The organism is Brevibacillus sp. AG, assembly GCF_028369215.1.
GTDB classification, from domain to species: domain Bacteria; phylum Bacillota; class Bacilli; order Brevibacillales; family Brevibacillaceae; genus Brevibacillus; species Brevibacillus porteri.
On sequence record NZ_JAQMYO010000004.1, the window covers coordinates 403,700 to 459,943 of the forward strand.

The following is a 56,244-nucleotide window of genomic DNA, read 5'->3' on the forward strand; positions in this document are numbered from 1 at the left end:
TAAAACCTGGAATTACGGGATATGCCCAAGTTATGGGGAAGTACACGACGGATGTTGAGGATAAGCTGCGATATGACTTGCATTATATTAGAAACTACTCTCTTCTGCTAGATATAATCATTATGTTACGTACGATCATTGTCTTGCTTGATAAAACCAAAGCAGAAGGACGAGAAAAGCCTGCAAAGGTTAAAAAAGGTGACAGTAAATTTCCTGTTAATTATTGAGAAGATAGAAGCCGTCACAAATGTGTGAAGAGGAGACTTTAATGAAAGTACTCGTAACTGGAGGGGCAGGTTTTATAGGTTCCCATATTGTAGATGAATTAATTGAGTGTGGACATCACGTTGTCGTGTTGGACAATTTATCCGTAGGGAATAAGGGGAATCTCACTAGGAACGTTCGAATCATTGAACAAGATATTAGAGATGATTTACATCCGCTCTTTTCTAGAGAAAAGTTTGACATTGTAATACATCAGGCTGGGCAAGTTAGCGTACCTAATTCTTTAAGAGACCCCATTACGGATCTTCAGGTCAATTTAACAGGGCTACTCAATCTTTTAGAAGCAGCTCGAAAGCATCAAGTAAGAAAAGTAATATTTGCTTCGACAGCTGCTGTATACGGAATGCCAATCGAATTGCCTATTAAAGAGAGTCATCCGCTGAAGCCAGTTTCTCCGTACGGCTTAACGAAAAAGACATCAGAAGAATATTTGAGGATGTATCATGAACTTTATGGTATCGATTTTACTATTTTACGATATGCCAATGTTTATGGCCCAAGGCAGTCTTCAAATGGAGAAAACGGTGTCGTCTCTATTTTCACTGATTTATTCAGCAGAGGAGAATCACCGATTATTTATGGAGATGGGAGCACCACGCGTGATTTTGTGTTTGTAAAGGATATCGCTAGAGCAAATGTACTTGCACTGCAAGCAGGAGATGGAGAAATCTTTAATGTTTCCACAGGAGTTTCTACAAGTTTAAACGAGCTGTACAACCTGTTTAACAATTTATTAAGTGGACAGGGAGCACCTGTTTATGTAGATTCCAGATTAGGTGACATTAATCATTCTGTTTTATCTAATTCTCACATTATGGATAAATTAGGGTGGGTGCCTAAAACAAGTTTAACTGATGGCATTCGAGAGACGTTGGATTGGAAACTACAATTAGCGATTAGGTAATTCTCCGTTTATGTAAACAGGAAACGTGGTAATCAAATCTGAAGGTCCAGCCAGTAACAGGCAGGTCCTTTATTTTTTTGTACGTATATTGTTTATCCCCATAATAGAAAAAAGACCAACTGAGCTGGTCAGTTGGCAAATGGTGCTTCCCCAAGTTATTTGTTTAGACACTTATATTCTAGCAATGTTGAATAATATTGTAAACTTTAACATCTTATAGGTGCCGAGCTATGAAGTAAGGATACCTTTCCATTCCTTGACATCATCTGCTTCATACGGGTATCCTAACATAACTACTATTACGAATGGCTCTGTTCTATGGTTGCACAAGCCGTATATTTGCTGTTTGTAATGCCAAGTTTTCTATGTTGCAAAAGGATGTCACTATGCTATAGTGGATGACGAATGCAAACTGTATATAGATGTAGAGAAAAGTTGGGAGCGACGATATGTTATCCTTCTTGAAGAATTTAATGGGGAATAAACCAACAGCGAAAGAGGTACAAGAGCAGGTTCAGGAGGAATCGATCTTGTCCGCTTCTGATACCGCACAGTCACATCAAGAAGAAAGTCAGGTACAGGATGCAACTTCTGGCGTCATCACAACGCTCTCCCTGCATGAATCATGGGAAGATAAGCTTAGTCAACAGGAGAAGTATTCGCTCTCCTTTATGGCTCAAGAACTGACTCCATTGCAGGCGGGGAATATCTCTCTGGCAGGAACTGCTCTTGTTCCACATGATGAAGGGATTGAAGTAACAGCGTTCATCCGGAACAGTTCTGATGAACCTGTGCAGCTGAATGAGACGACACTGGTGGTACTGTTCGGTGATCAGGAGTTGTTTACCCGCCAGACATTTGATCTGAGCGAGATCGGGGAAATTCCACCACGTTCCGCAAGACCGTGGTCGGTTGTATTTGATAGAGAACACTTCCTGAAAGTGGATGTTCTTCTGGCAAATTGGAAAATTGCTTTTGAATTGGCGGAGAAGAAAATGGTTCTGCCACACCAATTGGAGCTAGAGGAATCCTGGATTAAGGCGCTATCTGAAGAACAGAAAACTTACTTGATTCAGTTAGCCAAGAATCTTCCTGCATTAAAAGAGGGAGAGGTCAATATCCAGAGTGTACAGCTTGGGCGTTCGTCAGAAGGCGATCTTCATGTCATGCTTCTGATACGCAACGGTTCTGCGCAGCAGACCCTTTCCCTGGAAAAATTGCCGTTGGCGCTGTTTGATGCCAGTGGAGATAAAGTGGCAGAAGGCTTATTTGAACTGGACGGCTTGACTGTTAATGCAAATACCAGCAAGCCATGGGTGTTTATTTTTCCGCCGTCAAGCATCCTAAAGGAAGCACCAGATTTGTCGCGTTGGAAAGTGAGCGTACCCCAAGGAGCTTGATTTTTTGAGTGGCCAATTTGCATGGGCTAGTCTAAAAAGTTTATGATGATAAGAGAAGCTTCGTTCGTGCCCGGACGTGTGAGGAGGTATCATATGTTTTCTTTTATGAAGAATTTGTTAGGTAAAGATCAACAGAAGCGCTCCCTGGAGGATCTGAAAAAGGAGATTCAGGAAGAGTCGACAATTGATTTAGCTTCCATGACTAGCAACGAAGTCGAAATGGATAGCAATGGTGGACCAGAAAAGTCTGCTACGAAGGCTGAGAAAATTCGAACTGAGCTATCGTTGAGCCCGATATGGGAAAGTGAGCTGGATTCGGAGAAAAAGTATACTCTCCGCTTTTTGCAAGCTGAATTGCCTGAGATGGTACCAGGCATGATTAGCGTAACAGGCTTCAGTATGATTCCACAGCCAAACGGAATGACTGTCGCTATGTTTTTCCGCAACGCCACAAATAAACCTGTGCGTATTAAAAACGTAGGATTAGCGATTTATCTGGACGACAAGCCTTTTGCGCGGATGAGAGTGGATTTGTCAGATATGGAGGCTATTCCACCGCATTCCAGCCGTCCATGGGAGGTTTTGTTCCCGGAAGAAAGCTATTTGCATGACAATTTCACCTTTAGCCGTTGGAAAGTGGTAATGAAGGCCGGCAGAAATTCACATGTTTGGCCTCGTACACTGGAGCTTGATCCTGAAATGGAGAAGCGCATGACTGATCGTCAAAAGGATCGTCTGGAAGCATTGACACAGTCTTTGCCGTTAGTTCCTATTAATACGGTGGAAGTAACGGGTTTTGACATCCGAAAGACCGAGGAAGGGAACCTGGTAGTAGCCATGCTTTTCCGAAATGGTCTCAACCATGATTACCATCCGGAAAAACTCAAATTTACGATTTCGGATTCGGATGGAGATGTAGTTGCGACAGGTTCTCTGGATGCAAGCTCCATTCGTGTAAAGCCTGGAAACAGCCGTCCGTGGCTGATTGTATTCCCACCTAAATTTGTGAAAAAGCCTGATGCCGACCTGAAAAGATGGGCGCTTTCTGTAGAGTAGATCGCACATTTTTTAGGGATGGGAAAGAGGAGGTTGCTATATGAGTTGGTTATTGGAAAATTGGTTTGGTTCCAAAGAGAGCTTGGAGCAAGTACGCGAAGATATTCATGAGAATCTTCATAGAGAGTTTTATCTGGGTGTATCTGGACTGGATAATCCGCAACAATCTGCGAACCGTGTGAACTCGAAGGAACTGTTTTTGGTGATGAATGGTCCTTGGGAAAATCAATTGGATGACGCTGAGCAGGAGCTATTGCAATACGCGCATGATGAAATGCCTCCGGTTGTTCGTAACGAAGTCGGTATTATTCCGTTCTTCACGCAGGTTACCAATGATGGTTATCTGGTTCTTGTTTACATTCGCAATGCGACAGACCGCAGTGTTTTGCTACAAAAGCTTCCGTTGACTTTGGTTACGGAGGACGGAGAAGAGGTCGCGAAAAAAACGTTTGACCTGATTTCCTCAGGACCAGTAGGAGAAATGTCCAGTCGCCCGATGGAATTTATGTTCCGTTGGGATGAGTTCGACCGTATCCCTGAAAAAGAAATACCTCTGATGCTGACTTTTATCAAGCCAAAAAAGCACGGAGTAGAGGATAACCAAAATTATAACTGGGGTCTGAGTGCAGATGAGTCGGAGCAGTATCTGCAACAGGCTGAAGAGAAGAACCCCATTGCAGAGGGCGAAGTAGATTTGCAAGTCCTCGATATCAAGCCTGGTGAAGATAACGGCTTGAAAGTTATCGTTGCTTTCCGTAACGGATTAGGAAAACGTCTGGAGTTTACCGAAGTGCCAATTATTGTTCATGATAAAGCTGGCGATACGGTAGCACGCGTACACTTCACGTTGGAAAACATGAAGGTAGAAGCGAACAGCCATCGCGTGTGGGCGTTCGATATTCCTTCCTCTTCCTTTAAAAAAGAAGCGGTAAATATTGCGGAACTGACTGCCTTTATTCCGAAAGCGCAACAACGAAAAAAAGAAAAAGCTCAGGTAGCACCTGAAGTAGAAGACAATAAAGGTTTGTTACAGTAAGGAGAAAACCCTTTTTGCCGATGGTGAAAAGGGTTTTCTTCTGTGAGAATGTCCCAAATATTGGAGAATGAGGGTTGCGTGTCCCCCTTTTCATCCGCTATGCTAAAGACCAGATTACAAATACCTGAATTCCTTTTAGACTGCTACTTTTGCAGGGGAGAGAAGGAAGGACTGTTTTACATGAAAAGATCAGTGAACATGTCAGTGACTGTTACATTAATGGTCACGCTCATTATGGCTAACAACCAATCAGTCTTCGCAGCAGCACCTCCGGCATCCAATGACTACTATTTGACCAACCAGCTACATCTAAGTCAAATTAAAGCAGATAAAGCTTGGCCAACCGTAAATAGCAATGAGCAAATTATTATTGCTGTATTGGATACTGGGGTAGATTATAAACACCCTGATTTAAAGGGCAACCTTTTACCTGGTGTGAATCTCGTCAATGCTGGGAAGTCAGCACAGGATGACAACGGGCACGGCACAGAAGTAGCCGGTGTTCTTGCTGCTAGTGGAAATAATAATATCGGTGTTTCAGGTGTTCTTTGGAATGCCAAGATTTTACCGATTAAAATCTTGAATAGCAAGGCGTCATCGGATGAAGAACTGATTGCAAAAGGTATCAATGTAGCTTTGGATCGTGGTGCCAAAGTTATTGTGATGTCCGTTAGCAGTATGGCTTACTCCAAGTCGTTGGCAGCTGCTGTACAACGAGCGGAGAGAAGTGGAGCCGTTTTGGTTGCAGCAAGTGGTAATGAAAGTAGCCGTGTGGCGTATCCAGCTGCCTATCCAACAGTGGTAGCGGTAGGGGCTGTGAGGAGTAACAATGAAGTCTTGTCTCAGGCAAATACGGGGCCGGAACTGAATTTGGTGGCTCCTGGGTTGAATGTATACACAACGAAGCTAGGGGGAAAATACGGCTCGTTTAGTGGTACTTCAGCAGCGGCACCGCAAGTAGCTGGTGCAGCTGCGCTTATTCTCGCTCGGCACCCTAATCTCAGTCCATTTGATGTGAGGCAATTGCTTTATCAAACGGCTACTGACTTGGGGGAGAAAGGATGGGATCGGAAGACTGGATACGGCTTGTTAGATGTCAACAAAGCAGTGAAAACGGCACTTTCTTACGACTTTTTAGAACCGAATGATTCTCCTTCCAAAGCGAAGGCGTTTCCGATTGAGTCACAAATACGCGGCAATTTGGGTCCAAAAGATACCGTAGATTGGCTGAAGATGGACATCCCTTACGATGGAAAGGTCAGCTTTACGGCTACAGTAACATCGGGTATTTCTTCGGCGATGGCTGCTACCTTTTACCCTGAGAATCGTCAACCGATTACACAGTACTTCGGGAATGGCGATACGATAACGGTCCCGGTCAAGGCAGGAAGTATGAACATCCGCTTAATGCGCAATGGAGGCGTCAACAACGCTTTTAACTACGTGTTGACGAGTAAATTTACGATCAACCCTGACCGAAATGAACCGAACGATACACAAGAAACGGCCAGACCGCTTGTAGGGAACCAAATCAGTGTAACAGGCAATTTTCATGATGAAGGCGATCAGGATTGGTTCTCTTACTATGTTCGCGAGTACGGGCATTTAGATGTCACTGTAAGCCCTGACAACAAGAGAGTGGATCTGTTGCTGGGTCTTGGCAAACAAGCGCCTGGTCAAAAAGCAGTAGTCTGGGATCCTCTATACGATAATGGGACAAGGGTCAATCCGACAGAGCGGGTCAGTAAAGAGGTGTCCCCGGGTAAATATTACATCCGTGTGAGCGAGTATTCGCGGAATGCAGTCAATGGCGAATACCAGCTGGATTTGGGGTACACGCCAGTTAAAAAAGATTTCAATGAGCCGAATGATACCTATCAAAAAGCGTCTCCGTTAAGCGGTGGGACAGTGATGTCAGGAACAATTCCGACAGCAGCTGATCCCGACTGGTTCCAATTTACTGTCAATAGCGAATCATATGTGACATTCCGAGCGCCGTATATTCCTGTGGATAGTGGCTTTCGTTTCGCACTCTACAGCGATCGAAACATGAACTATGCGCTTGCTTCGACGAACGAGGTAGCCGAGCTTTCCAATAGTGGGAATGAAGTTATCGGTTTGCGCTTGCAGCCAGGAAAATACTATGTACGTCTCAATAGTGGTACTTCGTTCAAATATGATTCGTACCGACTCACGGTGACGCAGCAGAAATTGATAGCGGGCTATCGAGATATTTCGGACCACTGGGCGCGCTCAGAGATCGTCAGACTTAGCTCTCGCGATATTGTAAATGGATTCAATGATGCTTCGTTCAAGCCGAATCAGGCAGTGACCCGTGCAGAGTTTGCGACGATGCTGCTTAAATCGATGCGTGCGACCGGTTCCAAGGTAGCGACTACCTATACAGGAAACACGACCTTCCGGGATATGAAAAAGCGGCACTGGGCGTATCACAACCTAGGTGTAGCCTATCAATTAGGAATTTTGAAAGGGTACCCGAAGAATGAAATGAAGCCGGATCAGCCGATATCGCGTGCAGAGATGGCGGTCATGATCGCGCGGGCACGTGATGTTTTAATGTATAACCGTGGTACCTCGAATTATCAGGATGTGCCAACGAGTCATTGGGCTTCTCCTGCCATTGAAGCTTTGACATCTAGAAATTGGCTCAGTGGTTACGGTTCTTCCTTTAAACCGAATGGAAGGGCAACTCGTGCAGAGGTAGTAGTGGTACTTTCTAAGGCCTATCAAATATAAGTAAATTTTTTCCTATTGACATCTCTGAAAAAAACAATTATTCTATTATCCGTAATGGATACTCTTATCCAGAGCAGGCGGAGGGACTGGCCCTATGAAGCCCGGCAACCGATCTAGAGCGGTGCTAACCAGCAGAACGGACATCTGTTCTGGCCGATAAGAGGATGAAGGAAGCAAAAAACGCTCAAACCTTTTCCTCCTAAAAAATGGAAAGGGTTTTTTATTTGCGTTTACGTAGATAAAATCCTGACTCGGCTACCACACTATTTGTATGAGGTCAAAGGAGGTATTTTCTCATGGCTTTGCAAAAAGGTCGTCGTCTGTTTACATCCGAATCTGTAACCGAAGGACATCCGGATAAAATTTGTGACCAAATTTCCGACTCCATCTTGGATGCGATCCTGTCCAAAGATCCAAACGCTCGCGTAGCTTGCGAAACTTCCGTAACTACTGGTTTGGTTCTCGTAGCAGGAGAAATCACTACAAACACTTATGTAGATATCCAAAAGCTCGTTCGTGAAACCATTCGTGAAATCGGTTATGACCGTGCGAAATTCGGTTTTGACGCTGACACTTGCGGTGTTATTACTGCAATTGGCGAGCAGTCCGCTGACATTGCACTTGGTGTAGACCAAGCATTGGAAGCACGCGAAGGCAAAATGACTGACGCTGAGATCGAAGCAATTGGTGCTGGTGACCAAGGTTTGATGTTTGGTTTTGCTTGCAATGAAACACCTGAGCTGATGCCACTTCCAATCAGCATGTCCCACCAATTGGCTCGTCGTCTGACTGAAGTACGTAAAAACGGAACACTTGCTTACCTCCGTCCTGACGGAAAAACACAAGTAACCGTTGAGTACGATGGCGACAAACCAGTTCGTATCGATACAATCGTTATTTCTACCCAACATGCTCCTGAAACAACTCTGGAGCAAATCAAGCAAGATCTGGTTGAACACGTAATCAAACCAGTTGTTCCAGCTGAACTCTTGGACGCTGATACCAAATACTTCATCAACCCAACTGGCCGTTTCGTAATTGGCGGACCACAAGGGGATGCTGGCTTGACTGGCCGCAAAATCATCGTAGATACTTACGGCGGTTATGCTCGTCATGGCGGTGGTGCGTTCTCCGGTAAAGATCCGACAAAAGTTGACCGTTCCGGTGCTTACGCAGCTCGTTATGTAGCGAAAAACATCGTGGCTGCTGGCCTCGCAGACAAATGCGAAGTACAAGTTGCTTACGCAATTGGTGTAGCACAACCAGTTTCTATTGCAGTAGATACATTCGGCACAGGTACGATTTCCGAAGAAGCTCTGGTGAAATTGGTTCGCAAACACTTCGACCTGCGTCCTGCTGGTATCATCAAGCAGCTCGACCTGCGTCGTCCTATCTACAAACAAACAGCTGCATATGGCCACTTCGGACGCAATGACCTGAATGTTCCTTGGGAGCAAACAGACAAGGCAGAAATCCTGAAGCAAGAGGCTGCTCAACTGTAATAACATGAATGACATAAAAAGAGCCTGGTGTTGCTACTGGGCTCTTTTTCATTTTAGGAGCAAAGTCATCCAATTATTGGGCCAATTGTTGCACAGGAATTTGTAGGACTGTGTCGAATCTCCTAGTGAGGAAGTAGAGGAGGGGTTTTTTTGCCGAACAGAAGGCTCTTCCTGATCGTGTTTCTTACTTTTTTGTTTTTTGCAGTGGCTATTGGGTTGTTAGGCGAATCTTTTCTGGAAAAAAAGAATAAACAAGAAGTGCAACCTTTTCCCCAAGTGGATACGTCTATAAGCATAAGTGAGACAAAAAATGCTGAGCCAAACGTCACACTAATTGAAGAAGCAGCGGTTCAAACGAAAAAGTGGTATAACAATCAGGTTGTGGTTTTGACGTACCATCATGTCACGGATCAATCGAATCAGCGGTATGTCATAGCTCCTGATCAATTTGCCCGACACATGAAATTTTTGCATGATAACGACCTGAATCCGATTTCGTTGGATGAGTTCCTGCGATTTATGGAGACGGGTACCTTACCGACTGAGAATGCTGTTTTGATTACGTTTGACGATGGGTATGAGAGTTACTACACAGAAGCATTTCCGATCTTACGTACATACGGCTACCCTTCAGTGAACTTCGCGATTGCGGGGCGCTTAAGAGATGTAGCTGATCGAAAACGGGAGAATATGACGCCACCACTTACGCGTCAACAGGTTAACGAAATGATTCATTCGGGACTGGTTACAATCGGTTCCCATACGTACAGTCTGCATGAAGAGGAAGAACGAAATGAGTGGGGCGATCTTGGCCCAGAAACAGCTCCGGTCTATCTGAAAGACTTGCAGCGTCTAGAGGAAGAAAAAGAGTACAGGGACCGACTCTATGTGGATTTCAGTATATCTCGCGTTAGTTTAAGCGAATGGATGAAGCAAGAGATCCAAGTCATCTCGTTGCCATTCGGCTACACAAGTCCAGTCGTACTGGAGACAGCTCGTCAAGCTGGCTACCGCTATGTATTTACATCCAATCGTGGATTCGTAAAACAGGGAACAGATCCGTTTGCCATTCCACGCAATGACATGGGACTGCGAGATGTTGAAGAAGAGCACCTCCAACAGTTGTTCACGAAGGCTAAAAATGAGTTTGAAGGAGAGCAATCATGAACAAAGCGATAGACATCAGCGTGCTGGACGGGGTGATCAAGCGAACGATTGAAACCGTAGAAACGAGTAAAACCCAAATATTTGATATAGCTGAAAACGCCAGACAGCATGGCAACTCATTGAAGTTTGATTTACATGAACTTCGACAAGAAATTTCCAAAGTGATTCAAAAGGTCGATGCGCTTGAACTTGCGTATCGCAAATCGCGCAACAAGCTCGTGTTGGTCAGTCGTAATTTTCATATGTACACGGAGGAAGATATCCGGGTTGCGTATGAAGAGGCGAGCCGTATTCAGGTAGAGCTGTCCATTTACCGCGAACGGGAAAATAATTTGAAACGCAGAAGAAATGATTTGGAGCGTCAACTGCGTACCTTGGAAGAAACCATCGTCCGTGCAGAAAAGCTGGTTTCTCAAATGGGCGTTGTGCTAGGTTACTTGACGGGTGACTTAAGCAAGATAGGCGAGGCGCTGGAATCGGCTAAGCAGCATCAGTTGATGGGCTTAAAGGTAATCCAGGCTCAGGAAGAAGAGCGCAAGCGTGTCGCGCGCGAAATTCACGACGGTCCAGCTCAATCGATGGCGAATGTCGTGCTGCGTTCGGAAATTGTAGAACGCATGTTGAAGAACGAGCGCATTTTGGAAGCGCAAATGGAACTTCATGAGCTGAAGGAAATGGTACGCCTGAGTTTGGCGGATGTTCGACGTATTATTTTTGATTTGCGTCCAATGGCATTAGATGACTTAGGGCTAGTACCTACCTTGCAAAAATATATTCAAACGTGTGAAGAGCGTATTCAGTCTTCCATCGATCTGGTAGTATTCGGTGTGGAGCCTCCTTTGCGCAGTTCAGTAAAGGCTGCGATCTTCCGTTTGGTTCAGGAATGTCTGAACAATGTGGAGAAGCACGCAGGGGCTACGACAGTTCAAGTGAAGCTGGAATTTGTACAAGATTCGTTAAGTCTTGTCGTCAAAGACGATGGAGTCGGATTCGATCTGGAAAAACGCATGGCGAATGGCAACTCTTTTGGACTCTTGGGAATGCGGGAGCGTGTACAGCTCTTAGAGGGAAGTGTTGAGATGCAATCCGCTCCGGGAGAGGGAACCAAGGTTATATTCCAAATACCGATAAAATTGTGACATGATACGTAAATAAGTACTGGGGGATGAACCATGGATAAGAGACAGCAAGAACTCCGCATCGTGATTGTAGATGACCATCAATTATTTCGCGAAGGTGTAAAGCGAATATTGGAAATGGAAGATGATTTCAAGGTCGTCGGGGAAGGTGCGGACGGAGGAGAAGCCACAGTATTGGCGGAAGAGCACAAGCCGGATGTCTTGTTGATGGATATTAACATGCCGAACATAAATGGCGTTTCTGCTGCAGAAAATGTGATTTCGGTAAGCCCTTCTACTCGTGTGATTATGCTCTCGATTCATGATGATGAGGGATATGTGTATCGTACACTCCGCGCTGGAGCGTCTGGCTACTTGCTGAAGGAAATGGGAACGTCAGACCTCGTTGACGCTGTACGTGTAGTGGCGAGTGGTGGTGCATACATACATCCGAAGGTGACGGGCAAGCTGATTGAAGAATTCCGTCGTCTGAGCGAGCAGGAAGGGACGGCAGAGCGTAGCTTCTCCGTAGATGAATCACAAGCCATCGATCCAAAAGTGATCGAGTCGCTTACCCGTCGCGAGCGAGAAGTATTGCAGCTGATGGCAGAAGGGAAAAGCAATCGTGCCATTGGGGAATTCTTGTTTATTAGTGAAAAGACGGTTAAAAATCACGTTAGTAGCATTTTGCAAAAGCTCAATGTACAAGACCGGACACAAGCTGTTGTCATCTCCATTAAAAACGGCTGGGTGAAACTGTAGGAAGCGCTTCCTATTTGCACGCTGTTCAAGCCGTGCGGCATACCTTGGTATAGGAGGAGGTATGACCGTGATGGAAGAGCTGATTGTATGGCTTTTGGCAGCATTTGGATGCTCCTCTTTGTTGGTAATGATCGCGGAGCGCTGGACCAATCGGACGGATAGCGCGAGCGAGCTCCCGCATGAGCATTATCGGTTGCTGGTGCGCAATTCGGAACAGGTGCTGGAACGTGTAGTGCGGAGTCTGCTGTTTCGCTCGTATTGGAGTGGCAGACCTATCCGAATTACCTTGATAGATGATGGATCAGACGATGATACGAAACAGATGACAGCTGTCTTGAATCGTTATCCGTACGGACAATGTTTGGGAGACGGACAGGAGGATATGGCGGCTGGAACCATCGTCATTGATCTGCGGGAGAAAAAAGAGGGAGCATAAAAGTTTGTTAAGCGTAAATATTACGAGCTGTCGACAATAGATCGGCGGCTTTTTTATTTTTCTACGGCCTGATTTTGGTTCCGAAATTTATTTGCCGAACCTGTCTGTCTTTTTGCACACTAAGGGCAAGAGGGCGGGGGGTGTGCGTATGCGTGAGTATTTGCTGTATATCAAAGCTTGCGGCGGATCAATACCACAGGTGCAGACTTATGTTACGCCGAGCTTTTCTGTAGATCGTTCTTTTTGGCAGGAGAGAGAAGGATGTGTCCTGCATGTCATCGGGAAGACATCGTCGCTTGCCCTGGCCTTTTCCTTGCGTGCGAAAGTGAACGGGTATTTAATGGAACAAGTTGGTAAAGGACGGATGCTGACTGATGGATATGTAAAAGAGTTGAGAGCGCTGGCGGTAAGTAGCGTGTGCGAAGCGAGTAACTTATATGGAAGGGAAGCAGCGAGTGTACAGGACCTCCGAGAGCAGAGGTGGTTTTCTTGGGAGTCAATCGAGGAGAGTGTGGAAGTTTCTTATCTAGGTAACAAAGAATTAGGGAAATTGCCAGGGGCTCGGTTGGGCTATTTCGGTGGTCACGAGCTTCTTCGAAGGAGCTCATCTCGGGTGAATATACAAGAAGCTGTTTTGAGAGAGATTTTGGACGGGCGTGCGCTCCTTTGGGATGAAGTGGAGTCCTTGCTGAAAAAACGAGGGGTGGACGTGAATGATTTGTCAGCCATTTTGCATGCACTCGTGCTTGCAAACAAAGCGGAGTGGCGACCGGGTATTCGTTTTGCGGTCATAAAAGGATGGTGGCGCAATCGGTTGGAGTTGGTCTGTGAACGCTGCGGAAGCGCAGGAGAGAAGGTGGAGTTTACTTATTGTCATACGTGTGAGCAAGGGTGCGCTTACTGCACAGCTTGTTTAGGAATGGGCAGGAGTAAGTGTTGCACTCCGTATTTTTTAATGGATGTAGGAGAATCTCTTATCCGTAGCGCAGACCACTTGCAGAACGTGGCGAGATTGGAGTGGGCGGGGAAGTATTCGGCAGATCAATCGCGGGCAGCTGAGCGAGCGCGTTGCTTTGTTGCCAATCCGAGACCAGGGCTATCGGAGTTTTTGATCTGGGCAGTTTGAATAGCACAATATGAATACTAAAAATTCCACTCAATCTCCAATCTATCCTTATAAATTGTTAGACGACGAATCAGTTTTTGAATTATGGCCTGCCGATCAGGGAAAGCAGCCGACTCGAGAACAATGGCATAATCACGCAACTGTTTCCGCTCGATGCTCCGTGCAGACCGTTCCGTCTGAGCAGCCTGTTGTTCTGAAATAACTCGCTTTTCGTTGTTCAGTTTTGCAACCTGTTTGTCTAATACGATTTTATCTATGCTTCCGTCAGAGTATAGGTCAATTAGTCGTTCGAGTTTTTGGTCAATCTTCCGCAATTGCGCCCCATAGTCGATTGTAACAATTTCATTTTCAGTCGTTTTCTTTTCATCTGCCATTAAATAAAGAGCATCTTGTATATATTTCTCTATAACTTCTGAACGCCATGTCTTGTTAAAGCATTTGGTCGGGTATTCCGAGGGAAAACGTCTTGCGCGACAATTATAATAACGATAGTGTTTACCTTTGGCTCGACAATGGTAAGATGTGTAAGGCTCGCCACATTCTCCACAGACAACAAGACCGGATAGTAGGCTCTCTTTTGCTTTAAAAGCATTGCGTCCTTTGTGCCGTGATAGGAGTACTTGTACACGGTCAAATTGTTCTTCTGATATGATCGGTTCGTGTTGACCTTTATAATGGTTGTTTGCAAATTGTACATACCCGCAATAAAGCTTGTTTGATAAAATGTCTCGATATCTGCGGAACCGCCAGACCGAATAATTAAGCTCTTTCAACCGTTTTTGTACCTTGGTAATGGAAAGATACTGCTCGTACAAATTGAAGGCCTCCTGGATGTGCTGAGCCTCTTCTGGCACGAGTACAAGATGCCCATCTTGTCTTTTATACCCAGCAGGATCATAGTCTCCTCCCATTCCTCGTAATCCCTCTTCTGCGCGTTTAATATGCCCAAGTCTCATGCGCTCCGCAATTGTTTCGCGCTCCAGTTGTGCAAACACAGCTAATATGCCGATCATAGCCTTACCAAAAGGTGTTGATGTGTCGAGTGCTTCGGTAAGGGATACGAAATCGACTTTGTTTTTCAAAAAATAGTCTTCAATTAGTGTCAATGTGTCACGTTGGGAACGGGATAGCCTGTCCAATTTATAAACGACAACCACATCAACCTTTTCCAGCTCCATTAGAAGGCGTTGTAAACCGGGTCTATCAATATTTGAGCCAGTAAAACCGGCATCTATGTAAACATCATAAATCGTCCAACCTTTAGCTTTACAGAAAGCCTCCAGCCGTTCGCGCTGGGCCTCGATAGAGTAATTATCAACTTGTTCCTGGGTACTGACTCGTAGATATATGGCAACTTTCATGTTACTCTCTCCTTAAAAGTACAAGAATTTTTTACTTTCGACACAATTCGACAACATTATACACAATACTTGTACTAAAATACAAAACAACGAGAATGTTTGTTCGCAAAAATGGATAGGAGAGTGTGCGTTATGGAGAGATTTATGCTGGATGGGCAAACAGTAGATTTAGAAAAACTACTAAAGTACCTAAATCATATTGGTGTGGATACAAGGGAGTTAGACAGCTATCTTGAAGGCATTAGGACTTCCAGCGTTTCAACGTCATCTCCATAAGTTTGATCAAGTCTTCTGATTCCTCTTTAGATAAAACAGTCCCTTTGTATGAGAGTTTGAAGCCGTTTAGTTTCTCAATCGGTATCTCAGATAACTCCGATTCTGCATGTGAGTCGGGGTTTTTGCTTATATGTTCATATAAATTTTCATCTGTTTTTCCAAGAAGATAATCAGTAGTCACTTTAAGAATATCTGACAGTTTCCCAGCGATCTCCGCACTAAGCCCTCGTTTGTTTCTCTCAATGTCATATAGGTACTGTGTTGAAATACCTAATCTTGCAGCGACTTCCGGCCCTGACATTTTTAATGCCTTTCTTACCTCTCTAATCCTATTTTGAGTACTCATATTTCCTCCTAAATAAAGCTATTTGCTGTATCTAGATTATCACTGTGCTATCAATAACACAACACGCAAATAGCTGGAAAATTGAGCAAAATAAAGCTTTTTGCGTGATTGGATGAGATTATCCGCAATAATCACGCATTTTGCTTGATTTTACGCATTGTTAAATAAAGCTAATAGCTTGATAATGTGATCAAGGAGGTGAACACAACTTGAATTTTACAAAAGCTGTTTTAAACGCATTAGAAAAAACCAACATGAAAAAAACAGAGCTTGCACGGGCTACGGGATATAGCAATCAATACATTTACGATCTGCTTTCAGGTAAGCGTCGGTGGAATGAAGAAAGCATTAACAAAGTTTGTGGTGCACTTGGATTCGAAATAGTAATCGAGAGGGAAGAGGACAATGCCGATGGTGCCACAGTTTAAGCTTACAAAGCTAAAAATTGATGGGTTTGAGGTAGACGCACCAGTTGGGTTGTCCGAATTGCTAAACAAGTCTGGTGCCTGGGGGCCGAGGGGAAATGTTGATCGATTAAATCAAAAGACGGAACGACGAAACGGTCGATTGGTAACTACATTTTTTCTAAAGGAGTGAAGAAAACATTAATCAAAGTCGGCTTACATGATTGGAGCTAAACTGGTTGTTCATCTTGAAAGATAAGATCGGAAGGACACCCTGTACCAAAGGGTGATGAGAGAGGGAACCCGTTACGGATGGATTACCAACTGGCTTGAAGTTATCCATTAAGGTAATAGCAGCACCTCCAATTAGTTTGAGATCATCAGCGATTCTGTTGGCGGATGTGAATCCCTCTAGCGCGAGAGAGCCAATAGACGGTGTATCTCCTACGAGGTCAGAAAGGGTGCTTATACCAAATGCTTCATCAGTCAAACTAGAAATCGATTTGTTAACGTGTGGGCTTTTTATCCCTCACTTCTGCAAGTTTCCTTGCAGTCCAGCATATCTCATCACCCTCTGGTTCAGGGTGTCGGGCGCTCGTGGATGGTTTATCGGCAGTCGTCCTCACCATCTATGCGTTGCACCTTCCGAAGTACCTTCATCGACTTCCTTCGGCTTGGCTCATGGTTGCCATATCCTTGATGGACTTAGGTTTTCCATGAATTCACCCGATGCAAAGCTACAAATTTCTTCATAGCAGGGCAATTTCCGTAACGAGTTTCTGTGAATTTCGACAGCGTAGGAGGAAAGTCCTTCCAGTAAATATGGAATTCCGAGGGGAGGTGAGCAAGGCATGTACCGGATAACTCTACGCGAAGCCCGCTTAAACTGCCGAATGGAGCTGAAAGAAGTTTCCGAGAAAACTGGAATTCCCGTCCGTACTCTTAAACGTTGGGAGATTGATAGTGGGAGAGCAGAGTATGAATCGGTTGATAAACTCTTAATCTTGTATGGGTTCATTTCTTGGAATCATATCCATTTCGGTTCAGAATCCGCACTACTTGCACAGAGGCAAGCGGCAATGATGAATAATCAGGAACTAGCCTAAATTTGAAAGGGGGTGTAAAGAGGATGGAGAACCTGGCTACTCCAGCAGAAATGGTCATGGATATCATGATTAATCCGGAGTTACAGAGCCGGATCAGCGCAGAAGCATTTGCAGGGTTACTCGAGATGGCTAACATGCAAGAAAAAGAAAAAACCACCTGCTACCAACAGGTGGGGTAAGACGGTCATTTCCATTCATCTTGGCGGATAGGGGAAATGACAACCGAATCAACGGAGGACAAGCCTCGCTATTAATTATTATAGCGAATGTTGCAAATATGTATACATAAAAGTTTGTCCTCCTACAAAAAGGGAGGGGTTAGTGTGGAAGCATTTGAGGAGGCAGCTACGACGATCCTTGAATTGTCAAAAAGGGTTGGAGTGGATGTTACAACGTTTATCGTTCCAGATAAAGGCTTTTCAATCATAGAGTGGTGGGAAGCGGTTGTGTCGTGCATGACGCTGGCTGAATTAGAGGTATACATTGTTTCTACTCCTCAAGGGTCAACCAACAGTGATTTAGTGCCTAATCTCAAAAATATAGCTATCAAACAGCGTGACCTTCTTCGCCAAGAACAAGGAAAAGGAGTGGAGACTTATGCATAATACGAGCAATGTGCTTACTGAATTCAACACGTTCATTGCTTTGATGGATAAGGTGTGCGAGGAGCTGGGTTTGAAGCGTCTGGATTACTCCACTCCAGAAGAATTGTTTCAAGCAGTACTTGGTAGATACTCCGTTAAATATCTTTCGAACCTCGATGAAATGATGGGAGAAGATTATCTGCGGGACGATTTACTTGGCATAATGCACCGAGCAGTACGTTCACGTATCGACGAAATCAGGCAGGCACCTCCCAAGGCCATAGAAAGTGGGCGATCTGCATGAGTAAGGAAACAGCTCTTAGCCTATCTGAACAATATGCTGACATCTGCCGTAGAGCTGCGGAAGGTGACCCATCAGCACGCGGGATCAAAATAATCATCGATGCTGTACTCGAAGACAAACTAACCATCGAACAGTTGCGTATGATCAGCGAGGTAAACAAGAAAGACGGCCTAATGGCTGCATATGAACTGTTTTTGAAGTTTTATCAACAACCGCAACAAGAGGGGGCTGCCGCAACTTGAGCATTTTCAGGGTAAGAAAGAACGACAATTTCGTTGTGATGGACAAAACAGCCTTGCATGATGATCGTTTGAGCTGGAAAGCAAAAGGCATTATCGCCTATATGTTGTCGCTTCCTGACGACTGGACATTTTTCGTAGAGGAACTGGCTACGCACGCATCTGACGGTGAGGACAGTCTAAGAACGGGGCTAAAGGAATTAAAACAGTTGGGTTATCTGCATCGATTCCCGGTAAAAGAAAACGGCAAGATCGTCAAATGGGAGACACATGTTTTTGAAACGCCACAAGAAGAGTTGCCAGAAGAGATTAAACCACAACAGGAAAAACCAGAAGTGGAAAAACCAGATGTGGAGTTTCCAGATGTGGAAAATCCGACACTACTAAGTATTAATAATACTAAGTATTTATCTTTACTAAATAATAATGATAATGTCCCTTTTGCTGAAATCATTGAATACCTAAACCAAAAAGCAGGGACAAGCTATCGAGCGACCAGTAAAAAAACAAAACAGCTTATTACTGCTCGATGGAACGAAGGATTCCGCATAGATGACTTTAAGCTTGTTATTGATAACAAGACGACTGAATGGCTGAACAATCCAGAATGGTCTAAATACCTCCGACCGGAAACGTTATTTTCGCCAAAGTTTGAAGGGTATCTGAATCAAAAAGCTTTTGGCAAAGGAGGCGGAGCAAGTGGAACCAATTCGGCAGTCCTTACACCAAGTCGTGAAGAATTGTATCGAAAAGCAGGGATCAAGTGAGCGGAACTGCCCCCATTGCGGAAAAGTTTTAAAACCAATAGAGCTATTTTCCGAGGTAATCGGAAAGTTTCAGGTAACTCCAGTATGCAAGTGTGAAGCGGAGCGGGAAATGGCCGACATCAAACGTTTTGAGAGAGCCAAGCGCAACGGTGAAATACACGAATATAGCGATGATGACCAAATGGTTAGAAGGGCTACTCTAGCGGAGTATGAGACGGCACCTGGAACAATCCGTGGCTTTCAAGTGATCCAGGACTTTACTCGCGGCATCAAGGAGTGGGGAACCAAGGGAATTTACCTATTTGGAGAAAACGGACTCGGAAAGAGTCATCTGCTTTCGGCGGCGACGAAAGAATTGCGAAATCATGGTATCAGTGTCGTGTATACGACAGCCAAACTCTTGATTGCACATACTCGCAAACCGATCGGCAAATGGGAATACCTAAACGCCTACAGAGCTGCAGATGTTTTGATCATCGACGAGCTGGGCGCAGAAATTCCAGCGGATTGGGAAATGGGGGAATTGTTCACTGTGTTAAACGGTAGACAGAACAGAAGCCCCATACTGTACGGTTCAAACTTTACGGTCAAGGAGCTGGAGGCAAGGTTTAACGAACGCCAAAAAGGATGGGGTACTCGCTTGATGGAGCGCATTATTGAATCCAGCGTTTTGGAAGAGTTAACCGGAGACAGTCGCCGCTTTGACTTACACATCGAAAACACGGAGCAGATAAACAGGAGATTGATGAAGCATGATTGATATTCAGGAGATGCCCCACAGCGAAGAAGCGGAGAAAGCGATACTCGGGGCGATCTTCTGTAAGCCCCCTGCTATTGCAAAAGTCATCGATGAGTTAACGGCTATGGATTTCTACCGGACACGACATCAAGTCCTCTATCAAGGCATGGCTGACTTGTACGAGAAAGGCGATCCGATTGACCTGGTAACGATAACAAGTCATTTACAAGAAAAGAAGGCGCTCGATAACGTGGGGGGCGTCCCATACATTACGGAATTGGTCAGCTATACTCCGACAGCAGAGAATATTGACTACTATGCAGGGATCGTTTTACACAAGGCTCGGCGCAGAAAGCTGATTGAAATTAACTACCAAGCGTACAAGGACAGCCTCAACAATGAAAATGTCGATGAAGTGCTTGCTCAGTCCGAGAAACTGGCTGCAGAGGTTCGGGATCGTGGCAAGAAACGTTCTGTACGCCCGATTAAAGAGATTGCGCTTGAAGCCTACGAGGACATTGACAGAACGTTTCAACAGCGCGGCAGGACGGTTGGTGTTCCGTCTGGATATCCGGACTTGGACAAAATGACAAGCGGATTTCATAAGCAAGATTTGATCATTCTGGCGGCTCGACCATCAATCGGAAAAACAGCTCTGGCGCTAAATATCGCACAGAACGCCTCGAAGAGTATAAGTGAACCAATCATGATCTTCTCATTGGAAATGAGTGCTGGAAAACTTGTGACACGAATGGTGTGTGCGGAAGGCAATATTGACGCCTCAAAGCTACGAAGCGGTTGGCTGGAAGGGGATGACTGGATTCGTTTGACGCACGCCTTGGGTATCGTCTCCAAGACGAACATCTATATAGACGATACGCCTGAGATCGCTCTTGGAGAGCTTCGGTCAAAATGCCGGAGTATGAAGCAGCAAGAAGGACTTGGCTTGGTCATCATTGACTACCTAACGAAAATTAGGATGGACAAGCCAGGGCGAAGCAGAGAGCAGGAAGTGTCTGAGATAGCCCGTACACTCAAAAGCATGGCTCGTGAGTTGGAAGTCCCTGTGATCGCGCTCTCTCAGCTCAGTCGCGGCGTAGAACAGCGACAGGATAAGCGGCCGATGATGAGTGACTTACGTGAGTCCGGTCAAATTGAGCAAGAAGCAGATTTGGTCGCCTTTCTCTATCGTGATGATTACTACGATAAAGCAACGGAAAACAAGAACATCTTGGAGGTCATCATTGCGAAACAACGGAACGGACCTATTGGAACGGTGGAGCTGGCATTCCTCAAGGAGTTCAATAAGTTCGTGAGTCTCGATCATCGTTTTGGTAAGCAACAAACAATTGACGATGAACCAGAGGGGCGGGAAACGCAGTGGCGGCAATGAGAAAGATTGTTTTGAAATGAGTTACCTATTTCATTGAATGGCTGGTTGTAAAATTCTCGAGTTTTAGGCGAATTGGTTGTAATGACCTTTGTCAATATCCACTCAAATTATTCCAAAAACTATTCCAAGGAGGGAAAGCCGTTGGACAAGCTCGTTTTCATCGGGAATGGAAAAGTCGTAACAGATAGTTTGTTAGTCGCTGAAAAATTCGGGAAAACCCACGACAACGTATTACGAGATATACGAAACCTCGATTGCAGTAGTGAGTTCCGACTCCTCAATTTTGAGGAGTCAATCTATACGAATGAAAGAGGACGAGTTTATCCCAAGGTAGATATGACTCGAGACGGGTTTACCTTCTTGGTTATGGGTTATACCGGAAAGGATGCCGGAAGATTCAAAGAGGACTATATAAAAGCCTTTAATTTGTTGGAGCAAACAATTGCCCAACAAACACAACCGCAATTGACAACAATGGAAATGGTTGCTTTCCTGGCAAATCAGGCAGTTCAGAAGGAAAAAGAGGATGCCCGGCGCGATCAGGAACTCAAGGCGCTAAAGAGTGGCTTTGAAACTATAACCGTCAATCTGACGGCTGTGCCAGATGCAGCCAAGGTAGTCGATCTAATTAACGAATACTCTCGCTGGACTCGAATGGGCCACAACGAAATATACAACCGCATCTACGATACTATGAAGGATCAACATGGGATTAACGTCTTGGAGCGGGTGCAGCGGGAGCGGGACAAGATTAATGCTGATCGAATCAAAAGCATCGGCCGCCCATATGCCGAATCAACACTCAAAAAAATGGTCAACGGAATCGACGTCATGGTGAGAATGGGTGCGCTGGACAAGTTTCACTCTATTCTCGTCGGAATGTTAGCTAAAGCAAAAAGTGAACGAATTTTTAACTAAACCACTAAAGGAGCGGATTTATATGACAACAATTCAAATGATTAATTCAAACGCTGGAGAAGCAATGCACCTATTCGAAGTAATGAAGAAGTATGGAGCAACATGCAGCCTTGAATTTAACAAGGGGAATGGAAACGATCCGTTTATTGGTATAACAGGGGTAAACGTCGACGTTGAATACCTAGAGGGTGACCCGCCAGTTGAGGGAGATGGAGATACTCTGATTGTAAAGCTGGGAGAAACAGATTTTGCTTTTGGTTTGAGAGATCATTCATTTAGTAAATTTATTTCTAGCTCCCAAATCACGGTGGCTGTTATGGCAAATGACACCGATTATACTGCTTGGTTCAATAGTAGCATTATCACTCCAGAAGGAATTGAAGAAGCAAGTAACTACGATGCCACCGTTGGCGATAACGAAAACAGTAATCCTGCTTTCACCTTAGAAGAACAAGAACTGATCTGCTTTTTAAGAAGCCTTGATTTTGACACTGTGTTAGATACTGTATCGGGAATCCACCGCGAAGCGGATCAAAGCAAGAACAAAGCAGCTATGCATTTACGAGTAGGCAGGACTCAAACAGCTAACGCATTCGATAAACGGGCTGTCAACCTGGAGCAACTGGCCCTTTTAATCGGGCAAGCCAACAAAGACTACAATGCACACGTTTTGCAAGTGGATTAATCTCCTGCTCTTCACTCACAAATAAGGAGGGATAGTATGAAATGTGCATTTTGCAATGAAGAGATCGTGGGGGACAAACCTGAGTGGATACTGGTAAGCAAGAAGCCATCTGTCGATCATTATTGCAGCTTGGGGTGCCTATCAGGGCATGTAGATGAAATGGCAATCGAGGCGGAAGAGAAAAACGGATTGATCAACTAAACAAGGGGGCTCTTACCATGAGCGTAAAAGTTGTTGTAATTCAAAATGAAAAAAGCGTATCGCTGGAAATCGCTAAACCAAACAACACCCAGGTTCTCGAAATCATCCGTGGAGTATTTGCAGTATTCGGCACACCATTACCTACCATCGCTCCTGACGTTCCAACTGCTTACATCAAGGCAATAGCTGAAAAGACGCCAGCAAACCCTTTTAAAAAGAGTGGTTCCGGTAAAACACCGGAACCCGAGAAAGCTGATGCAAAAGATGATGTCCACTTAACGGACAGCATCGGAATAACCGAGGCGCCCGCTACGCCAATCCCTAAACAAGTCACCTTTGTCAATGCAAGCCGGACACTTACAACATCACTAGCCGAGAAGTTGGGGCCGCTGCTTGAACAGTCGATGTCAGATGATGGAGAGGCGGTTGGCTTCACAGATGGGACAACAGCAGAAGAAAACAACGATGTGAAAATCATAAACGATGTTGAGCATTACCGGACAAGGGTGTATTGCAAAAACGCTGCTTGCGGGAAACGTAGTAATCGATGGATCCCCGTTAGACAAAAATCGGTTCAGTGCCCACATTGTAAGACGATGTATGTAAGGCGAGACGCTACAGCGCAGGGCTTCCCAAATCAAGACGAGTACGGAAACTACTTCAAAGCTGATAACCTCTGGATCAATCATTTTAAGTCGCAGCAGGAGCGGGCTAAAAGCCCAGTCCGGTAGTCAGAGGCTTACGATAGGATCAACAGCGTGATGAGGTGAGTGAGTAATGGATAAGCCTAACGGAAAGCTAACACCAATTGAATGGCAAATGTTAATCGACGATTTAGTGGCGCAAATGCCTTTCCAAATCAAATTGTATGCAGAATCCTCGAAGTTGTTTAAGGCACGATTTGATGCACTGGTTGCAGCAGGCTTCAATGCACAACAGGCATTGGAGATTGTGAAAGCCAGAGGGGTAGATATTTGAAAATATTTAAAGGGTAGGCGGTGTAGGTGAACGATAAGCTGATCGAACGTGTTTGCGAAAAATGCCCTGCTACTCAATGGGGCAAGAAATCGATCTGTAGTGTCCATAACCTTCACGTTGGTAAAATCGTGACCTGCCCTGAGTGGGATAAAACGGACATCAACCAACATGACTTGCATGATGATGGACACTTGGCGTACAAGAATTTGGAGCCAGCAATGGAGTGGATACAACGAACAGAGGACGAGATCAGGGACTATTCATTCAGCTTGCGCGAGATCGATCGTATCAAATGGTATTTAAAGAGCGCTGGAGAGGGAACAATCGGAGCATATGGTATCGAAGCGTCTCTCCCCAAAGGTAAAGGCGTGACGAGCGACAAAACGAGTCGAGAGGTCATGAAGCGGGAGCGGCACTGGAAGCGCCTGAAAAAGCTGGAGGAAAGCATACAGCGGGTTGATCGGGCGGCAGATTCAATTTCCAACGATAAGGAACGGGCAGTATTGGAATGCATTATGGACGGCGTTCGGATGAATATGATAGCTCGTCATGTTGGTGTATCCCGCACACGTTTAAACGAGATCAAGCGGGAGCTTATTAAGAAAATGGCTCGGGCCATGTATGGGGAGGATCAGCACAATGCGTGCTGATCTTTTCTTTTACCGGACACTTTGAACAAAAAAGACAAAAAAGACATTTTGAACACTTTGCACGTTTTTCCCGTGGTTTAATCAATTGTTTTATAATCGAGTCAACGCACGATGAATAAGCCGCACTGGTATAGAACCAGGCGGCTGTTTCTTTGTGTGGCAGGTCAGAAAACAAAGCAGCATGACTAACAAGGCGGCAATGCTGCCAGTTAACTACAGAAACAATTTGATTAGCTCAATAAGCAAATCCAGAAACTCAAAAAAAGTTTCAATGTTCTCTCGGTTCCGAAGAAACTTGAACCTGATTACAAGTGAAATACTTGTCCTCTTCAAAAACTCCGTAAATCTCTTAAACATACCTATCGCGCTCCTTCCAAATTTTTTGTTGAAACGCGATATCATAGTTTTCGAGATAGCTAAGATATAAGAAAATTGGACTCGGAGGTTGTTCGACTAAAAATCTATTTACAAGAGAGGTGAGAAGTGATTGTGCTGAAAAAATTCTGTCGTAAGCGAGGATGCCCTAAGCTGACATCAGACAAATACTGCGAGGACCATAAGAATCAAGAGCAGCTTTACAACCAGGAGCGGGGTACAGCAGCTCAGAGAGGCTATGACGCTAAATGGAGAAAAGCGAGGGCGAGGTTTCTCCGTGACAATCCATTGTGCAAGGATTGCTTTGACATAGGAAAAGTAAAGGCAGCTACAGTCGTTGACCACATCACTCCACATAGGGGTAATGTGGTTTTGTTTTGGGATGAAAAGAATTGGCAGGGGTTATGTGGCACTTGCCATAGTAGGAAGACAGCGAAAGTGGACGGAGGGTTTGGTAATGGGTAAATGGTATAGATGCATCGGTTGTAATCACAAATCCAAAAGTGATCGTTACAAACTAGATGGCGTGCGTTGCGAGAAATGTAACGGCGGGCCATTCATGCCATGCGAAAACGGCCCCGCTCCAGAGGATAGCCTCTGTATTGGGTGTGGGATTGTTATGGAACCAGGGCCACGAAAGATATGTCAGCGTTGTTGGATGACAAAACGCAGGCAGTCAGCAGGGGAACTGACTGTAAATGTTGAGGTAGCTTCCTGGTACAACACTTTGACAGATGCAATGGTTGGAGCAATCACAGCGGCAGCTCACGAAGGGATGCCCGAGGAGGTGGCTCAACAAGTGATGCAAGCAGCATTGTCAGCGGCTTTACCTGACGCTATTGTGGTTTCGAAAGGGAAAAGTACCCCCCACCCTTCAAAACCTGCGAGAGACGTGCTGTAGACCGCGTGCCCCCTTAATCGCGTAAAAACTCGTTTTATCAATTTTTTAGAGAATCAGGGAGGTGAACCCGATGGGACGGAATGGGAAACCGATTTCTCTGCACATCGCTGAGGGGAATCCGAACCGACTCACAAAGGCAGAGATTCAAGCAAGAAAAGACAACGAGATCAAGCTTGGGAAAAGTGATTTGGATAAGCTGAAACCCCCATCGTTTGTGAAAAATGACGTGATTGCCTTCTCTCATTGGAAGCAATGTTTGAAGGAGTACAAAGTGGCAGCCGAGCAAAATATTGAGCTGCTTACCAGCTCGGATGTAGGGCTGCTGGCGATGTACTGCCGGACATATTCGGAGTATGAAAAACTGTTAAATCAGTATCAAAAACTCGAAAAAATTGCGATCAATCAGGACGTTTTTGAGGAATATTTCGAGGGGATTTATGAAAAAGCGGCTGCAAACGATGAGGACGTGAGGGCGTTCGGATTAAAAGCCCAAATGTATCTCTCTCAACTGGCTTCTATCGAAGGCATACTTAAAATTGAAACGGCAATCAACAAGAAGATGGATATGTTGATCAAAATGCAGGATCGGCTTTTCCTGAATCCGTTGTCTAAAGTCAAGAGCGTGCCGAAGCCAAAGAAGGAAGAGAAGCCAGCCAGCAAGTTTGGGAAGTTTGGGGCTGGTCGAGGTGGTTAGCGCACAGAGATATCCTTACAATACAGTGCAAGAATGCGATCGTGTAACTGCCTACGCACTGGCTGTCGTAAATGGTGAGATCGTAGCGGGACTGACCCAGCGCCAAGCGTGCGAGCGGCACCTGAACGATTTGAAAAGACAGGGGACAGAAGAATTTCCCTATGTTTGGAATCCAGAGAAAGCCCACGAGATTATCGAGTTTGCTGAATCGCTTACGATTGCCGAGGGTGAGGAGGAGCAGCCTCTTGAGTTGTGGGGCTTTCAGGATTTCATTTTCGGGAGCTGGAATGGCTGGGTAACAGAAGACGGCTACAGGCGTTTTCGTACCTCATATGTACAGGTAGCACGCCAGAACGGTAAGTCATTAGGGAACGCTGTTCCTGCTCTTTTTTATGGGAACTTCGATGGATACAATTACCCGCAGGTTTATTGTACTGCTACCAAAGAGCTGCAAGCGCGAATCGTCTTAAAAGAATGCATCAAGTTCATTAATGCTGACGAAGAACTAAGCGGGACGAAATTCGATGAGGGATTATTCGTCGTCAAGGAATACGCAGCGAAGATCGAATGCAAAGTAACGAACGGCGAAATTAGAGCGTTAGGCCGGGACACAAAATCGATTGACGGATTCAGGCCATACTTCGCCAGCGTGGACGAGTACCACCTACACAAAGACAATCAGATGTATAAGCTGCTCTCTGACGGGACGAAGAAACTCAAACAATGTCTTATTTCAGTCATTACAACAGCAGGCTTTGATATTAACAGTCCGTGTTATGAGCTGTATGAATACTGCAAAATGGTGTTGTCCGGTGCTCACCAGGATGAGACGCAGTTTGTTTTCATCTGTGAGTTGGACAAAGACGATGATATTTGGGACGAGGCCAATTGGCCCAAGGCAAACCCACTTTGGACGCCTGAAACACTGGTAAGCTTGCGTGCCGATGCAGTAAAGGCGAAGCAGATGCAAGGTGGGGAACTACGCAACTTCTTGACCAAGTCGCTTAATCGCTGGGTTATGTATGCCGACAACCAGTATATGAACATGGAACACTGGAAGGCTTGCGAATCCGATACAACGATTGAGGATATGGCAGGGCGAGAGTGCTTCCTTGCCTTTGACTTGTCTTCTGGCGGCGACCTTACTTCTGGAGCGCTGGAATTTCCACTGACGGACGGCGTGTGCCAGAAATACTATATCCATTCCCATAGTTTCATACCAGCCAAGCGTGTCGCCGAACATGTAAAAACGGATCATGCTCCGTATGATATGTGGATCATGGAAGGGCTGCTGACCCCTACTGAAACATTAGGCGGTGTCAAAACCGATTACAAATACATCATCCGGTACTATCGTGATTTGATAACCAAATACAACTTGAAACTCAAAGGCATCGCATATGACCCACATAATGCGGATGCCTTTTTGTCTGATCTGGAAGAGTTCGGTGTGGACTGTGTTGAAATCACGCAGAGCGCAAAGAGCCTCAATGATGCAACGGTGGATTTCAGGCTCGAAGTAGAGGCGGGGAACGTCATCTATGACAAACGAAACAAGTTGCTTACCTGGAGCATGGCAAACGCGAAGACCGTCAGCAATAGCTTTGGTGAAATCAAGATCGATAAGGACCCGACCGCAAAGACCAAACGTATCGACCCGGTAGATGCCGTAATCGATTGCCATAAGCTGGTCATGTCACATCGAACAATAGACCTGAACAGCCACATTATGAGCGATGACTTTTCGTTCTAGGGAGGAGGTGAAGTATGAGACGAAAGGGATATTTCCGTCGATGGTGGGAGCAGCGTTCAAGCGAATTATCGAATCTATTAAATCCCAAACAGTGGTTCTATGACCTTCTCGGTGGGAGTGCCAAGACATCCAGTGGGGTTAGGGTTACAAGCTCATCAGCTCTGTTGAATAGCAACGTTTATACTTGTGCATCGATCTTGGGCGGGGACATAGGAAAGCTGCCGATTCAGGTCTTTAAAAAGCGTGGGAGCGGGTTGGAAAAGGATGATTCCCACCCTGTTGCAAAGTTACTGGGAATCCGGCCTAACCCGCATATGAGCGCCTACACCTTTAAGGAGTTGCTTCAAGTACATTTGGTTGCTTGGGGAAATGCCTACGCGAATATCGAGTGGCACGAGAGCGGTCCCTATAACGGACAGCCAAAGGCGCTTTGGCCTCTCGATCCATCCAAAACCGATGTACACCTTGATCCGTTGACGGGCGAGTTATGGTATGCAACCACTCTGCCGAGTGGCGAGACAAGAAAAATTCGCGCTGCCGATATCTTGCATCTCAAGTCTATCAGTCGGGGCGGGTTAAAAGGCATCACGCCCATAGCCGTCATCCGTGAAGAGATCGGAGTCCAACAGGCTCAGAAGAAATTCCTTGGTTCCTTTTATGCAAACGGGACAACAACACGAGGCATCTTGAAAGTTCCAGGAAGTCTCGACAAACCAGCCAAGGACAAAATACGGGATGAATGGCAAAAGGTAAATTCGGGACTCAGTAACGCCCATCGCATTGCTATTCTTGATGCTGGTTTGGACTATCAAAGCTTGGGTATGAACCTGGATGATGCTCAGTTCATTGAAACGCATAAGTTCGGGATCGGTGAGGTAGCGAAAATCTATAAGATTCCACCACACAAGCTTGGCTTAATGGACAAAGCGACCTTCTCCAACATCGAACACCAGTCTCTGGAGTATGTGAAAAGCACCTTGCAACCGATCATTACGAATTGGGAGCAAGAGCTAATTTATAAACTGTTCACGGAAATGGAACGAAAACGGTACTATGTAAAATTTAATCTGACAACCGAACTTCGCGGCGATAGTAGTAGCCGGGCGCAGTTCTACAGAGAAATGATTGCGATGGGTGCTTATACCATAAACGAGGTACGCGAATTAGAGGAACGCTCCAGCATCGGGGAGCTGGGCGATAAGCATTTTGTTAGCTTGAACTATGTAAGTCTGGACAAGATGGACCAGTACCAATTGTTAAAAGCGGGCCTCGGTAGAGAGGCGCCGAAAGGAGGTGAGAGTGGTGGATAAAATAGAAGTCCGGTATTTGCCAGTCGAAAGCATTGAATTTCGTAGTACAGGCGAAGACGGATCAACGAATACCATTTCAGGATATGTCGTCAAGTTTAATCAGCGTAGTCATTTGATTTGGGGCGAGTTTTACGAGAAGGTAGCCAAAGGCGCTTTTGCTCGAAGCCTTTCCGAGAATGTAATCAAAGCCCTTTGGAATCATCGAAGCGACTTTGTATTAGGGTCTACGAAAAACCAAACCCTTCGACTTTGGGAAGATCACATCGGTTTACGTTTTGAGTGTGATTTGCCTAATAGCACATGGGGAAAGGATGCGGCTGAGTCCATCCAACGCGGGGATGTAGATGGAATGAGCTTTGGTTTTGGTGTCCGAAAAGATTCGTTTACATACTTGAAAGATGAGGATGTCTACGAACGGACGCTGATCGACATTGACTTACGCGAGGTGTCACCAACGCCATTCCCGGCGTATCCAGACAGTGAAGTGTCTCAGCGCAGCATCGATCAGTTGGGGATCACAACAAAAGAACAACGGAAACACGAAAAAGAAAAGTTGTTACTCGAAATCGACTTACTCAGCTTGAGCTGATAGTCGTTTTTTTATTGCCCAAATAAAAGGAGGTCCTACTCATGGACGAAAAAGAACGCGAACTACGCCAGCAACTGGCAGAAAAATTGGACGAAGCTCGTAGTTTTACCAGTGAAAACAAACTGGAAGAAGCTCGCTCTGCCGCAGATGCAGCAAAAAACCTACGGAAACAAATCGATTTACTCCAGGAGCTACGAGAAGTGGACACGCCTGCAACGACTGTTCCAGCAGCAACGCAAGAAGATGACCTTGGTCAAGAGATCGATTTGAAAAAAGAACATCGTAGTGCGTTTGACAAGTATCTCAAACATGGGAAAGATGCAGAGTTGACCGACGATGAAAAGCGTGCCTTTAAGGAAATGCAGATGCAGGCCCGATCCATGTCCGAAGGAGATAAGGCAGCGGGCGGTATTCTCGTACCGGAGGACATTTCCCAAGAGATCATCAAGCAGAAAAAGACAAAGCAGACCATTCGTAACTTGGTAGGGGTAAAGCCTGTAGGCACTCTGTCTGGCAGTCGAGCAAAGCGCCGTGGCACGAACCTACGTATGAATAATGTTGACGAGAAACAGCCAATCAAGAAAATGGAGACACCGCAATATGCGGAGGTCAAATACAAGGTGCATCGTTATGCAGGTATCTTTGAGGCGACGAATGATTTAATGGCAGACAGTGCGGTTGATATCTCAGAAGAATTGCGTGACTGGTATACCGAAATTTCTCTGAATACAGAGAACGATGAGGTATTTTACGGGATCGGTGGCGAGGATTCTTGTGAGGGAATCTTCGTAACCAACAAATACAAGACACTTCCTTGCACAGAGTTAGACATCAAAACCTTGCGGAAACTGAAAAACATGGTGGACAAGGGATATCGTAACGGAGCGAAGTGGGTCATGAATACTGCTGCAACCGAAGCGCTGGCAGATATGAAGTACGCTGACGGAAAGAGTGTCCTGGTTCCTGATCCAACCAAAGCAGACGTTTTCACGCTATTTAGTTACCCGGTAGAAGTTTTTGACGAAATCAAAAACGAGGGAACTACGAATCTCACTACCAAGATTGCCTTTGGTAACTTCGAGGCGGGTTACTACTTCTTTGATCGTAAGTCCCTGGAAGCGAAAACGACCGATGTTGGCGGGGATGCATTTGATAACGACACCACCTTGACACGGGTTATCCAACGTTTTGACGGTAAGCCTGCCAACGAAGACGCTATCGTAATCCTGACAGGCGTTCCGGTGAACGCATAAGGAGGAAATGCCGTGGGTTACCAGACAAAGAATCATTCGAGTCCTGACACACTGACCATTGGCGGCGTGCTGGAGATCGTAGGCGAAGGGAAAATTTTAAAAGATGGTGTTGAGATTGACCTTGGGGGTGGAGGCACTACAATTGCGGATGCTTCCATCACTACGGCAAAGCTCGCGAATGGGGCTGTCACCATTGCCAAGTTAGGAACGGATGCAACCAAGTCATTGAATGGAAAGTTGACTGCCACCAAAGCAGCAGCGCAGGCTGATAGTACAGCAACGGATGTCGCTGGACTGGTTGCAGATTTCAACGCATTACTCGCAAAATTACGGGCAGCAGGCATCATGACATAAGGGAGGCGGGATTTATGCTCGTCTCTCTTGAGCGTGCCAAAAAAGTTATGCAGATACCATCAGAAGATACAAGCATGGATGAAACACTTCTCCTTCTGATTGCGGCTGCTTCTCAAGCTATCGAGAACCATTGCAAGCGATCCTTCCGGAAGAAAGTTTATGTGGAAACGTTGAGCGGGCATGACTCCCTATATTTGAATCTTAGAAATTACCCCATTCATCACATCGAAGAGGTGCGGGCTGAAACGGTTCTAGCTGACTATAAGGAAATTGGGGACGGCAGACTGTATCGGGAGAAAGGATGGCCCATCGGAGAACACAATATCACTGTCACCTATTCAGGCGGCTACGTTTTACCAAGTGAAGCAACCAAAGCGGAGCCACGCACCTTGCCGGAAGGGATCGAGCTTGCTTGTCTTTTGTACATGCAGATGATTGGACGTAATCCTGGTGTCAAATCCGAGCGGGTGGGGGATATTTCCGTCACATATAACGATGATTCACAGGCGTTACCTGCTCCAGTAGCTGCCTTGCTGACGCCCTATGTGGGAAGGTGGGTGTAGAGGATGGCAGGGCCAAGGAGAACCAGAGCAAGACGGGCTAATGTTACCGTGACGGAGGCAACGATGATTCCGGCAATTCGTGCGAAGCTTCAAGAGCTGGCGACTAAAGAAGTATTAGTCGGCATGGAAGGAGACGCAGAGTTGGCCATGATTGCAGGGGTTCATGAGTATGGTAGCGCTAAAATGAAAATTCCGGCCCGTTCGTTTATTGGCGTGGGAAAAAAACGTGCATCAGCACCAATCAGCAAGCGTGTAAAATCAGGTGTTCAAGCGATTGCCGAAGATGCTGAATCTGTTCACACTTTGCTCAGAGACATCGGTGAAATTGGTTTAGATAGAGTCCTTAAACGGTTTGACAAAATCCGTCAGCCTGCTTTATCCCCACTTTATGCAGCGATCAAAGGCAACAAGAAAATTCTAATTCAGGATAAAGACTTACGTGATTCTCTCACGTACAAAATTGTTCGTAAGGGAGAGAGGACATGATCAACTTTCGATTCGCCCCCTTGCTCGCTCGCTATAACCATCCGTATCACCTCGTTAGAACCGCCTCAGGCGGCGTTTACGACCCGGATGGTGTTTGGATACCAGCCAAGGCGGAAAGAACGCCATATCAGGGCCATATTCAGCCTGTGAGTGCGAAACTGCAACAAGTAGAGGGTGGCAGATACACGGAAGAAGACCGAACGCTGTACACGACCACCAAGCACGCTGCTGGGGATCTGATTGAGTATCAGGGAAAACAATATACGGTCCATGCTTTAGAGGAGCGGGACTACAGCGATGTGAACAAGTACATCTTAAAGAAGGTGGTTTCCCGTGATTCCGTTTAAAGCCATCCGGTCAGCTCTTGTACAACCACTCTCAGCACATCTTTCTATGCCAGTTATCGATATGAACGGCGGCGGTGACATACCCGAACAAGCTTTTTTGACCTATGATTTCTCAGGGCCAGAAGATGCCCGTGGTTTTCCGATTGAATACCAAGAAGGCAATAACCTTCTACATGTAGAGACGGTTTCGTTTACCGTCTCTTTTTTGTCCTACGCAGACGATAAAGCAACCAGCATTGAGAATGCAATGAGGACGAGAGATTGGTTGAAGCGGGACGGGCGGGAGCTGTTGAAAGATCGCGTCAATGTGATCGTGTCTGAGATCAGCCCAATAGAAAACCGTGACATTCTGATCGGAGACGAGTGGGAGCGCAGACAAGGCTTTGACGTGACGTTTCGCACCATAGACGTGACATCTAGTGAATTTATTGCAATAGAAAAAGCAAATGTGAAAGGAGAGGATGGATTTGGCGGTTAAAAGCGATGTAATCGTAACGATTGATATTCAAAGGCCAACTCCAAAGCTGGGCTTTGGCAAAACGCTGATTATCGGCTCCAGCGCAACAGGGATGGACTACAAGACTTATTACGACCTAGAAGCCGTCCAGAAGGATTTCGCGCAGACTACGGAGGTATACAAAGCAGCATTTGCTTTGCTGAATCAGGGGGACAATTCGCCGTCTGAGATCGCCGTCATGCTGCATAAAACAGAAGGCGAAACCTTGGCTGACTTCTTACCAAAGATTTTTGAAAAAGATTGGTACTTTCTTGTTTCCACGAGCAGTCAGAAAACGAACATCCTGACGATTGCTGACGCTGTTGAGCAAAATAATTCTCGCCAATTCTTTGCCAGCTCGTCGAACCTCGAAGACTTGGCTGCAATCAAAGCAAAGAAGTACACACGAACCACGATGTTCTATCACACGACCACAGATAACTACCCGGAAGCAGCTTGGTTAGGAGCTTGCGCTTCTGCCGATGTAGGGAGTATCACATGGAAGTTCAAAACGCTTAAAGGCATTGACGTCCTCGATATTAGCACAACGGAGTTAATGGCCATTCATGGCGCGGGGGCAAACACCTATGTCACGAAAGCTGGGGATGATGTTACTAGCGAGGGGAAAACGGTATCTGGCGAATACATTGACATTATTCACGCTCGTGACTACTTGGTATTCAGTATCCAGTACGCCGTTCAAAAGCTGTTGAATCGATCACCTAAAGTACGATACGACAATACAGGCATTGCACAACTGGAAGCCGAGGTTAGAACCATCCTAAAACGAGCTGATCTGAATGGGATGATTGCTCATGACGATGACGGACAGGCTCTTTTTAGTACCCGATTCAAAGGCCGAGCAGAAACGGACCCAGCAGATCGCGAGAAACGACAGTATAACGAAGGTTCTTTCCGTTTTGAGCTATCAGGTGCGATCCACTCTGCAGCAATTAAAGGAACCATCGTACTGTAAAGGAGATGAGAGAAAATGAGTAAGGCAGCAACCTATGATCCGAATGATCTTGCAGTAATCATCAAAAGTGTTTACCTGACAGGGTTTTCGGAAGATATGGTCGAGATTGAAAAAGCGGAAAATAATTACGAGACGAAGGTAGGCGCCCAGGGGGATGTTGTTCGAACCAAAATTAACAACCCTTTGGCAACGATTAAAGTCACTTTACTTCCTAGTAGTCCGCAAGTGGCTTTCCTGGACAGACTCGCCAACTCAGGGGAGCTAGTGCCTGTGTCTGTCATTTACTCCGGTACACCAAAAGAAACGACAACGGTAACCGAAGCCTATGTTACGAAGCCTGCTACACGATCATACGGAAATGAAGCAGCAGACCGCGAGTATGAAATCCAGTGCCTTGATATCGATATGCAGTAATCACATATTCAAAAAAGAGGAGACGATCATAAATGAGTGCATTCAAACAAAAAACCTTCACATCAGAAGCAGGAAATACCTATGTTTTTCAGCATCCAGGAGTGCGAATGGTATCGAAAATCAATGATAGCAGCAAGAACAAACATGGAGTCGTGATGGAAGAGCGGCTATCCGAAGAAATTCTGAAACATGTGATTGTTCAACCCAACATGAAAATCGATGATTTTGGTGACTATCAGGAGTATCAAGAGACGATTAATGCTGCCTATGCCTTTATCTCGGGTGTAGACCAGGATAACGACCAACAAGCGGGTGACACGCATGATCGACAAGCAGGAAGCGAAGCGAAGAGCTAGGGAGCGCTGGTCATACTGGAGACTGCTTTTGTCTGATATGAAAATCACCTATAGCGATTTGGACAAGATGGATGAGGACGATATTGCCGAAGCAAACGCGGCGCTGGACATTCACAACGAGCAACAAAAAGAATTGAATAAGAAGTGAGCGTCCAACCGGGCGCTCTTTTTGTTGCTGAAAGGCAGGTGAAATAAGTGGGTGTAATCAGCAATTTAATGTTTGCTGTCGGTTTTAAGGTGTCGAATGGGGGATTACAAAATGCCCAAAACCAGATAGAGGAAACGAAAGCGGCAGTCATTGGTCTTGGTCTTGCAGCCGGAGTTGCATTGGCCGGATTTGGAATTGCGGCAGTCAATGCAGCATCCCAGTTTGAACAAGCCATGTCACAAGTACAAATGGCTACAGGTGCTGCCAATGATCAGATAACGGCTACAAAAGAAGTTGCAAAAGAGCTATATGCTCAGAACTTTGGGCAGGACTGGAACGATCTAGGCAGCGCTATTACTTCGGTTCACTCAATCACGGGACAAGCCGGGGACGCACTCAAAGAAACGACGAAAAATGCATTACTTATGCGGGATGCATTTAACCAAGAAGTGAACGAATCGGTGAAAACCGCCGACACAATGATGAAACAGTTCGGTATTACAAGCAATGATTCGTTCACCTTGCTTGCACAAGCCCAGCAAAAAGGGCTTGATAAGTCCGGTGACTTACTTGATACAGCGAATGAATATGCAAACCAGTTTAAAGCCCTTGGTTTCACAGCCGAGGAAATGTTCGACACGCTGGCAGCCGGCTCTCAAAATGGCGCATTTAACCTGGACAAAGTGGGTGACGCCGTCAAAGAGTTTAACATTCGGGCCAAAGATGGGTCGAAGGGAACGACAGAAGCGTTTCAAATGCTCGGATTAGACGCAGCTAAGATGGCACAGACATTCGCTCGGGGTGGGCCAGAAGCTAAAAAAGCATTCGATCAAGTCCTACAGATGATCGCTGCAATTGAAGACCCAGTACAAAGAAATACGGTAGGGGTAGCCCTATTAGGGACCCAATTTGAGGACTTGGAAGCTCCTATTATCGCTGCTATGGGAACAGCCCAAAAGCAATTTGATAAGACCAAGGACACCATGGACAAGCTCAATCAAGCCAAGGTTGATTCTCCGGGTCAAGCGCTGGCATTGATTGGACGACAAATTGAAACAGGCCTGATTATTCCAATTGGGCAGTTTCTGCTCCCGATCCTTATGGAAGCGTCGAAAGGGGTGGGCTTCTTCATTCAGCACATCGACGTGTTTGGACCAGCGATTGGTGGTATTGCGGCTATCATCATCGGCGCAATGGTTCCGGCTATGTGGGCAGCGGCTGTCGCTGGATGGGCCATGGTTGCTCCGTTTCTGCCAATCATTGCGATTGCTCTTCTTGTTGGAGCTGCTATAGCTGGTGTAATCCTGATTTTCAAGAATTGGGGGACTATCGGCCCGTGGCTGGCTCAAAAATGGCAAGCTTTCAAGACGTGGACGGTCAACATTTTTAATAGTATCGTTCAGTTCTTCAAGGCGTGGGGATCAACCATCTTGGTTATTCTTGGTGGTCCGGTTGTGTGGGCGGCAGCTCTGATCTATAAATATTGGGATCAGATTAAGGCTTTCACTGTTGCTATATTCGTCGGGATTTGGAATTACCTCACCAACACTTGGAACAACATCGTCACCACTGTTGCCAATGCCGGAACTACGATTTGGATGAAAATCCAGACCACATGGAACCAAGTTACCGGGTTTCTACAGGGAATCAATCTCTTCACCATCGGTCAAAACCTTATTCAAGGTATGATCGATGGAATCGGCTCGATGGCTGCCGCACTTATGGACAAGATGAAAGCCATTGGGGACGGCATCACCGATAAAATCAAGGCGATTCTGGGCATTCACTCGCCGTCTCGTGTCATGATGGAAGTCGGATACTTCACTGGGGAAGGCTTGGCTCAAGGGATTGAGAACACACAAGCGCGTGTCGCAGCCGCCTCCACAGGGCTTGCCGATGATGTAACAGCACCTTATGACTACGATATGCCAGCAGCAAAACTACCGCCAGCCAAAGCAGCAGGCGTAGAGCTGGGAGCGGGCGGCGGAACCATGAAAATGGAGGTTGTAATCAAACTCGATGTAACGGGTGGAGCTGACGCGAAACAGGCAGGTACAGCGATTGCAACCGAGTTAAAGCCTGCCTTACAAGAAATCATTCAGAGCGCCGCGCGTAGATTGGGCGTCTCTTTGGTGGTGGAACAAGCTTAATGGCAACAATTAACGGAATGTATGTCCTTGTTGAGAGTGAAGACCCAAAATTTGAAGTCGAAGTAACGGACCAGCCCGTCGAGAACGGCATAAATGTGAGTGATCACGTCCAACGAAAGCCGTACACAATGGACATTAGCGGCTTTATTGTGGGCGAAGACGCGGCACAGATACGAGAGAAAATAAAGACAATCTCCGAGAGTGGCGAGCTGGTCGAATTTCAGGGCCGGAATCTATTCTCCGGTCTGATTGTCTCTTTTTCTACCAACCACACCAACCGAGTAGCGAACGGATTTGCTTTTTCGCTTTCAATGAAAGAGATTCGTACCGCGAAATCCTCTTATGTAGAGACGTTACCCATGCCAATCAAAGCACAAGTCGCACCTGTTATCAGCGCGGGCAGGAAACAAACGAAGAAGAAGCAGGGAACGGCAACATCAAAGGTTGAAAAGGTAAAATTCAAGGTGGGCACTCCCTGGGCTGAGTAGGTGACACGATGGAATATCTTGATATTGAAAAAGGGCAGATACCGTATCGGTTTGAAATAACTCTTTCCAGTACGGTATTTACCTTCGAAGTGAATTACAACAGCGAATACGACTTTTTCACAGTCGATTTAGAACGAGATGGAGAGGTACTCGCAACCGGGGACAAACTGGTTTATGGAGAACCTCTTTTTTCGTATAGTGCGGACGAAAGATTCCCACAAGTAGAGATTATCCCCTATGACGAGGCAGGGATCACGCAGGAGGTTACTTGGTCCACGCTTAGCGAGACAGTCTTTTTGTATGTGTTTGAAAAGGGGGAGAACAATGGCTAATTTCGGCAGGGTGGTTGAAGTTATGATCAATAACATGTCTTTCTCAATGGACCACTACGCTATGGAGGGCACTATCCCCTTTGACAATGACTTGCTGCCAAACGAATCAGAAGTGAAGCTCTGGAATCTCTCAAAAGATACTCTCAGCCGGATCAAACGAAACGATGTGTTAATGATTAACGCCGGGTATCGTGGCGATGTAGGGGTTATCCTACACGGTTTTATTTCAAGAGTGAAGACGCAGCGCGAGGGAGTCGATACGGTTACAACGATAAACGTCTTGGACTCCCAAGACCTTTCCAGTAGAAAAGTGGAGGATGTCGCGTATGCACCTGGTACGCTTGCAAGCTACATTCTGAAAGAAATGGCGAAGCAATTGGGTCTACCCATCGCGCAATTTCAGCTTAATCAAGATTATCGATATGAAGAAGGATACACAGCCAGTGGTGAAGTGACAGAGATCATCAGCAAAGTGGCCACCGATTGCGGCACCAGCTCCTTCATCAACAAAGGGAAACTCTATGTCAGGAATTTGCGAAAAGGTGCCGATGATGTTTTTTCTTTGTCTGTCGATACGGGTCTGATTGGTACACTGGAACCGTTTGAGGACGACAATTTTAAGGGATATATGGTGCAATCACAACTACAATACCGGATTACGACTGCATCAGTGATTGACTTGAAAAGCAAAGATTTTACAGGCCGAATGCATGTGCGAAGTGGTAGTCATCGATTTAGTCGAACGGGTGACTTTATCACAGAAGCGGAGGCGATCTTACCATGAATGCAGACCCATCAGGCGACCTTGCCAAGTTGATTAAAACTGCCATAGCAGAGCAGCTTTCAAACATGGCGGTAGCTCAACCATGTAAGGTGATTTCGTTCGATGAACCGACCGGAATTGCGGTTGTGCAGCCTCTTATACAACTGACTGACAAGCCTCCTTCGCCCATTCAGACAGTTCCAATATTGGGCCATAAATATCGAACGGAGAGCGGAGTCATTAAGCGTGAGAGGCACATCCTGGAGCCGGGGGATACGGTTTATATCGTTTGTGCCGATAGGCAAATTAAAGACGCAATGAAAGGCCAATCCGGAAAGCCTAGCAGCCCCCGAATCCATGACAAAAACGATGCGGTTATTGTGGGGGTGTTTCCATGCAGTCTTTGAAATTAGTGAATGGCGACTTGGTGTTTGACGACAGCGGGGATATGGTGATGATCGACGGGGAAGAAGAGGTCGCGCAATGTGTCGCGTGTGTCCTTGGCACAAACAAGGGTGAATGGTTCCTCAATCCAGACTTAGGAATAAAATTCCGGTCATTCCTGGATAAGAAGCAGTCGGAAGAAGAAATGAGAGAGCAAATACGTCAAGGACTCTTTCAGGAGCCGAGAATCCGAACCGTCGAATCCATTGATTTTAACGTGGACCAGAAAGCAAGAACAATCGAGGTGCGTTTTGTAGCGACCGCTGTAACAGGTGAGACAATCGCAGAGGCGGTGAGAGTGAATGTTGGATGAAAAGGGTTTTAAGCGGAAACGATTTGCTGATCTTTTTGCAGAGATGGAAGCCAAAGCCAAAGAAGCTTTCGGGGAGAAAGTGAACACATCGGATAGGTCGCCTCTTGGGATCATCTTACGGATGTTTGCATGGTTTTTGTCCAAGCTTTGGCAAAGCACAGAAGATGTCTACAATAGCGCTTATCCAAATACGGCCCAAGGAGCAAGCTTGTATCGACTTGGGCCGTATGCAGGCATTCGGCGTCTAACCGCTGGGAAAGCAGTTGGGGTGTTATCCCTCACAGGGACACCAAACTACACAGAGGTCAGTGGTTTTAAGGTGTCTGACGGCAGAATCGTTTTCGAGACGATAGAACCTGTGGCTCTTGGAAGTGATGGAAAAGGGACAGCTAAAATTCGCGCCATGGAAGCAGGCTCAATGGGCAACCTTCCAGCAGGTACGATCACAACTGTTGTCAATCCAAACGGCGATATTACAAGTGTGACAAATCTCCTGCCAACGACGAGAGGGCGTGATTTAGAAACGGAAAGGGAGTTTCGGGATCGTTTCTCTATATCAACAGAAGGGCGCGGAAAAGGAACCATTCCGGCTATTCGCAAGGCATTGATGGAGGTTCCTGGCGTTCGAGCTGCTGCCGTTGTGGAGAATTATACGAATGTAACTGATAGTGCTGGTAGACCGAGCAAATCAATAGAGGCGTATGTCCTTGGTGGCGACAAATACGATATCGGTCAGACCATTTTCGAAAATAAAGGCGGCGGTATCGAGCCATACGGGACCCAAACCGTTACCGTAAAAGACGATGCTGGCGTTAGTCATATAATGAGATTTAGTTATGCAACGGAAGTATACATCCACCTGAGAATTACGGTTTCAACATTGAATAATTTCCTAGCCAACGGACCAGCACTCATCAAAACGGAAGCTATTAAGTATTTGGGCGGCGAAGATGAGGACGGGACCATTTACACTGGCTTGAACATGGGAATGAATGTTGTTCATTCCGCTCTTGTGTCATTACGAACAAGGGTAGAGGGCATCGAAGATTTGAAAGTGGAAATGAGCAAGGATGGAATCTCGTGGACGCAAGAAAACATTGAGATTGCACCCTACGAAGTGGCTCAGACATCCCATGACAAGATCAGCGTGGTGATTCAATCTTGATAACCGCCAAAGGGATCGTCAGTAAGCTAACCGATGTTTTTACAAAGAATCCGAACAGTAATATTGGAAAACTCCTGTCTATTCTTGCGGATCAATTACGGCAACTGGAGGAAACGCACGATCGCATTAGCGCATGGCGGGATATCGACGAGGCAAAGGGGACAACCCTAGACAAAATAGGAACCATCGTCAATCAACCACGGGGCGTTGCGACCGACGAGGTTTACCGTATTTTAATCAAATCAAAAATTGCGCGGAACCTTTCGACTGGAGATATCAATACGATTATTCAAGTGTTGTCGGTTGCGCTGAATACCGATCCGAGCGAAGTTCAAATCAAAGAGGCGTGGAGTGATCCGGTTGAGCCTGAACCTGCAGCTCTCAGTGTCATTCAGCTCCCTCTTGAATCGATCAATAAATCCGGTCTATCCCCGAGACAGTTTGCTCGTATGGTACAGAAAACGGTACTTGCTGGGGTGCGGGTAAGGGAAATTGAGTTAGCAGGAACGTTTCAGTTTGCAAGTGGTAGTGAAACAGAGGTAGATGAAAAAAGCGGCTTCGCTAATTTAGAAGGCACAGTTGGGGGAACTCTTGGATATGCGTACACACCTGCAGATGACCCTGATTTACCGATTTAAGGGAGGGATAAGACGTGTCTTTCAATGAGCAGCTACCCGATTGGGAAGCACCAGGAACAGAACCGCCAGCGAGTAAGAGAAAAAGCGGTTGGGCACCGTCTGATAAGCCGCCCGCCGATTATTTCAACTGGCTTTTCAATCGGATTTACCGAGTATTAAAAGAGCTACGCGAGAAAGCTGTTGTCAAAACGGAAGATGGAAAGCTGGTGGCGGATCAGCTTGTGGATGGAGCTGCAACAGATGCAGCTATCGGAAGCCGAACAGCAGACCCTACACAAGTACCCACTGGATTAACCGCAACGCTCGGACAATGGATTTCTCATTTAGTAAATAGATATAACGCCATTACGGGTAAAGCCTGGCCTTCCTTGCCTACAAAAACAATAGAGCAATTGAACAACGAGAAAGCGAGTTTAAGCGGGGCACACTTTACCGGGAATGTAGTGATAAGTAACAATGTCGCCTTGAAAGTCAAAGACAAAGGTGGGACGGAAAGAAATGCAGTGTTAGCTCAACCGGACGGAAATCTGTATTTCGGAAGTTCCCTTCCATTTGTCATGCAGTCTAGCGTTGACCCCATGGTAAAAATCAACAACGGCGATCCTCAAGTACTGCTACATGCGGGAAATTACGCCTCACATATAAACCGATTGGGTGCGCCAGCGGATACAAGAAACACAAACATTTTGCCAGGAGCATACCCGCAAGGAATTACGAACGAGTTTAAACTACTGAGCGCCATTGGAATAAAGGCAGGATCGCAATACGGTTTTCTTGTCACTTACAAACCGTGGACGGATGATAGCGGTGGCTCGACACAACAAATGTGTTTTGCAGAGGATACCACTTGTCCCATCTGGCACAGGAGCGGGACAAGTACAGGTGGTTGGGGTATTTGGAAACCAGTCGGGATGAACAAGTTGCGTTATTCTACGAATGGCACAGCGGATTCCAATGGGAAATACCCAACAGTTGATTATACCCGGAACGACGGATTATTGTATGCGCGTCTTGTTCATTCGAATCCAGATGTTAATGGGAATTATCGAACTGTTGTCACAACGTACTATGGCCCAGATGGAAAAACGGCATTGGGAACGGAACGTGTAGATCGCACATTTGACGAAAATGGAACCATGACAAGTGAAGCGTAAAAAAGGAGGGCGGGTGATTTGCAAAGTTTCTCATTAGCAATGGATGCATTTACGAGGGCAGGTCATAACAACGCTGGTCAAAGGGCAATGGAAGGGATCGTCGCAAGAGTGCAAGTTGCTCCAGGTGAGACTGTAACAGCCGGGGACGTGGTTGAGTATATCAACGGGAATGTCCGCAAAACAAAAGCGGAGTTCACCAAAGACGGCGTTGCTGCATTGAATTTCGAGGTTGGCAAAAACATTCAGGCGGTTGGAGCGTGCAAATTGGACGAAAACCGTGCATTTATTGCGTACAAGGTCCAAGACGGAACGAATGCACTTTGGTCAGCAGCCGCACTGATTATGACCATTGATGATGCAGGCAATATGTCAGTTGGTTCACCCGTAGTCTTCGAGGCAGCTCATACCAACCAGGAGCCAAAACACATGACTCCTGTATTGGTGGATACAGACAAGGTTTTGCTCATGTACGTACTTCGATACAGTAACACGAATGCTCATCATGTCAGATCGGTTGTTGTTTCTACTGCAAGTAATATCATCTCGTTTGGGGTAATCACAAACCCGCCTTATGGGTATCAGAACAATGATAAGCTTTTGGCTGGTTTACTTGAAACCAATAAAGCGATAGTAGCTTGGCGTGATGGCAGCGCGGGTACGGAACTGAGGTTTTCCATTGCCACAGTTTCCGGCATGACTGTTACCTATACACAGACCTGGGCAATGACGTCCGTAGAAGGATATCGTGCTTGCATACTTGTCTTGTCGCCAACTCGTGTTTTTGTTGCCTGGAACAATACTTCAAGCCCATATGCTCTATATGCACGGTTGTTATCCATAAATGGAACTACAATCGATATAGTTCCTAATTCGACAATAAATCCAGGTTTTTATGAAGCGTCATATTGCTGGGCGGCAAAGTCTGGACCGGATAGGATTTGCCTTGTGACATCATTACCGCATAATACCGCAACGGGGGGATATGCTCATTCATTCAGTGTCGCTGGCGATGTGCTTACGTATCACTCTACTAGAGCTATGATCGGACAGCTTGCAGGTATTGGTCTAAAGGTAACGTTTCTAAAACAAGATGGAAATGGCACAGATTATTATGCGGCAACCTTCGTAAATACCAATCGGGACTTTATTAATTTTCAACGTATTGCCATTTCATCCACCAATGAAATAACGTTCCCAACAGGTTTCTGGGTGGACGGAGCGCAAGAGTTTGCAGCCGATGAGTTTTCGCCATTGTTGTTTGAGAAACAAGGGCGGTTAGTCATGCCTTTTGGTAGCTATAAGGCTGGCTTTTATAAGGGGTTGTTAAGAGGTTACAGAGTAAGAGGGCTAGGCTCAAAAGGAATTGCCCTGAACAGTGGCACAGCGGGGCAAACGATCAAAGTAGGCATACGCGGTCTTTCTAAGGCAATGGGATCATTGTCCGCTGGTAATCATCAGTACGTGGATGATAATGGTAACGTTACTGCTACGAACGTCAACCACAAGGTCGGACTAGCAGTTGCAAGCAATCAATTGATTATCCAATTCCCGTTTTGGGACAGTAAGGCAGCAGGCGAGTCGACAGACGTGGTCGTTTCTCCAGGTGGCTCTATCACACAAGGCCGGGTAGTAAAGATTTTGCCAAATGGGAGTGTCGTCGATTTGACAGTGGCAGGAGCTGGTATAAACTTCGGCGTTGCTCAACCTGGAGGCAAAGTATTGGCACGAGGTGTTTCGAGAGGGCACAGCGGGCTAAGACCGGGAGAGAATTACTATTACAACACGTCAAACGGAATCATTTCACAAGATCAAAGCGGAGTGTTCGTGGGAATTGCAATATCACCAACAGAGCTACTAATACCGAAAACACTTTTTTAAAGAAAGGGGTGGACATTGTGAAGGTATTGACGAAAGCGACTGACAAATCCATTTTGCATATCGGGCACAAGGCAACCATCGTGGAAAACGGGATCGATGTGGGCCATACCGTTTATGCAAATACGGATGACTACATGATCCACAATGTCGAGATCATTCCCGGTGACGTGCGGATTATGGAGTATTGTTATACGCCAGATGATGGCTTTTACAAAAACCCGGATTTCCCGGATGAGTTGTATGTTTCACCGGAAGAAGAGATTGCCAGGCTCAAAAAACAGGCGCTTATCATGCAGGGGACAATCAACTACCTGCTTGGTATATAAAAACATTCAAAAGGGAGAGATACGATCATGGCAAGTAGACTGTTCAACTATTTCTTGATGTGCTGGGTTTGCAAATCAGTAGATGAAGAGAACTTATCGAATGCAGTAGCGAAGGACTACATCACCGAAGAGGAAAAACAAAATATCATGGCAACACCGCGCTGAACGCCCATTCTCAAATCAGAATAGGCGTTTTTTCATGGGGAGCTGCAAACGCGGCTCCTTTTACTTTTGTCCAAAGGGAGAGGGAAGTGAGCAAATGCCAAGCGATGAAAGAGAGCTACTTATCGAAATCTTGCAGCGTGTCACAGCGGTGGAAACCAAAGTAGATACGATGACAAACACGAAAGACATAGCAATAGAGGCTTTGCAAAGCACGAAATCAGCGCACCATAGGCTTGATCAAGTAGAAAGTAATCAAACGTGGCTATGGCGCACTGTCATTGCAGCACTAATAACCGGAGCAATTGCGCTCTTTTGGAAGGGGATAAACGGATGATTGAGATTGGCTTGGTGATCGCGGTTGTAATGTCTATTGGTGTATGGCTGAAAAAGCAGGAGTGGTACCCGAACAGCATGATTCCTTTGGCGATTGTCTTTATGGCAGTCGCTTTTAATTTGGCAAATGCATTCCTATTTCACGGAGATTTGCTAATGGCGGGTAAACTAGCTTTTATTGAAGCGTTGGCGGCGGTCGGGATTCATTCCGGGATGAAAAATTCGTTTGAATCGAAGGAGGGTCAGCAGCATGGCAAAAACTAAAGGGATTGATTGTGCAGTACCTTTGACAGCAGAAAAAGCAAGAGCAATGGCGGCGGCGGGCATGAAATTTGTCTGCCGCTATCTTGTTCCTATCAGTATGGAGTGGAAAAGACTGACACGGGCAGAAGCCGAGGCGATCACAGCGGCAGGAATGCAGGTTGTCTCTGTCTTCCAACGTGGCAATAACGATGCTGCTGGAGGAGCAGCCAACGGCACAAGGGACGGAAAAGCAGCACTCCAGGAAGCCAAGCAGATCGGTCAGCCTGTAGGTACGGCGATTTACTTTGCTGTTGACTATGACGCACAGCCAAAGGATTACGCAGCGATTGAAGCGTATCTAAGAGCAGCAGCCAAGGAGCTGCCGGGTTATTCGGTGGGTGTTTATGGCTCTTATGCCGTTGTTGAAGAAATGGCGAAGCGAGGAGTCTGCAAACACTTCTGGCAAACTTACGCTTGGAGCAGAGGCAAGTTATCCAAAGCGGCTAACCTCTATCAGTACCAAAACGGGGTGACGCTTGCGGGGCACACAGTAGACTACAATGATGCCCTCGGTAGAGAGGGTTGGTGGAATACTAATCCACCCGCTGTGGAAAAACCTGTGAACAAGTTAGACAAAGAATCGGCAGAGGAAGTAATCGCGATTCTCGGATCGGTCTGGATGGCGAGCGACAACGATCCAGGAGTGAGGGAAGCAGCTCATTACGCCGCAAACGCTTTACGTGATGCTGTAGGTATCCCGAAATAATGACTAAGCCCTCCTTCGGAATAACATAAATGAAGGAGGGCAATAGCGCGAATTCTATTAATAGCGACAAATATATGGTAATATTCTCTTAAATCTGTATAAGAGACGGTGCATTGACTATGTATTTTGTCGACGAGTCAGGGAGTATACCAACATTTAAAAGTACTAAATGGAAGAATCGCTATTTTGTGATTGCATTTGTCCACACGAATAACTACACCCGGTTAAAGAGGGTTTACAAACAATATTTAGGTAATGTGAAAAAATACTATCCAGAGTATATTGAACCTTCTGGTGAATTAAAAGGTTCAGCAGCGCCACCTTTTATTAAAGAATATCTAATTACAAGATTATTAGATAAAACAGATATTAACATAGGTTATATAGTCGCTGATAACTGGAATACTAAAGACGCTTTCCGAGAAGTGCCAGAGCGCTCCTATAATTATCTTGTCAAACTACTGCTTATGAGTCATAGCTTCGGGGCACAAGATAGAGCGATGCTTACGTTAAAAGTCGACAATCGGAATTCAGCAATTAAATCACTGAACTCTCTAGAGGATTACTTATACCAAGAGCTAGTTTTAGGTGAAGGCAGAACCGGCAAAGTCGATGTTGAATTTTGCTTATCTGAAAACAATTATGGGGTGCAAGTAGCAGATCTATTTGCAAATACCATCATGCAGTATCATAAATACAAAACAAAAAGTTTTCCGAACTATGAAGCAATACATGGACCTATTGACGAAGTAAATCCTGATATTGTATCCAATTTATACAACCTAATGAGTAAAAGGCTTTTTTATAGCCAACTATTTCCTGTACAGAGGTCAAATGTTGGCGTGGCTTTAGTTTAGTCACTAATTAGTTACCATTTTTCACTAATCATTGACAACAGGTAACTGATAATGGTATTATTTAGACGTGATCTTCCAGTAAGCCCTCAACAAGCGCGACTGTGGTAAACGTAAGCTGCCTATTTGGTAGCCGCCTTGAGGCAGGGGATCGCCATACTCCCATTGGGAGTTTTATTTTTTTGACTTCAAATTATCAAGCCCTCCTTCGGAGCAATCCGGGGAGGGCTTTTTGTGTTGTTTGCCTACTGGTGAGTTCATGTTTACCGACTCAGTTTGTAGAGCATGTATTGATTTAGACTGACATTCTCTAATTCAGCTTCAATTGCAAGCTGCCGATGCAAGGATTTGGGCATACGCAAATTGATTTTACCGCTATAATCCCCTTCTGCTTTCGGAACTGGGATCGGGTCTCCATGCTCTAACTTGACTTCAAGCCACCCGCGCTTTGCTTCTTCCAGGTTGCACAGTAGCTCTTCGACAGTTTCACCGTGTGACTGGCAACCATCCAACTCCAAATAGGTACCGTAAAAATAACGGCCAGATTCATCGTCCATCGGCTTAATCACAAGCGTGTAGGGTAAACTGATGAAATAATTTAGGTCTTTGTTTGCCATAAACTTTGGCTGGGGTTATCATAAAATGTGGAGAAGGGGAGGCGGCTACCTCCCGATTCTCTGTAGTACGTCTTTTACGTACACCGCCTTGATGGGATTATGTTTTGGTACTGTGATAAGGTCTCCGTACTTGTTTCGGAAATGATGGTGTGAGCCGACTACTCGAACCATTATGTATCCGTTGTACTCAAGGACTTTGGAGACTTCACTGAACCGAATCCCGTTGGGGCGGTTTTTCATCTTTTCGATGATTTTTTCAACCCCTGCCATACTAACCTCCTTTCATTAATATAGTACCAAATATAGTACCATTTGTAAAGTTAAATATTGTATTAACGAAAAATAAGTTGAGCTTCTGGCAAACTTGCTGGAGGTTTTTTGTCGATAAATCTTGTCCCATGTAAGATTATGGATTATGGTGAGGGTGACTATTAAAATTAGGGGGATTCTACCAGTGAAAAGAGCATCAATTCTTGTATTGTCATTAGGCATTGTGTTAAGCGGTTGCGGTACAACGCAAGAGAATAACACGCCAGCTCCAGCAGCTACAACTACCTCATCTGCACCAGCCCAAACTGAACAGAAAACTATGTCAGCTGAGGAAGTGAGTAGATTTAAGGAGTACGCTCCAAACTTAAAGGGTGGGCAATTTATTACAGAGGCAGAGATTGTAAACCAAGACGAGGCAGTAATCACCTATGCAGACTTTGCAACTTTGAAAAAGACTAAACCTGAAACCGGAATGACAGAAGCAGATGCAAAGAACTATTGGGAGTCTGGAGACGCGATCAACAAAGCCTTGATGGAAGAGCCGATCCGACTGCTAAAGGAGTTCCCTGAACTGCAAAAGGTGAAGGTAACGCTTAATCATGGAAAAAAATATACCACTGAGGTTGATAGAGCTACTATCGAGGATTATTTGAAGGTAAACCTTGTTGAAACTAAAACTGATAAAGACAAGTGGCGGAATGAAATAGTGAACAAGTTTTTCACCAAGGAAGAACGCGCGAAATACATTGAAAAATTTGTAAAGGCGGAGTAAGGATTACAGAAAAGCAACGAGTTCCTTCATTACATATACGATAAATGCCTCGGTTGAAATGACCGAGGCATATTTATGATGATTTATGTATTCATGATTGGCAGTTTGTGGAGCGGGCAAAACAGAGTTGTTATTCCCTTCGGTTACAGAGGCACTTGCTGCTGGCGGTCGCGTTTTGATTGCGACACCTCGAAAAGACGTCGTACTAGAGTTAGCCCCGCGTATTAAGCGAGTCTTTCCCGGGGCTAAAGTGATTGCCGTCCACGGTTCGAGCGCGGAAAAATGGGAAGAGAGTGACATTACGATTGCGACCACGCATCAGGTCATGCGCTACCATAGTCGTTTTTTGCTGGTCGTTCTCGACGAGGCCGATGCGTTCCCTTATCATAATGATCCTGTTTTGTATCGCGCTCTATCCAGAGCGGTGAAAAAGAGTGGGAAGCTCCTCTATTTAAGTGCAACACCTCCGGGATATTTGCAAAAGCGGCTCGTTAGAAAAGGACGCTCAACCCTAGGCTCGTCTGGGGCGATACCGCTATTCTCAGATACACATGTTCTGTTACCTGGACGCTACCACGGTGCTACGCTTCCTGTCCCCAAGATTCTCACGGTACAAGGCTTACATAAGCGCGTTCAGACGAATCGAATTGTGGCACCGTTTATAGAAGCGGTGAGTAGTTCTCTGAATGAAGGCCGACAAGTTTTTGTTTTTGTCCCGCGAGTTGATGAAATTGACAGGGTGCTATCGTACCTTCAAAAGTGGCTTCCTGCTCACGCGGGGGAGATGGCCGGTGTTCATGCGGCAGACCCTATGCGGGAGGAAAAGGTACTCGCATTTCGAGAAAAACGTTATACCGTCATGGTGACGACTACGATTCTAGAGCGAGGTGTGACCATACCGAAGAGCGACGTAGTTGTGGTAGGTGCGGAGGCACCTGTATTTGACGAGGCATCATTGGTGCAGATAGCAGGACGAGTAGGGCGATCCGTTGATGATACGTCGGGTAGTGTTTTATTTTTGCAAGCAGAACGCGCTACTTCTCCAAAGCGGGCCGTCAGACAGATATTACAGATGAACAGCTTGGCTCAAAGGCTCGTGGAACAAAGAGGCCTTTCGTGATTAGTGGGATGTGTGTCCGTTGTGGTGGGCGTATCGCAGCTCTCCAAAAGGAATCGGTTGTTCGTGAAAAGGCACGACAGCTATCCGATCAGGCGAGCTATCCGGTCATCTACCGCATGTTAAAAGGGATTGTGTTGTGTGGAGTCTGTCTTGATGCTTTGTCGTTGATTGGGGATGATATTTGCCAGCGGTGTGGGCGTGACAGGGATTTGCTGGCTAGTATCGGCAACGAAAGGCTATGCAGGGATTGTTTTCATGGAGAAGATGATCAGATATTGGTGGCAAATCGGAGTTTGCTTCGCTATGAAAAGGGAGAGAAGGATTTGCTCGGATTGTTTAAATACCGCGGTGATGAGCGGCTAGCTTTATACTACGGTACGCTTCTCGCCATTACGGTTCAGCGTTATTACAGGTCTATGGGTTTTAGCTGTATCACGATGGTTCCTTTACATCCACAACGATTGCGGGAACGCGGCTTCAATCAGGTTGACCTGCTGGCCCAGCATTTAGGAGCGGCAATCAAAACTCCTGTCAAACCGTTGCTTCTCAGGACGAAGGATACCCCAAAGCTGAGCAAGCAAAAAGGGCGCGCAGCACGTCACGAAAGCATGCGCGAAGCTTTTGTGTGGGATGGCCAGAATGTGCCTGTGCCCTCTGCTGCTAAAATCCTGCTTCTTGACGATATTTATACAACTGGTTCGACGTTGCGTTCGTGCGCGAAAACAATCAGAGAACATTTGGGGCCAAGCTGTGAAGTATATTCCTTGACAATATACCGATAGCCAGTTTGGAAAAATTAAGCTATGATGTAGGCATATAACGGATGTGGAACCGTATGAACTTTCTGAACGGAAAAGGGGTTGTCCGATATGTCTATGGGCAAGTTGGCAAACTGCTCGCGGTGTGATGCTGTATTTGTACAAGCAGTCCGTGACATTTGCCCCAAATGCTATAAAGAAGTGGAACAAGAATATGAAGCATGCGCCCAATTTTTGCGCAAGCGAGAAAATCGCGGATCGAATATTCACCAGGTGAGCGAAGCCACTGGCGTGAGCGTGAAGCAAATTACGAAGTTTATCAAAGAAGGGCGCATTTCGGTTGCTGGAAATCCCAACCTTGGCTATCCATGTGAGCGCTGCGGTTTTTTGATTCGAGCAGGCAACATTTGCGAATCTTGTCTAAAAGGCTTGAAGCACGAAATCACGCAACAACTCGAGGTAGAGCAACGATTGGACGAAATCCAACGCGCCGATCTGGCTCAGGCAGCTTATCGAAGAAAGCAGAATAGTGACGAATAGTTTTATGCAAAAAAACTAATCGTACATGATGAAATTGCCGATGATACTACTAAGAGGTGTCATCGGTTTTTTCTATGAAAAGACCGTTGGTATGAGAGGATGGTAATCAGATGCGGATTAATGAACCTAACCGTGTCGGGATGATCAATGCTTACAACAAGACAGGTAACAACCAGGTAGGCAAAAGCGGAAAAATCCCGATGGGCAAGGATGAAGTAAACATTTCCACTGAAGCGCTAGAAATGCAAAAGCAAGTAGAAGATGTCAACTCTCCACAACGTCGGGAAAAAGTGGAGCAGTTGAAGAAGCAAGTGGAGGAAGGAAAATATCACGTCTCAAGTGAGCGGATCGCTGATAAGCTCCTGTCCTTTTGGAAAAAACTGTAACGCAGATCTGGAGAGGATCTTTTGAACAGCCTCTTTAAATAGTTTTCGATGGAAGATGAGGAGAAGCAAGGAATGAATAGACTCTACGATCTGCTCGACAACTTGATCCAGTTGCACAAAGCCTTGTACACCTTAGCCTCGCACAAGAAAGAAGTGCTGGTAAAAGGGAGTGTGGATGAACTGGTAGCTATTACACGCCAGGAGCAAAAACTGATCAAGGGCGTCACAGAAGCTGAAGCAGCCCGCCAGCAAGTCGTAAAAGAACTGACAGCACAGAAGGGCTTTGCGCTGCAAGAAGGCACACTGGCTGAATTGATCAAGTTGACGACCAGTGCGGAAGAGAAGATGCGACTCACTTCCTGTCGTAATGAGCTAAGCCGGATTGTGACCGAACTGCGCGATGCTAACGACCTGAATCAGCAGTTACTGGAGCAATCCCTTTCTTTTGTAAACATGACGCTCGACCTGATCACGGATACGCCCGAGGACGACTTCATCTACGGAAAGCCGACCTCGGATACGTATCGTCAGGCTAATCGAACTTTTTTCAACAAAAAAGCGTAAAGAGGTGTCGAAATGCGCTCTACTTTTCATGGAATTGAAGTCAGCAAACGCGGCTTGTTCGCTCAACAATCCGCGCTAAATACAACGGGACATAATATCTCCAATGCGAATACGGAAGGATACAGTCGCCAGCGCGTGAATATGCAGGCTACGACTGGTTTGCCTTATGTAGGGATGCAAGCGAGTATCGAGCCAGGGTTGCTCGGGACAGGGGTTCAAGCTACTAGTATCCAGCGTCTGCGAGAAGAGTTTTTGGATATTCAGTATCGGAACGAACACAAACGTCAAGGCTACTGGGATGGTCGTTTGGAAACGTTGGAGAAACTGGAAGGCATCATGAACGAGCCTTCTGACACTGGCTTGCAAAAGGTTATGGACCAAATGTGGCAAGCATGGCAGGACTTGGCCAAAGATCCGACGGATACATCGGCTCGCGCAGTTGTTCGGGAACGAAGCAAGGCAGTAGCGGATACGTTTAATACGCTAACCAATCACATCAAGGAAGTACAAACCGATCTCAACAACGTGGTCAATGTAAAAGCGATGGAGATCAACTCCTTGGGCCAACAGATTGCTAACTTGAACAATCAGATTGCAAACGTTGTGCCGCATGGTTATCAACCAAATGATCTCTATGACCAACGTGACGTGCTTTTGGACAAGCTCTCCAAGTTGGTGGAGATTCGTGCGACGCAATCGACAGCGGGAATGGTCAATGTTACGATTGAAGGTCGAGATTTTGTTACAGGGATTACTTCTCAACCAGTAGCTACTGTACAAAACCCAGCTACTGGCCTAAGTGATATGACATTAGGTGGAGCTGCATTTGTGCCGACAACCGGCTACATGGCGGGAACACTCCAATCTCGTGATCAGATTGTGCCGAACATGTTGAAACGCTTGGATGTTCTGGCGGTGAATCTGACGAAGGAAATCAACGATCTGCACCGGGCAGGACGAAGTTTGAGTGATATTAACAATGGCACAGTACAGGATCTGCCATTCTTCGTAGATGCGAACTCACTGGCAACTAATCCAGCATCCAAAAATTATCCAACGAGTGCATCTGGGATTGTAGTTAATCCAGAAATTATGAAGAGCTTGGATGCAATCGCAGCAGCGCAAGAAGAAGCAGGTAGCACGCCTGTTGGAAATAATAAGAGCGCACTTGCGATTGCTTCGATTAAATTCAAGGTATTAGCTGCAGGTTCTGGGCCTAATGATTTGGCAGAAAGCTCTACACTGGATAACTACTATCGCTACACGATCAGCCAATTGGGTGTTGACGCACAGGAAGCCGAGCGTAACCAGTTGAACTCTGAGATGCTCGTAGGTACGGTAGATAGCCAGCGTCAATCTGTATCTGGCGTATCGATCGATGACGAAATGGCGGAAATGGTGAAATACCAGCATGCATACAGTGCTTCTGCTCGTGTCATGACGAGCATGGACGAGATCTTAGACAAAGTCATCAACGGCATGGGCCGAGTGGGCCTCTAATTAGGAGGGAATAGAGTATGGCAGTACGTGTGACGCAGAATATGTTGAATAGTAATATGCTGCGGAATTTGAATAAATCGATGCGGAATATGGATAGTTTGCAGGAGCAATTGTCATCTGGGAAGAAGATTGCAAAACCTTCTGATGATCCTGTTGTGGCAGCGCGTGGTATGTTTTATCGATCTTCATTGATGGAGAATGATCAGTATAAACGGAATGTGGATGAAGCAAAGTCTTGGTTAGATATGACGGATAGTACGATGGATGAAGTTGGTAATGTTATTAAAAGAATCAAGGAGATCTTAGTTTATTCTGGGGACGGAGCTATCTCGCCGGACGATTTGAAAACCATGGGTTCCGAGGTGCAGGAGCTCAAAAATCATCTAGGAACACTTGCTAATCAGCAGATTAACGGGAAGTATATATTTGCTGGTACAGATACTAATAAAGCTCCATTTGACCCTACAGCTAATGCGGGGAAAGGCGATTTCGTAAGTACAAACAGCTCCCTTATCAACTTAGAAGTGAGCCAAAATGTTTTTGTGACATCCAATATTAATGCACAAAAGATTTTTAACTTCCCTGATAACGCAAACAATATGTTTAAAGTGCTTGATAATGTTATTACTGAATTGAGTAATGGGAGAGGTGCGTCTCAATTCATAACAGGTATGGACCAGCAGTATGATAAATTACTGGCAGAGAGAGCCTCATTGGGAGCTAGTGTTAACCGGGTAGAACTTATCGCAGATCGATTAAAAACTCAAGATGTTAGTATTACAGAATTAATGTCAAAAAATGAAGATGCAGATATGGCAGGAGTTATGACGGATCTCAAAATGCAAGAAAGTGTACACTCAGCTGCACTTGGATCAGGTGCACGGATTATTCAGCCAACTCTGCTTGATTTTCTGCGATAGGTAATTAGGGGGTAGTGTGATGCAAATTCCTCAACTAAGGATGGAAAGCACATTTGCTCAATTAGGTTTAAACATAAATAAACCTGTACAATCGATCAAACAGCCCCAAGCGGAAATGAACCTAAGTCAGACACCCGCTGAACTTACAATTGTGCAAGGTAAGACAAAATTACAGATCGATTCTAGTCAAGCTAGAGCAAACATTGGGATTATGACATCTATGCAATTTAGTGATACGAATGCTGCTTATGGGCGTGAGAAATGGCTACAGTCGATCTCCGAGAAAAGCCAAGAAGGCGACCGATTGATGAGAATATATACTAAAGAAAATGCTATTGCTCAAATAGGTAGGGAAAAAGGATTGAGAGTATTGGAGGGAGGCTACCGACCACCGTCAACATCTAACGATGAGGGTGTAGATGTTAGCTTCCAAGCTGTCCCAGCTACTATTAATGTGAAGCGAAATGGAATGAGTATTAATCCAGTAACTAGACCTCCAGAGCTTTCCTATACACCAGGTAAAATAGAACCATATATGATACAATATAATAGTTTGAAGATTAGTGTGGTTGGCAGCCAGCTAGATAAAATGATGTAAGTGAGGGGATAACATGAACGAAAACCAACAAGTCGAATTGGGTAAGCTGTTTTTTGAGGATGGTATCCCTGGTTTTTCCCATTTGCAGTTTTTTCAGTTGGTACAGGAAGAGGAAAGCCCCTTTTTTTTGATTCAATCGACAGAAGAAAAAGATGTTGGTTTTTGGGTAATAAATCCGTTTTCATTCTTCCGTACCTATGAATTTTCGCTTTCGTCCGGGATAAAAGAGGCATTGCGAATCAATGAACAGACTCCAATAGCTATTTTTTCTATCATAACCGTACGGAATGATAATCAAGTTACTGCAAATCTAAAAGCTCCAATTGTTGTCAACTTATCTAATCGTATGGGGAAACAAATCGTTTTACAAGAAGAAGTGTATTCCATTCGGCAACCGTTGTTTGAGCAACAAGCAGCGGATTTTGAATAGGTGGTGTTCACATGTTGGTCCTTTCTCGAAAGAAAAATGAATCAATTATGATAGGTGACACCATTGAAATTAAAATTATTTCTGTGGATGGAGAGCAGGTGCGAATTGGAATTGAAGCGCCTAGGAATCTAGACGTGTATCGAAAGGAAATATTTGATGCGATCCAAGAAGAAAATCGCCTTGCGATAAAGAGTCAAATACAGATGCCAGCAGCAGTAAAACAGTTAATGAAAGAGAATAAG

73 protein-coding genes and 1 riboswitch (2 of these 74 only partly in view) are annotated in these 56,244 nt (G+C 45.6%); of the genes, 69 read left to right on the forward strand and 4 right to left on the reverse strand.

Annotation, left to right across the window (positions count from 1 at the left end):
- The 12 genes from POF51_RS13180 to POF51_RS13235 form a co-directional block, all read left to right on the forward strand.
- Positions 1-227, forward strand: partial view of a sugar transferase gene (locus POF51_RS13180; RefSeq protein WP_017252306.1) — the 3' portion only. Its footprint begins 1,135 nt before the window's first position; only the last 227 of its 1,362 coding nucleotides appear in the window; its start codon lies beyond the left edge, outside the window; its stop codon occupies positions 225-227.
- Between the two features lie 41 nt (positions 228-268).
- On the forward strand, positions 269-1,189 hold the full coding sequence (locus POF51_RS13185) for an NAD-dependent epimerase/dehydratase family protein (protein WP_069850910.1): 921 nt from the start codon (positions 269-271) through the stop codon (positions 1,187-1,189).
- Between the two features lie 449 nt (positions 1,190-1,638).
- A complete protein-coding gene (locus POF51_RS13190; RefSeq protein ID WP_069850907.1) occupies positions 1,639-2,589 on the forward strand; it encodes an accessory Sec system S-layer assembly protein in 951 nt (316 codons plus the stop codon).
- A gap of 93 nt (positions 2,590-2,682) precedes the next feature.
- Complete coding sequence (locus tag POF51_RS13195) at positions 2,683-3,645, forward strand: SLAP domain-containing protein (protein ID WP_017252303.1); 963 nt, start codon at positions 2,683-2,685, stop codon at positions 3,643-3,645.
- A gap of 40 nt (positions 3,646-3,685) precedes the next feature.
- The gene (locus tag POF51_RS13200) at positions 3,686-4,681 is read left to right on the forward strand and encodes an SLAP domain-containing protein (RefSeq protein ID WP_271755562.1); all 996 of its coding nucleotides are present in this window, start codon (positions 3,686-3,688) and stop codon (positions 4,679-4,681) included.
- Between the two features lie 180 nt (positions 4,682-4,861).
- On the forward strand, positions 4,862-7,438 hold the full coding sequence (locus tag POF51_RS13205) for a S8 family peptidase (RefSeq protein ID WP_069850902.1): 2,577 nt from the start codon (positions 4,862-4,864) through the stop codon (positions 7,436-7,438).
- Positions 7,439-7,499: 61 nt separating this feature from the next.
- A riboswitch (SAM riboswitch) is annotated at positions 7,500-7,601 on the forward strand.
- A 133-nt stretch (positions 7,602-7,734) separates the two neighbouring features.
- Positions 7,735-8,940 (forward strand): methionine adenosyltransferase, encoded by a 1,206-nt coding sequence (gene metK, locus POF51_RS13210; RefSeq protein ID WP_069850900.1) that lies wholly within the window; start codon positions 7,735-7,737, stop codon positions 8,938-8,940.
- 150 nt (positions 8,941-9,090) lie between these two features.
- A complete protein-coding gene (locus POF51_RS13215; RefSeq protein WP_069850897.1) occupies positions 9,091-10,107 on the forward strand; it encodes a polysaccharide deacetylase family protein in 1,017 nt (338 codons plus the stop codon).
- Positions 10,104-11,246 (forward strand): sensor histidine kinase, encoded by a 1,143-nt coding sequence (locus POF51_RS13220; protein WP_069850894.1) that lies wholly within the window; start codon positions 10,104-10,106, stop codon positions 11,244-11,246. The genes POF51_RS13215 and POF51_RS13220 overlap by 4 nt, the downstream gene beginning before the upstream one ends.
- A gap of 33 nt (positions 11,247-11,279) precedes the next feature.
- Entirely contained in the window at positions 11,280-11,987 is a 708-nt protein-coding gene (locus POF51_RS13225; protein ID WP_069850892.1) for a response regulator, read from the forward strand.
- 70 nt (positions 11,988-12,057) lie between these two features.
- Positions 12,058-12,423 carry a glycosyltransferase family A protein gene (locus POF51_RS13230; RefSeq protein WP_017252296.1) on the forward strand — a complete coding sequence of 122 codons (366 nt, stop codon included), beginning with the start codon at positions 12,058-12,060 and terminating at the stop codon, positions 12,421-12,423.
- A 148-nt stretch (positions 12,424-12,571) separates the two neighbouring features.
- Entirely contained in the window at positions 12,572-13,549 is a 978-nt protein-coding gene (locus POF51_RS13235) for a competence protein ComFA (RefSeq protein ID WP_271755563.1), read from the forward strand.
- 17 nt (positions 13,550-13,566) lie between these two features.
- Here the strand turns inward: POF51_RS13235 and POF51_RS13240 are convergent, their stop codons facing one another.
- Positions 13,567-14,910 (reverse strand): recombinase family protein, encoded by a 1,344-nt coding sequence (locus POF51_RS13240; RefSeq protein WP_271755564.1) that lies wholly within the window; start codon positions 14,908-14,910, stop codon positions 13,567-13,569.
- A gap of 241 nt (positions 14,911-15,151) precedes the next feature.
- Positions 15,152-15,532 carry a helix-turn-helix domain-containing protein gene (locus POF51_RS13245; RefSeq protein ID WP_271755565.1) on the reverse strand — a complete coding sequence of 127 codons (381 nt, stop codon included), beginning with the start codon at positions 15,530-15,532 and terminating at the stop codon, positions 15,152-15,154.
- A gap of 209 nt (positions 15,533-15,741) precedes the next feature.
- On the opposite strand from POF51_RS13245, the gene POF51_RS13250 reads away from it, so the two are divergent.
- The 46 genes from POF51_RS13250 to POF51_RS13475 all read left to right on the forward strand — a co-directional run bounded on the left by POF51_RS13250 (position 15,742) and on the right by POF51_RS13475 (position 47,530).
- A complete protein-coding gene (locus tag POF51_RS13250) occupies positions 15,742-15,960 on the forward strand; it encodes a helix-turn-helix domain-containing protein (RefSeq protein WP_271755566.1) in 219 nt (72 codons plus the stop codon).
- 827 nt (positions 15,961-16,787) lie between these two features.
- Positions 16,788-17,042 (forward strand): helix-turn-helix domain-containing protein, encoded by a 255-nt coding sequence (locus POF51_RS13255; protein ID WP_271755567.1) that lies wholly within the window; start codon positions 16,788-16,790, stop codon positions 17,040-17,042.
- A 23-nt stretch (positions 17,043-17,065) separates the two neighbouring features.
- Positions 17,066-17,221, forward strand: coding sequence for a hypothetical protein (locus POF51_RS13260; RefSeq protein WP_271755568.1), 156 nt, complete (start codon positions 17,066-17,068; stop codon positions 17,219-17,221).
- Positions 17,222-17,365: 144 nt separating this feature from the next.
- On the forward strand, positions 17,366-17,647 hold the full coding sequence (locus POF51_RS13265) for a hypothetical protein (RefSeq protein WP_271755569.1): 282 nt from the start codon (positions 17,366-17,368) through the stop codon (positions 17,645-17,647).
- The gene (locus tag POF51_RS13270) at positions 17,640-17,930 is read left to right on the forward strand and encodes a hypothetical protein (RefSeq protein ID WP_271755570.1); all 291 of its coding nucleotides are present in this window, start codon (positions 17,640-17,642) and stop codon (positions 17,928-17,930) included. The genes POF51_RS13265 and POF51_RS13270 overlap by 8 nt, the downstream gene beginning before the upstream one ends.
- The gene (locus POF51_RS13275) at positions 17,927-18,172 is read left to right on the forward strand and encodes a hypothetical protein (protein WP_271755571.1); all 246 of its coding nucleotides are present in this window, start codon (positions 17,927-17,929) and stop codon (positions 18,170-18,172) included. The genes POF51_RS13270 and POF51_RS13275 overlap by 4 nt, the downstream gene beginning before the upstream one ends.
- A complete protein-coding gene (locus POF51_RS13280; protein WP_271755572.1) occupies positions 18,169-18,936 on the forward strand; it encodes a conserved phage C-terminal domain-containing protein in 768 nt (255 codons plus the stop codon). The genes POF51_RS13275 and POF51_RS13280 overlap by 4 nt, the downstream gene beginning before the upstream one ends.
- Positions 18,869-19,696, forward strand: coding sequence for an ATP-binding protein (locus tag POF51_RS13285; RefSeq protein WP_271755573.1), 828 nt, complete (start codon positions 18,869-18,871; stop codon positions 19,694-19,696). The genes POF51_RS13280 and POF51_RS13285 overlap by 68 nt, the downstream gene beginning before the upstream one ends.
- Entirely contained in the window at positions 19,689-21,068 is a 1,380-nt protein-coding gene (gene dnaB / locus POF51_RS13290) for a replicative DNA helicase (RefSeq protein ID WP_271755574.1), read from the forward strand. Before POF51_RS13285 ends, dnaB begins: the two co-directional genes overlap by 8 nt.
- 141 nt (positions 21,069-21,209) lie before the next feature.
- A complete protein-coding gene (locus POF51_RS13295) occupies positions 21,210-21,986 on the forward strand; it encodes a Rha family transcriptional regulator (protein WP_271755575.1) in 777 nt (258 codons plus the stop codon).
- 22 nt (positions 21,987-22,008) lie between these two features.
- Positions 22,009-22,671 carry a hypothetical protein gene (locus POF51_RS13300; RefSeq protein ID WP_271755576.1) on the forward strand — a complete coding sequence of 221 codons (663 nt, stop codon included), beginning with the start codon at positions 22,009-22,011 and terminating at the stop codon, positions 22,669-22,671.
- A gap of 36 nt (positions 22,672-22,707) precedes the next feature.
- Positions 22,708-22,872 (forward strand): hypothetical protein, encoded by a 165-nt coding sequence (locus tag POF51_RS13305; protein WP_271755577.1) that lies wholly within the window; start codon positions 22,708-22,710, stop codon positions 22,870-22,872.
- A 17-nt stretch (positions 22,873-22,889) separates the two neighbouring features.
- Positions 22,890-23,603, forward strand: a complete 714-nt coding sequence (locus POF51_RS13310; RefSeq protein ID WP_271755578.1) for a hypothetical protein — start codon at positions 22,890-22,892, stop codon at positions 23,601-23,603.
- 46 nt (positions 23,604-23,649) lie between these two features.
- Positions 23,650-23,850, forward strand: a complete 201-nt coding sequence (locus tag POF51_RS13315; RefSeq protein WP_271755579.1) for a hypothetical protein — start codon at positions 23,650-23,652, stop codon at positions 23,848-23,850.
- Between the two features lie 26 nt (positions 23,851-23,876).
- Positions 23,877-24,500 carry a hypothetical protein gene (locus tag POF51_RS13320; RefSeq protein ID WP_271755580.1) on the forward strand — a complete coding sequence of 208 codons (624 nt, stop codon included), beginning with the start codon at positions 23,877-23,879 and terminating at the stop codon, positions 24,498-24,500.
- A 489-nt stretch (positions 24,501-24,989) separates the two neighbouring features.
- On the forward strand, positions 24,990-25,340 hold the full coding sequence (locus tag POF51_RS13325) for an HNH endonuclease signature motif containing protein (RefSeq protein WP_334312665.1): 351 nt from the start codon (positions 24,990-24,992) through the stop codon (positions 25,338-25,340).
- A gap of 154 nt (positions 25,341-25,494) precedes the next feature.
- Positions 25,495-25,776 carry a hypothetical protein gene (locus tag POF51_RS13330; RefSeq protein WP_271755581.1) on the forward strand — a complete coding sequence of 94 codons (282 nt, stop codon included), beginning with the start codon at positions 25,495-25,497 and terminating at the stop codon, positions 25,774-25,776.
- A 70-nt stretch (positions 25,777-25,846) separates the two neighbouring features.
- Positions 25,847-26,470 carry a terminase gene (locus POF51_RS13335; RefSeq protein ID WP_271755582.1) on the forward strand — a complete coding sequence of 208 codons (624 nt, stop codon included), beginning with the start codon at positions 25,847-25,849 and terminating at the stop codon, positions 26,468-26,470.
- Positions 26,463-28,223, forward strand: a complete 1,761-nt coding sequence (locus POF51_RS13340; RefSeq protein ID WP_271755583.1) for a terminase large subunit — start codon at positions 26,463-26,465, stop codon at positions 28,221-28,223. The genes POF51_RS13335 and POF51_RS13340 overlap by 8 nt, the downstream gene beginning before the upstream one ends.
- Positions 28,224-28,237: 14 nt before the next feature.
- Complete coding sequence (locus tag POF51_RS13345; protein ID WP_271755584.1) at positions 28,238-29,533, forward strand: phage portal protein; 1,296 nt, start codon at positions 28,238-28,240, stop codon at positions 29,531-29,533.
- Positions 29,526-30,122 (forward strand): HK97 family phage prohead protease, encoded by a 597-nt coding sequence (locus POF51_RS13350; protein ID WP_271755585.1) that lies wholly within the window; start codon positions 29,526-29,528, stop codon positions 30,120-30,122. The genes POF51_RS13345 and POF51_RS13350 overlap by 8 nt, the downstream gene beginning before the upstream one ends.
- 41 nt (positions 30,123-30,163) lie before the next feature.
- Positions 30,164-31,375 carry a phage major capsid protein gene (locus POF51_RS13355; RefSeq protein ID WP_271755586.1) on the forward strand — a complete coding sequence of 404 codons (1,212 nt, stop codon included), beginning with the start codon at positions 30,164-30,166 and terminating at the stop codon, positions 31,373-31,375.
- Positions 31,376-31,387: 12 nt separating this feature from the next.
- On the forward strand, positions 31,388-31,729 hold the full coding sequence (locus POF51_RS32185; RefSeq protein WP_442869547.1) for a head fiber protein: 342 nt from the start codon (positions 31,388-31,390) through the stop codon (positions 31,727-31,729).
- Positions 31,730-31,743: 14 nt separating this feature from the next.
- Positions 31,744-32,292 (forward strand): phage head-tail connector protein, encoded by a 549-nt coding sequence (locus POF51_RS13365; protein ID WP_271755587.1) that lies wholly within the window; start codon positions 31,744-31,746, stop codon positions 32,290-32,292.
- Between the two features lie 63 nt (positions 32,293-32,355).
- Positions 32,356-32,778 carry a hypothetical protein gene (locus tag POF51_RS13370; RefSeq protein ID WP_271755588.1) on the forward strand — a complete coding sequence of 141 codons (423 nt, stop codon included), beginning with the start codon at positions 32,356-32,358 and terminating at the stop codon, positions 32,776-32,778.
- The gene (locus POF51_RS13375) at positions 32,775-33,125 is read left to right on the forward strand and encodes a hypothetical protein (protein WP_271755589.1); all 351 of its coding nucleotides are present in this window, start codon (positions 32,775-32,777) and stop codon (positions 33,123-33,125) included. Before POF51_RS13370 ends, POF51_RS13375 begins: the two co-directional genes overlap by 4 nt.
- Positions 33,112-33,603, forward strand: a complete 492-nt coding sequence (locus tag POF51_RS13380; RefSeq protein WP_271755590.1) for a phage neck terminator protein — start codon at positions 33,112-33,114, stop codon at positions 33,601-33,603. The genes POF51_RS13375 and POF51_RS13380 overlap by 14 nt, the downstream gene beginning before the upstream one ends.
- Positions 33,587-34,597 (forward strand): DUF3383 family protein, encoded by a 1,011-nt coding sequence (locus POF51_RS13385; RefSeq protein WP_271755591.1) that lies wholly within the window; start codon positions 33,587-33,589, stop codon positions 34,595-34,597. The genes POF51_RS13380 and POF51_RS13385 overlap by 17 nt, the downstream gene beginning before the upstream one ends.
- 15 nt (positions 34,598-34,612) lie before the next feature.
- Positions 34,613-35,011, forward strand: coding sequence for a phage structural protein (locus POF51_RS13390; protein WP_271755592.1), 399 nt, complete (start codon positions 34,613-34,615; stop codon positions 35,009-35,011).
- Between the two features lie 32 nt (positions 35,012-35,043).
- Positions 35,044-35,367, forward strand: coding sequence for a hypothetical protein (locus tag POF51_RS13395; protein ID WP_271755593.1), 324 nt, complete (start codon positions 35,044-35,046; stop codon positions 35,365-35,367).
- 195 nt (positions 35,368-35,562) lie between these two features.
- Entirely contained in the window at positions 35,563-37,665 is a 2,103-nt protein-coding gene (locus POF51_RS13400; protein WP_271755594.1) for a phage tail tape measure protein, read from the forward strand.
- The gene (locus POF51_RS13405) at positions 37,665-38,153 is read left to right on the forward strand and encodes a phage baseplate protein (protein ID WP_271755595.1); all 489 of its coding nucleotides are present in this window, start codon (positions 37,665-37,667) and stop codon (positions 38,151-38,153) included. Before POF51_RS13400 ends, POF51_RS13405 begins: the two co-directional genes overlap by 1 nt.
- Positions 38,154-38,161: 8 nt before the next feature.
- Positions 38,162-38,485, forward strand: coding sequence for a phage baseplate plug family protein (locus POF51_RS13410; RefSeq protein WP_271755596.1), 324 nt, complete (start codon positions 38,162-38,164; stop codon positions 38,483-38,485).
- Complete coding sequence (locus POF51_RS13415) at positions 38,478-39,269, forward strand: phage protein (protein WP_442869549.1); 792 nt, start codon at positions 38,478-38,480, stop codon at positions 39,267-39,269. The genes POF51_RS13410 and POF51_RS13415 overlap by 8 nt, the downstream gene beginning before the upstream one ends.
- On the forward strand, positions 39,266-39,655 hold the full coding sequence (locus tag POF51_RS13420) for a Gp138 family membrane-puncturing spike protein (protein ID WP_271755598.1): 390 nt from the start codon (positions 39,266-39,268) through the stop codon (positions 39,653-39,655). The genes POF51_RS13415 and POF51_RS13420 overlap by 4 nt, the downstream gene beginning before the upstream one ends.
- Positions 39,643-40,005: a DUF2634 domain-containing protein gene (locus POF51_RS13425; protein WP_271755599.1), complete on the forward strand. Its 363-nt coding sequence runs from the start codon at positions 39,643-39,645 to the stop codon at positions 40,003-40,005. The genes POF51_RS13420 and POF51_RS13425 overlap by 13 nt, the downstream gene beginning before the upstream one ends.
- Positions 39,995-41,170: a baseplate J/gp47 family protein gene (locus POF51_RS13430; RefSeq protein WP_271755600.1), complete on the forward strand. Its 1,176-nt coding sequence runs from the start codon at positions 39,995-39,997 to the stop codon at positions 41,168-41,170. The genes POF51_RS13425 and POF51_RS13430 overlap by 11 nt, the downstream gene beginning before the upstream one ends.
- A complete protein-coding gene (locus tag POF51_RS13435) occupies positions 41,167-41,808 on the forward strand; it encodes a hypothetical protein (protein WP_271755601.1) in 642 nt (213 codons plus the stop codon). Before POF51_RS13430 ends, POF51_RS13435 begins: the two co-directional genes overlap by 4 nt.
- Positions 41,809-41,822: 14 nt before the next feature.
- On the forward strand, positions 41,823-42,962 hold the full coding sequence (locus POF51_RS13440; RefSeq protein ID WP_271755602.1) for a hypothetical protein: 1,140 nt from the start codon (positions 41,823-41,825) through the stop codon (positions 42,960-42,962).
- Positions 42,963-42,980: 18 nt separating this feature from the next.
- Positions 42,981-44,840: a hypothetical protein gene (locus POF51_RS13445; RefSeq protein ID WP_271755603.1), complete on the forward strand. Its 1,860-nt coding sequence runs from the start codon at positions 42,981-42,983 to the stop codon at positions 44,838-44,840.
- Between the two features lie 17 nt (positions 44,841-44,857).
- Complete coding sequence (locus POF51_RS13450; RefSeq protein ID WP_271755604.1) at positions 44,858-45,166, forward strand: hypothetical protein; 309 nt, start codon at positions 44,858-44,860, stop codon at positions 45,164-45,166.
- Positions 45,167-45,193: 27 nt separating this feature from the next.
- Positions 45,194-45,331, forward strand: coding sequence for a hypothetical protein (locus tag POF51_RS13455; RefSeq protein WP_271755605.1), 138 nt, complete (start codon positions 45,194-45,196; stop codon positions 45,329-45,331).
- 94 nt (positions 45,332-45,425) lie between these two features.
- Positions 45,426-45,665: a hemolysin XhlA family protein gene (locus POF51_RS13460; RefSeq protein WP_271755606.1), complete on the forward strand. Its 240-nt coding sequence runs from the start codon at positions 45,426-45,428 to the stop codon at positions 45,663-45,665.
- A complete protein-coding gene (locus POF51_RS13465) occupies positions 45,662-45,928 on the forward strand; it encodes a hypothetical protein (protein WP_271755607.1) in 267 nt (88 codons plus the stop codon). Before POF51_RS13460 ends, POF51_RS13465 begins: the two co-directional genes overlap by 4 nt.
- Complete coding sequence (locus POF51_RS13470; protein ID WP_271755608.1) at positions 45,915-46,673, forward strand: DUF1906 domain-containing protein; 759 nt, start codon at positions 45,915-45,917, stop codon at positions 46,671-46,673. Before POF51_RS13465 ends, POF51_RS13470 begins: the two co-directional genes overlap by 14 nt.
- A 119-nt stretch (positions 46,674-46,792) precedes the next feature.
- A complete protein-coding gene (locus tag POF51_RS13475) occupies positions 46,793-47,530 on the forward strand; it encodes a DUF3800 domain-containing protein (RefSeq protein WP_271755621.1) in 738 nt (245 codons plus the stop codon).
- 260 nt (positions 47,531-47,790) lie between these two features.
- Here the strand turns inward: POF51_RS13475 and POF51_RS13480 are convergent, their stop codons facing one another.
- Positions 47,791-48,084 (reverse strand): type II toxin-antitoxin system HicB family antitoxin, encoded by a 294-nt coding sequence (locus tag POF51_RS13480; protein WP_271755609.1) that lies wholly within the window; start codon positions 48,082-48,084, stop codon positions 47,791-47,793.
- Positions 48,085-48,189: 105 nt separating this feature from the next.
- Entirely contained in the window at positions 48,190-48,414 is a 225-nt protein-coding gene (locus POF51_RS13485; protein WP_271755610.1) for a type II toxin-antitoxin system HicA family toxin, read from the reverse strand.
- A gap of 184 nt (positions 48,415-48,598) precedes the next feature.
- Here POF51_RS13485 and POF51_RS13490 point away from each other — a divergent pair, with 184 nt between their 5' ends.
- From POF51_RS13490 to csrA, 11 genes are all read left to right on the forward strand, one after another.
- Positions 48,599-49,186, forward strand: coding sequence for a hypothetical protein (locus POF51_RS13490; RefSeq protein ID WP_271755611.1), 588 nt, complete (start codon positions 48,599-48,601; stop codon positions 49,184-49,186).
- A gap of 97 nt (positions 49,187-49,283) precedes the next feature.
- Positions 49,284-50,306, forward strand: a complete 1,023-nt coding sequence (locus POF51_RS13495; protein ID WP_271755612.1) for a helicase-related protein — start codon at positions 49,284-49,286, stop codon at positions 50,304-50,306.
- Positions 50,303-51,088: a ComF family protein gene (locus POF51_RS13500; RefSeq protein WP_271755613.1), complete on the forward strand. Its 786-nt coding sequence runs from the start codon at positions 50,303-50,305 to the stop codon at positions 51,086-51,088. Before POF51_RS13495 ends, POF51_RS13500 begins: the two co-directional genes overlap by 4 nt.
- Positions 51,089-51,175: 87 nt before the next feature.
- A complete protein-coding gene (locus tag POF51_RS13505) occupies positions 51,176-51,604 on the forward strand; it encodes a TIGR03826 family flagellar region protein (protein WP_069850884.1) in 429 nt (142 codons plus the stop codon).
- Between the two features lie 110 nt (positions 51,605-51,714).
- On the forward strand, positions 51,715-51,990 hold the full coding sequence (gene flgM / locus POF51_RS13510; RefSeq protein WP_016742371.1) for a flagellar biosynthesis anti-sigma factor FlgM: 276 nt from the start codon (positions 51,715-51,717) through the stop codon (positions 51,988-51,990).
- A 72-nt stretch (positions 51,991-52,062) separates the two neighbouring features.
- Positions 52,063-52,554 (forward strand): flagellar protein FlgN, encoded by a 492-nt coding sequence (locus POF51_RS13515; RefSeq protein ID WP_026043387.1) that lies wholly within the window; start codon positions 52,063-52,065, stop codon positions 52,552-52,554.
- Between the two features lie 12 nt (positions 52,555-52,566).
- Complete coding sequence (flgK, locus tag POF51_RS13520; protein ID WP_069850881.1) at positions 52,567-54,054, forward strand: flagellar hook-associated protein FlgK; 1,488 nt, start codon at positions 52,567-52,569, stop codon at positions 54,052-54,054.
- A 17-nt stretch (positions 54,055-54,071) separates the two neighbouring features.
- Positions 54,072-54,974, forward strand: a complete 903-nt coding sequence (gene flgL / locus POF51_RS13525) for a flagellar hook-associated protein FlgL (RefSeq protein ID WP_069850879.1) — start codon at positions 54,072-54,074, stop codon at positions 54,972-54,974.
- A gap of 19 nt (positions 54,975-54,993) precedes the next feature.
- A complete protein-coding gene (locus POF51_RS13530) occupies positions 54,994-55,572 on the forward strand; it encodes a DUF6470 family protein (protein WP_069850877.1) in 579 nt (192 codons plus the stop codon).
- Positions 55,573-55,585: 13 nt separating this feature from the next.
- Positions 55,586-56,002: a flagellar assembly protein FliW gene (locus POF51_RS13535; protein WP_017252288.1), complete on the forward strand. Its 417-nt coding sequence runs from the start codon at positions 55,586-55,588 to the stop codon at positions 56,000-56,002.
- Positions 56,003-56,013: 11 nt separating this feature from the next.
- Positions 56,014-56,244 carry the 5' portion of a carbon storage regulator CsrA gene (csrA, locus tag POF51_RS13540; protein WP_017252287.1) on the forward strand. The gene runs 21 nt beyond the window's last position, so 231 of the gene's 252 nt are visible here — the first part of the coding sequence; the start codon lies at positions 56,014-56,016; the stop codon falls past the right edge of the window.

Coding starts and splice junctions, on each gene's coding strand:
- POF51_RS13185 (WP_069850910.1), top strand. CDS start 269: ATGAAAGTACTCGTAACTGGAGGGGCAGGTTTTATAGGTTCCCATATT.
- POF51_RS13190 (WP_069850907.1), top strand. CDS start 1,639: ATGTTATCCTTCTTGAAGAATTTAATGGGGAATAAACCAACAGCGAAA.
- POF51_RS13195 (WP_017252303.1), top strand. CDS start 2,683: ATGTTTTCTTTTATGAAGAATTTGTTAGGTAAAGATCAACAGAAGCGC.
- POF51_RS13200 (WP_271755562.1), top strand. CDS start 3,686: ATGAGTTGGTTATTGGAAAATTGGTTTGGTTCCAAAGAGAGCTTGGAG.
- POF51_RS13205 (WP_069850902.1), top strand. CDS start 4,862: ATGAAAAGATCAGTGAACATGTCAGTGACTGTTACATTAATGGTCACG.
- metK (WP_069850900.1), top strand. CDS start 7,735: ATGGCTTTGCAAAAAGGTCGTCGTCTGTTTACATCCGAATCTGTAACC.
- POF51_RS13220 (WP_069850894.1), top strand. CDS start 10,104: ATGAACAAAGCGATAGACATCAGCGTGCTGGACGGGGTGATCAAGCGA.
- POF51_RS13225 (WP_069850892.1), top strand. CDS start 11,280: ATGGATAAGAGACAGCAAGAACTCCGCATCGTGATTGTAGATGACCAT.
- POF51_RS13230 (WP_017252296.1), top strand. CDS start 12,058: ATGGAAGAGCTGATTGTATGGCTTTTGGCAGCATTTGGATGCTCCTCT.
- POF51_RS13235 (WP_271755563.1), top strand. CDS start 12,572: ATGCGTGAGTATTTGCTGTATATCAAAGCTTGCGGCGGATCAATACCA.
- POF51_RS13240 (WP_271755564.1), bottom strand. CDS start 14,910: ATGAAAGTTGCCATATATCTACGAGTCAGTACCCAGGAACAAGTTGAT.
- POF51_RS13245 (WP_271755565.1), bottom strand. CDS start 15,532: ATGAGTACTCAAAATAGGATTAGAGAGGTAAGAAAGGCATTAAAAATG.
- POF51_RS13255 (WP_271755567.1), top strand. CDS start 16,788: ATGTACCGGATAACTCTACGCGAAGCCCGCTTAAACTGCCGAATGGAG.
- POF51_RS13260 (WP_271755568.1), top strand. CDS start 17,066: ATGGAGAACCTGGCTACTCCAGCAGAAATGGTCATGGATATCATGATT.
- POF51_RS13270 (WP_271755570.1), top strand. CDS start 17,640: ATGCATAATACGAGCAATGTGCTTACTGAATTCAACACGTTCATTGCT.
- POF51_RS13275 (WP_271755571.1), top strand. CDS start 17,927: ATGAGTAAGGAAACAGCTCTTAGCCTATCTGAACAATATGCTGACATC.
- dnaB (WP_271755574.1), top strand. CDS start 19,689: ATGATTGATATTCAGGAGATGCCCCACAGCGAAGAAGCGGAGAAAGCG.
- POF51_RS13300 (WP_271755576.1), top strand. CDS start 22,009: ATGACAACAATTCAAATGATTAATTCAAACGCTGGAGAAGCAATGCAC.
- POF51_RS13305 (WP_271755577.1), top strand. CDS start 22,708: ATGAAATGTGCATTTTGCAATGAAGAGATCGTGGGGGACAAACCTGAG.
- POF51_RS13310 (WP_271755578.1), top strand. CDS start 22,890: ATGAGCGTAAAAGTTGTTGTAATTCAAAATGAAAAAAGCGTATCGCTG.
- POF51_RS13315 (WP_271755579.1), top strand. CDS start 23,650: ATGGATAAGCCTAACGGAAAGCTAACACCAATTGAATGGCAAATGTTA.
- POF51_RS13330 (WP_271755581.1), top strand. CDS start 25,495: ATGGAACCAGGGCCACGAAAGATATGTCAGCGTTGTTGGATGACAAAA.
- POF51_RS13335 (WP_271755582.1), top strand. CDS start 25,847: ATGGGACGGAATGGGAAACCGATTTCTCTGCACATCGCTGAGGGGAAT.
- POF51_RS13345 (WP_271755584.1), top strand. CDS start 28,238: ATGAGACGAAAGGGATATTTCCGTCGATGGTGGGAGCAGCGTTCAAGC.
- POF51_RS13355 (WP_271755586.1), top strand. CDS start 30,164: ATGGACGAAAAAGAACGCGAACTACGCCAGCAACTGGCAGAAAAATTG.
- POF51_RS13365 (WP_271755587.1), top strand. CDS start 31,744: ATGCTCGTCTCTCTTGAGCGTGCCAAAAAAGTTATGCAGATACCATCA.
- POF51_RS13370 (WP_271755588.1), top strand. CDS start 32,356: ATGATTCCGGCAATTCGTGCGAAGCTTCAAGAGCTGGCGACTAAAGAA.
- POF51_RS13375 (WP_271755589.1), top strand. CDS start 32,775: ATGATCAACTTTCGATTCGCCCCCTTGCTCGCTCGCTATAACCATCCG.
- POF51_RS13385 (WP_271755591.1), top strand. CDS start 33,587: ATGGATTTGGCGGTTAAAAGCGATGTAATCGTAACGATTGATATTCAA.
- POF51_RS13390 (WP_271755592.1), top strand. CDS start 34,613: ATGAGTAAGGCAGCAACCTATGATCCGAATGATCTTGCAGTAATCATC.
- POF51_RS13395 (WP_271755593.1), top strand. CDS start 35,044: ATGAGTGCATTCAAACAAAAAACCTTCACATCAGAAGCAGGAAATACC.
- POF51_RS13405 (WP_271755595.1), top strand. CDS start 37,665: ATGGCAACAATTAACGGAATGTATGTCCTTGTTGAGAGTGAAGACCCA.
- POF51_RS13410 (WP_271755596.1), top strand. CDS start 38,162: ATGGAATATCTTGATATTGAAAAAGGGCAGATACCGTATCGGTTTGAA.
- POF51_RS13415 (WP_442869549.1), top strand. CDS start 38,478: ATGGCTAATTTCGGCAGGGTGGTTGAAGTTATGATCAATAACATGTCT.
- POF51_RS13420 (WP_271755598.1), top strand. CDS start 39,266: ATGAATGCAGACCCATCAGGCGACCTTGCCAAGTTGATTAAAACTGCC.
- POF51_RS13425 (WP_271755599.1), top strand. CDS start 39,643: ATGCAGTCTTTGAAATTAGTGAATGGCGACTTGGTGTTTGACGACAGC.
- POF51_RS13430 (WP_271755600.1), top strand. CDS start 39,995: ATGTTGGATGAAAAGGGTTTTAAGCGGAAACGATTTGCTGATCTTTTT.
- POF51_RS13455 (WP_271755605.1), top strand. CDS start 45,194: ATGGCAAGTAGACTGTTCAACTATTTCTTGATGTGCTGGGTTTGCAAA.
- POF51_RS13460 (WP_271755606.1), top strand. CDS start 45,426: ATGCCAAGCGATGAAAGAGAGCTACTTATCGAAATCTTGCAGCGTGTC.
- POF51_RS13465 (WP_271755607.1), top strand. CDS start 45,662: ATGATTGAGATTGGCTTGGTGATCGCGGTTGTAATGTCTATTGGTGTA.
- POF51_RS13470 (WP_271755608.1), top strand. CDS start 45,915: ATGGCAAAAACTAAAGGGATTGATTGTGCAGTACCTTTGACAGCAGAA.
- POF51_RS13475 (WP_271755621.1), top strand. CDS start 46,793: ATGTATTTTGTCGACGAGTCAGGGAGTATACCAACATTTAAAAGTACT.
- POF51_RS13480 (WP_271755609.1), bottom strand. CDS start 48,084: ATGGACGATGAATCTGGCCGTTATTTTTACGGTACCTATTTGGAGTTG.
- POF51_RS13485 (WP_271755610.1), bottom strand. CDS start 48,414: ATGGCAGGGGTTGAAAAAATCATCGAAAAGATGAAAAACCGCCCCAAC.
- POF51_RS13505 (WP_069850884.1), top strand. CDS start 51,176: ATGTCTATGGGCAAGTTGGCAAACTGCTCGCGGTGTGATGCTGTATTT.
- flgM (WP_016742371.1), top strand. CDS start 51,715: ATGCGGATTAATGAACCTAACCGTGTCGGGATGATCAATGCTTACAAC.
- POF51_RS13515 (WP_026043387.1), top strand. CDS start 52,063: ATGAATAGACTCTACGATCTGCTCGACAACTTGATCCAGTTGCACAAA.
- flgK (WP_069850881.1), top strand. CDS start 52,567: ATGCGCTCTACTTTTCATGGAATTGAAGTCAGCAAACGCGGCTTGTTC.
- flgL (WP_069850879.1), top strand. CDS start 54,072: ATGGCAGTACGTGTGACGCAGAATATGTTGAATAGTAATATGCTGCGG.
- POF51_RS13530 (WP_069850877.1), top strand. CDS start 54,994: ATGCAAATTCCTCAACTAAGGATGGAAAGCACATTTGCTCAATTAGGT.
- POF51_RS13535 (WP_017252288.1), top strand. CDS start 55,586: ATGAACGAAAACCAACAAGTCGAATTGGGTAAGCTGTTTTTTGAGGAT.